Genomic DNA, 55,099 nt, shown 5'->3' on the forward strand with positions numbered 1-55,099 from the left:
GGCGTCCTCGGACTCGGTTGCTCCCTCTGCGAGCTTGACCGCCTGCTCGGCAGCCCGGTGGAACGGCTCGGCGGCTGTGTCACCCAGCAACGGGATGGCACCCAGCACGTCGCCGGCCGCAGCCAGGTTCTCGGCCATGCCGGTGGAGGCCTGCTGCGCCTTCTGCGTGGGCTCGGTGAGCGAGTGGATCGAGGACCAGGTGGCCCAACCCTGCCAGGCCCAGAACCCGATCCAGAGGACCACGAGGACGTCGAGGGCGATCTGTCGCAAGCGGCGTGGCTGCTGGACGGCGTACAGCGCCATTGCTCAGTCCGAGCCGAGGGTCAGGACGGTGACGCCGCCGTCGGCATAGTTGGGTACGTCGGCCCCCACTGCACGCCCCGCGTCCGAACGCATCGCGTCCCCGTAGGCGGCTGCGTCGTCGAAGTCGCAGGTGAAGATCGCGAAGTAGGGCGACCCACCCTGCACGTCATGGACGTCATAGCTGACCCGGATGTTGCTCACGCCGGGGAGCGCGCGAGCGAGCGGCAGGTGCACCTCTTCGTAGTGACGTCGGAAGGCTGCAGGGTCCTTGGGGTGGCCGTAGAGGACCATCATCGTGAGCATGGCGCCCACACTACTGAGATCGGATACTCAGTCGAGGTCAGGTAGTTGCACGGATCCGCCCCGGCGTGGATCAGGGAAGTCTTGTGGTCATGACGAACATGACGAGCAAGAACACCAACGCCTTCTTCATCCAGGCCGCCATCTCCTTCGGGATCGTCCTGCTGACCATGGTCCTGGCGGTCTGCTACCTGCCGGTCGACCCGTGGGTGCGGGCCTTCCTGGCGCTCGGGACCCTGTTCCTGACGACCTCGTCGTTCACGTTGGCCAAGTGCGTGCGCGACAACCAGGAGAACGCCGCAGTCACTGCGCGGATCGACCAGGCCCGGGTCGACAAGATCCTGGCCGAGCACGACCCCTTCAACCAGTACAACTACAACCAGCAGGCCTCCTGAGCCTCGCTGCACCAGCGCGGGGCACCAGCCCGGAACGGCAGCGACCCCCGGTCACCAGTGGTGGCCGGGGGTCGCTGTCGATTCGGATCAGTGGATCACTTGAGTTCAGCGCTGGAGAGGCCGAGGATGCGGCGGGCCACGATCAGCTGCTGGATCTGCTGGGTGCCCTCGAAGATGTCGAGGATCTTGGAGTCGCGCGACCATTTCTCGAGCAGCTCGGTCTCGCTGTAGCCGAGGCCGGAGGCCAGCTCGACGCAACCCAGGGTGATGTCCGAGCCCACCCGGCCGGCCTTCGCCTTGGCCATCGAGGCCTCGAGCGAGTTGGGCTTGCGGTTGTCCGCCATCCACGCCGCCTGCATGGTGAGCAGGGTGGCGCCCTCGAGGTCGGCCTCCATCTGCAGGAACCGGGCGGCAGCTGCCGACTGGGTGATCGCCGGGCGGTCGTAGTCGATCTCGACACCGGCGTCCTCGAGCAACGACCGGGTCAGGTCGAGGGAGGCCCGGGCGCAGCCGATGGCCATCGCGGCGACCAGCGGGCGGGTGTTGTCGAAGGTCGCCATCGCACCGGCGAAGCCCTGCTTCACGTCCACCTCGGGCGAGCCGAGGAGGTTCTCCGCCGGAACGCGGCAGTCGGTGAAGGTGATCACCGCGGTGTCGGAGGCGCGGATGCCGAGCTTGTGCTCGAGCCGCTCCACCTTCATCCCGGGGGTACCCTTCTCGACCACGAACGACTTGATCGCCGCGCGGCCCAGGGCCTTGTCCAAGGTGGCCCAGACGACCACGCTGTCGGCGCGCTCGCCCGAGGTCACGAAGATCTTCTCGCCGTTGATCACGTAGTGGTCACCGTCGAGCTTGGCCGTGGTGGAGACCTGTGCGGAGTCGGACCCGAAGGCGGGCTCGGTGATCGCCATCGCGGCCCAGGTGCCCTGGAACCGCTCGAGCTGCTCGTCGTTGGCGACCGAGGCGATCGCGGAGTTGCCCAGGCCTTGGCGCGGCATCGAGAGGAGCAGGCCGGTGTCGCCCCAGCACATCTCGGCCACCGACATCACCGAAGCCAGGTTGGCGCCGTTCTTGACCGAGGTGTCGGTCTCGGAGGTGTCGCGGCGTACGCCGGTGGCGCCCGCACCCTCGGAGGCTCCGGACTCGGAGAGGCCGTCGATCATGGCCGCGAGCATGTCCAATTCCTTGGGATAGGCGTGCTCGGCCTGGTCGTACTTGCGAGAGATGGGGCGCAGCATGTTCATCGCGACCTGGTGGGCCTGGTCGACGAGTGCGCGGTGCTTCCTGGGGGTTTCGAGATTGATCATGAGAGGTCTCCAAAGGTGAGTGAGGGGGCGGACTGCGTCATACGAGGACCCCTCCTTCCAGAAGGCCGACCGCACGCAGGTCGCGATACCAGCGCTCGACGGGGTGTTCCTTGACGAAGCCGTGGCCACCGAGGAGCTGGACGCCGTCTAGGCCGATCTGCATGCCCTTGTCGGCGCAGATCTTGCGGGCCAGGGCGACCTCGCGGGCGAAGTCCTTGCCCTGTGCCGCACGGGCGGCAGCCTTGTAGGTGATCAGGCGCATCGCCTGCAGCTCGATGGCGATGTTGGCGACCATGAAGGCGACCGACTGGCGGTGGCTGATCGGCTCGCCGAACGCCTCACGCTCGTTCACATAGCTCTTCACGTAGTCCAGGACGGCCTGGCCGGTGCCGATGGCCAGCGCGCACCAGGCGAGGCGGGACAGGCGGACTACCTCGAGGTATGTCGTACCGTCGCTCTCGCCGAGGATCGCGTCGTCGTCGACCTTGACGTCGGTCAGGGTGAGCTTGGTGAGGCCCGCGGCGCGCACGCCCATCGCCGGATCGCCCTCGATCGCGATGCCCTCGGTGCCGGACTCGACCAGGAACAGGACGTTCTTGCCATCCAGCTCGGCACCCACGACGAAGAGCTCGGCGTCGGCGCCACGGGGCACCAGGGTCTTCACGCCGTTGATGACATATCCGCCGTCGGCCTTGACGGCCTTGGTCTCGGGCCGGAGCACGTCGAAGAGCGGGCGCGACTCGTTGAGCGCCAGCGACGCGGCAGGCACGTCGTCACCGGTGAATGCCGGGAGGTAGGTGGCCTGCTGGGCGTCGGTGCCCCACAGGGAGATCGCGGTCGCGACTGCGCCGGGGGCCAGTGCCGCGACGGCCAGACCCATGTCGCCCTTGGCCAGGGCCTCGGCGACCAGCGTGCCTGCCATCGCCGAACGCTCCTCGGAGATGCCGCCGAGCTTCTCGGGGATGCCGAGGATCGGCAGGCCGATCTCCAGGCTGGACTTGAGCAGGTCGTCGGGGGCGGCACACGCTTCGTTGGCCTCTGCGGCAGCAGGACGGACCATCTCCTCGGCGAACTCCCCCACGACGTCGACGAGCATCTGCTCGTCCTCGGTCGGGGTGAGGTCGAAGACACCGGAGGGGTTCGCGGCCGGGACGCGGACGCCGGCGGCGCCCTTCTTGCCCTTCTTGGCGAAGGCTCGACCGGCCTGGCCGGCGACCTTGAAGCCTCCACGGGTCACGGTGAACACGGTCTGCTCGGTCTGCTTGCGCAGGCCGAGGCGGTCGATCAAGTCGCTCGAGGCGAGCTTGTTCAGCGCGAGGACGGCATAGCCGATCGGGTCTCGCGTCTCACCGTTGCCGACACCGTGTTTGCCGCCCGGGGAGACAGCGTTCTTGGTTGCTCTGATCAGGGACATGCATGAAATGTAACTCTGAGTTACACACGGCGCCACACTATTGGTATGTGGCTCAGGTCACAGGATCGCTGCCGGTAGGCTGGGGCCGTTCCCACACACGTTCTGGAGGGTTTTCGTGGCCGGATGGCGGCACCAGCAGATGGCATCCGGTCTTGTCGGTGCCCTGATCGACTCGGGGAACAAGCTCATCCGTCGCCGCCCCGTCGACCTGGCCACGTTCCTGGCGGCTCTCGACGTGACCGAGCCGAGGCGCCTGCTGGACTCGGCCGAGGGTCGCCGCGACGCTCGCCACCACCTGGACCTGGCCTGGGAACAGACCGTCTCCTCGCTGGCCAGGCCAGAGTCCCTGCCCGAGGTCGTCGAACGACGTGCCCGGACCCGGGTGCATCCCGCCGCGCCCTGGCTCACCGCCGCTGTCGCCGGCGGGGGCGGCGCCCTGGTCGTCTCCGGTTCGCAGCCCGCTCCCCTGGAAGCGGTCGGCGTGCTGGCGGTCGTCGGAGTCACCGCGATCGGGTCCGCATGGACGTGGCGCCCGCGCACCGCCGGCCGGGATCGGAAGTTCACCGTCAGCGGTGCGTCAGCCGTTCTCGCCCGCGCCCAGGCACTCGCAGCCGGGCAGTCGGTCGGCGACCCGGAGGCTCTCAGGGCCGCGGATCGGTTGCTGGCGTTGGTGCAGGGCGACGCCCAGGAGGCCGAGGCCGCCGAAGAGGCCGCCCGTGCCGCAGGAGTGGTGACACCGCAGGGCACGCTGCTGCCCGAGGGGCAGCTCTCCCCCGCACACCGGGCGGTCGCTGACGAGGTCCTGACCCAGCGCGCCGAGCTGGTCCGAGGACTGCTGCACCTGCAGGGTGCGGTGCTCCGCATCTCCGAGGACGATCGACGCATCCGCCGCGAGGAGTATCGCCGGATCGTCGAGGACCTCGACGGCTGAGGTCAGTGGCATCGAGGTCCACCACCTCGCCCTATGATCTGGGCCATGCCGGCGACACAACCAGAACCCAACGCTCCCCACGGACCGCTGCCCACCGGCGGAACCGTCCGGCCGATCACGCGGTGGGGCACGCCGCCCATGCACACGGCCCAGGCCCGGGTCACCGAGTTCGACGACGAGCTGCGCAGCCTGGTCGCCGACATGGTCGCCACGATGTATGCCGCCGACGGCGTGGGGCTGGCTGCCTGCCAGATCGGGGTCGATCGCGCCGTGGTGGTCTTCGACTGCCCGGATGCCGAGGGCGTCCACACCGTCGGCGTGATCTGCAATCCCGAGGTGGTCCTGCCCGAGGGCAAGGAGCGGGTCCTGGACGACAGCGACGAGGGCTGCCTGTCCTTCCCGGGCTCCTTCGTGGAGTGCGCGCGTCCCGACTTCGCCACGGTCACCGGCCAGGGACTGGACGGCGAGCCGGTCGAGTTCTCCGGCGACGGGCTGCTGGCCCGGTGCCTCCAGCACGAGACCGATCACACCAAGGGCACCGTGTTCGGTGACCGGATCAGCGATCGGGCGCGCAAGAAGCTGAAGAAGCAGCATGAGAAGGCCGCCTCCGAGTTCCCGCCGGGCTGGCCCGCAGAGGACTGATCCGCTGAGGACTGCCCTGCTGAACACTGGTCTGTCGGGTGCGGGGTGACGGACCACCTTCGACGGTCCGCGACGATCTGAGCGCTACCGACGTGCAGTGATGTAGCAGGCGACCGCGGTCGCCGCGGCGACGTTGAGCGAGTCGATGCCCTCGCGCATCGGGATGATCGCGCGCCGGTCCGCCGACCGCTCCCACCGCTCCGACAGTCCGTGGCCCTCGGAGCCGAGGACCAGGGCGACCTTCTCCTGCCCGGCCACGGCATCCTCGATCACCATGGCGTCGTCGGCAAGGGTCAGCGCGATCGTGGTGAAGCCTCGTTCGGAGAGCATCGGCAGGGCATCGTGCCAGTCCGGCAGGCGGGTCCACGGAGTCGAGAACACGGCTCCCATCCCCACCTTGATCGCGCGTCGATAGAGCGGATCCGCGCAGCGCGGCGACAGCAGCACGGCGTCGAATCCCAGCGCGGCTCCGGAGCGGAAGATCGCACCGACGTTGGTGTGGTCCACCAGGTCCTCGACGACCAGGATCGAACGCGCGCCCTGCAGCACCTCGTCCACCCCTGGCAGCGGCAGTCGCTCCAGCGAGGCGAGCGCACCCCGATGGACATGGAAGCCGGTCACCTCCTCGGCCAGCTTCTCCTCCAGCACGAAGCAGGGGGCGTCACTGGTGCTCAGCACGTCGCCCAGACTCTCCACCCACCTGGGCGCCATCAGGAAGGACCGCGGGGTGAAGCCGGCCGCGACTGCACGGCGTACGACCTTCTCGCCCTCGGCGAGGAAGAGGCCGTTCTCGACCTCCAGGCTCTTGCGGAGCTGGACGTCGCGCAGGTCGCGATAGTCCACCAGCCGAGGGTCGGCCGGATCGTCGATGTGGACCAGGTCAGCCACGCGGGAACCGCTCCGGGTGGGCGACGGCGACCACCTCGCCGATCACGATGATGGCTGGCGGGCGTACGTCGTTGGCGGCGATGTCGGCCTCGATCGTGGCCAGGGTGGTGAGCACCGTACGCTCCTCGGGCATCGTTCCGTCCATCACGATCGCGACCGGGGTGGCCGGATCCCGACCGTGCTCGACGAGTGCCGCGGCGATCGACGCAGCAGTCTGCACGGCCATCAACAGCACCACGGTGCCCTGCATCTGCGCGACCGCCGACCAGTTGACCAGCGACTCGGCGTGGCCGGGCGGCAGGTGTCCGGAGATGACACTGAACTCGTGGGTCACGCCGCGGTGGGTCACCGGGATGCCCGCCCGGGCTGGCACTGAGATGGATGAGGAGAGTCCCGGAATCACCTCGACCGGGACGCCGGCCGCGCGGCAGGCGATGACTTCCTCATATCCGCGCCCGAAGACGAAGTTGTCGCCGCCCTTGAACCGCACGACCCGTTTGCCCTGCTTGGCCCGCTCGACGATGACCTCGTTGATGAACTCCTGCGTCGCGGAGCGGCCACGGGGCAGCTTGGCCACATCGATGAGCTCGGTGTCCGGGGAGAGTTCGTCGAGGAGCTCTCGGGGCGCCAACCGGTCGGCCACGACGACGTCGGCCGAGGAGAGCGCGTTGCGCGCAGCGATGGTGACCAGGTCGGGCGAGCCGGGGCCGCCGCCCACGAGGACCACGCCAGGAGTCCGGTCGGGAGTCGAGGTGATCACACCCTCGCGGAGTGCGGTCATGATCTCGTCGCGGATCGTCGCCGACTGGCGCGGCTCCCGGTCACCGAGGACAGCGACGGTGACGGTGCCGTGACGCCCGGTCGCGGGGGTCCAGGCAGAGGCTTCGCGGGCGTCGTCGCTGCGGACGCAGAAGATCCGGCGTTCCTCGGCGGCTGCGGCCACTGCCGCGTTGGTCTCCCGGTCGTCGGTGGCGGCGATGGCATACCACGCCTCGTCGAGGTCCGCGGGGGTGAACTCACGCAACTCGATGGTGATCTCGTTGGCCAGGCCCTCGATCGATGGGGTGACGGCACGGGAGACCAGCAGGATGTCGGCGCCGGCGGCGATCAGCGCCGGCACCCGACGCTGGGCGACATGCCCGCCGCCGACCACAACGACCTTGCGACCCGCGAGGCGCAGGCCGGAGGGGTAGGGGACGAAGTCACTCATCAGTCGTCCTTGTTCGCCACACCGGCGGAGTCGAAAGTGGCCATCTCGTCGAGGATCAGGGCCGCGGAGCGCACCAGCGGGAACGCGAGGGCAGCCCCACTTCCTTCACCGAGCCGCAGATCCAGGTCGACCAGTGGGCGCAGGCCGAGCCTCTCGAGGGCCGTCCGGTGTCCAGGTTCGACACTGCGGTGACCGGCCATGCAGTAGTGGATCGCCTCCGGGCTGAGAGCCTGTGCGACCAGTGCCGCGGAGCCGGCGATGACACCGTCGAGGATCACCGGGAGTCGCCGCGCTGCTGCACCGAGGATGAAGCCGGCGAGTCCCGCGTGCTCGAGGCCACCGACTTCCGACAACACGTCGATCGGCTCGGCATCCGGCGCGAGACGCGCGACCGCGTCCGCCACGATCCGCGTCTTCAGAGCAAGCGTGTCGTCGTCGATGCCCACCCCGCGGCCAGTCACGACCTCCGCAGGGGTGCCCGTCAGGGCTGCCAGCAGGCACGCCGAGGGTGTCGTGTTGCCGATGCCCATGTCACCGGTGAGGAGTACGTCGTGACCTGCGTCGGCCAGCTCGTTCGCGACCGAGATGCCTGCCGCGAGGGCTCGCTCTGCCTCTGCACGGGACATCGCCGGACCCTGCGAAAGGTCGGCGGTGCCGCGTCGTACGTTGCGGACCAGGACGACGTCGTCGCCGGCGACCTCGGAGGCAACACCCACATCGATGACCCGTACGACGGCCCCGCAGGCGCGCGCCAGCACGTTGACCGCCGCTCCCCCGGCGCGGAAGTTCTCCACCATGCCGACAGTGACTTCCTGGGGCCACGGCGACACCCCCTGGACCAGCACCCCGTGGTCACCCGCGAAGACCGCGACGGCCGGGCGCTCAGGTGCCGGCGGAGGGCAGGAGCCCGAGATGCCGGCCAGCTGGATGGAGACCTCTTCGAGCGCACCGAGCGCTCCGGCCGGCTTGGTCAGCTGCGCCTGACGTTCGCGAGCCTGCCGCATCGCCGTCTGGGAGAGCGGCGCAATGGCGGCCAGGGTGGACTCGATCTGTTCGCGTGGTGAGGTCACGCCCTCGATTCTCCCCGATCCGGCGGCGCGGCGACGACCCGGCCACATCCCTTCCACGTGGCGGACACTGGAGCTGTTGGCTAGGTTCGAGTGCATGAGCATCAAGCGTCCCGTCACCCCGAACCCCTACGAACTGCTCCCGGCCACCGCGTCGTTCAGTGTCACCAGCACCGATGTCACCGACGGTCAGCCACTCAAGGACGACCAGGTGGCCGCCCGCGGCAACTCCTCACCCCAGCTGTCCTGGAGCGACGTACCGGAGGGCACCAAGTCGTTCGTGGTGACCTGTTTCGATCCGGATGCCCCCACTCCCAGTGGCTTCTGGCACTGGGTCCTGGTCGACATCCCTGCCGACGTGACCTCCCTCGACACTGGCGCTGCGGCCGGCGATCTTCCCGGCAACGCGTTCCACGTCCGCAACGACGGGGGCGAGTCTGGCTTCATGGGGGCGGCTCCTCCGGAGGGTGACCAGGTGCACCGCTACTTCTTCGTCGTGCACGCGGTTGGCGAAGAGAGCCTGGGCGTCGACCCAGATGCCTCGCCGGCGGTGGTGTCGTTCAACCTGGCCTTCAAGACCGTGGGCCGAGCGATCATCACCGGTACCTACCAGCACTGATCGGCCCCTTCTCCGAGCCGGTCGAGGCCGGTCACTCCAACGGCGCCTTGCGCTGCACCTCGTACATCCGTTCGCGGGCGACGTAGCCGAAGTCGGTGTTGGTGCGATACATCGCATGGTTGTCCGGCTCGGTCCAGGTGTGCAGGGCACGCCGGCCCGGGTGGTCGCGGGTCAGGACCTGCAGGGTGGCCAGCTTCAGGCGGGTGCCCAGTCGGCTCCCCCGGTGCTCGGGCATGACCAGTGTGTCGTCCTGCATGGCCAGCTCACCGCCCCGTGGCAGGACCAGCTGCGAGTAGCCGCCCATCACCGAGTCGGAGCGCCGGCGAGCAGCCGCGACGATGCTGATCCAACCCGCCGAGAGACGGGCCTCGGAGGCGCGGAGCCTCTCGACGTCGACGACCTGCGGGCTCACGTCGATCTCACCCGTGGGGACGTCCTGCGACATCTGGGTGCGCATCCGACAGAACGCCTCCACGTGCTCGTCGGGGCACCGGTCCCCCCACACGATGACGTCATAGTCCTCGGAAGCCGCGTGCGCTGAGTCGAGCTCCGCCATGTGCTCATCGGCCATTGGCAGGTCGAGGACCAGGTGGTCCTCCTGGTGAACCGGGAAGAGTCCCAGACCGGCGGCGAAGAGAAGAGCAGCGCTCTCCTCAGCCGATGTCTCCGTCGGGACGTAGGTCTCGGCACACAGCGTGGAACGCTGCTCAGCGGCGCAGATCAGCTCGATCTCACGGAACAGGGCGGTGCCGACGCCGGCTCGGCGGTGCTCGGGGTGCACCGAGATTTCCAACGTGGCCAAGTGGGTGTTGTCCTGCAACGACAGGTGCAGCTCGGCGATGCCGAGGTAGTCACCGCCCTGGGAGCTCGCCGCCAGCCGGACGATGCGGTGATAGGGACTCGGGCCCAGCAGCGCTGACTGCTCGAAGGACTCATACGTCCGTTCCCAACCGAATGGGCGGTCGTGGCGCACGGTGTCCTGCTCGACCCGGAACCATGCGTGCAGAGCGTTGGTGTCGCGGACGTCGAGCTCGATGATCTCCATGCTGCCCAGCCAACCCGCAGCGGGCCACGGCTGGCAAACCGATTTCGGCCTGGCTCGGCGCAGTCGCCGAGCCAGGCCACGGTCAGCCGGGGATCCTCAGACTCCTCAGCCGGAGAGGGAGGCCAGCATCGACTCGAAGTCCGGGGTGTCCTCCGGGTTGTCGATGGTGACCTTCACCGGACGGGTTGAGCGGGTGTCCACCGTGCCGGAGACCACCGCCGCCAGCTGCGAGCCTGCCTTCGCCACACGCACGCTGAGCGCTCCGCCCTCGGAGCTGCCGAAGTCCTCGCTCGCGGCGAAGACCGCGGTGGGTACGACGACCGCCTTGAGGTAGGCGAACATCGGGCGCAGGGCGTGCTCGGTGACCAGCGAGTGCCGGGCAGTTCCGGCAGTCGCGCCGATCAGCACCGGCGTGCCCTCCAGCGCGTCCTTGTCGATGGCATCGAAGAACATCTTGAACAGGCCGCTGAAGGACGCGCTGAACACCGGGCTGACTGCGATGACGGCGTCGGCCGAGGCAACCTTGTCCAGAGCACCTGCCAAGGCCTCGGGAGCGAAGCCGGTCAGCATCATGTCGGCCAGGTCATGAGCCAACGGGCGCAGCTCGATGACGTCGACCTCGGCCTCACGCCCACGATCGGCCAGGGACCTCACGGTGGCCGCTGCCAACTGGTCGGCGAGCAGGCGGGTGGACGAGGGTGAGCTGAGCCCACCGCTGATGACTGCGATCCTGGTCATGCCGTGACCTCCTCGGGTGACCGGCCGGTGACGTCGTCAGCCGGCGCGTGGACGGTGGCGTCGCGGGCTCCGCCTGCGGCGGCGACCCGGGACTGGTGGGTGGGCGCATCCGGGACGCCCGCGGGCTTGCGGGCGGCGAACTCCTTGCGGAGCACCGGCACGACCTCCTCGCCCAGGATGTCCAGCTGCTCGAGGACCGTCTTGAGCGGCAGGCCGGCGTGGTCCATCAACCACAGCTGGCGCTGGTAGCCACCGACGTCCTCGCCCAGCTCGAGGGTCCGCTCGATGACCTCCTGCGGCGAGCCCACCGTGAGTGGCGTCCCGGCCATGAAGTCCTCGAGCGAAGGGCCGTGTCCATAGACCGGAGCCTTGTCGAAGTAGGGCCGGAACTCGTTGATGGCGTCCTGGCTGTTCTTGCGCATGAACACCTGTCCGCCGAGGCCGACGATGGCCTGCTCGGCGGTGCCGTGTCCGTAGTGCTCGAAGCGCTGGCGGTAGTAGGCGATCATCTTCGCGGCGTGCGAGTGCGGCCAGAAGATGTGGTTGTGGAAGAAGCCGTCGCCGTAGTACGCAGCCTGCTCGGCGATCTCGGGCGAACGGATCGACCCGTGCCACACGAACGGGGCCACCCCGTCGAGCGGTCGCGGCGTGGAGGTGAACTGCTGGAGCGGCGTACGGAACTTGCCCTTCCAGTCCACGACGTCCTCGTGCCACAGCTTGTGCAGCAGCGCGTAGTTCTCGATCGCGAGCGGAAGACCCTCACGGATGTCCTTGCCGAACCAGGGATAGACCGGCCCGGTGTTCCCTCGACCCATCATCAGGTCCATGCGTCCGTCAGCGAGGTGCTGCAGGTAGGCGTAGTCCTCCGCGATGCGGACCGGGTCGTTGGTGGTGATCAGCGTGGTGGAGGTGGAGAGGATGATCTTCTCGGTCTGGGCGGCGATGTGGGACAGCAGCACAGTCGGGTTGGCGGGCGCGGCGAACGGCGGGTTGTGGTGCTCTCCCGTCGCGAAGACGTCCAGGCCGACCTCCTCGGCCTTGCGGGCGATGGCCACGGTCGCCTTGATCCGCTCGTTCTCGGTCGGCGTGCGGCCCGTGGTCGGGTCCGTCGTCACGTCGCCAACGGTGAAGATCCCGAACTGCATCTCTGCCTCCTACTTAGTTGAACATGTAATTACCTTGCTCAACGGGACCCCCTGCGCCGATATTCCCCCGCTACCGGGTCGATCTCCAGGCATCGTCGACTCGACTGGCATGATGCATTCCTGACCACGAACGCCTGGAGGTTCGGTGCTCTACGTCGCGATAGCCACCCGCGCCTTCCGACGCTATTCGACCTACACCCTCGCAACCCTCGCCGGCATCTTCACCAACTGCATCTTCGGCATCATCAGCTGCTTCGTCTTCATGGAGGTCTGGCAGCAGCGTCCCGATGCCGGCGGATACGACCTCACCGACGCGCTCACCTACGTGTGGGTCGGTCAGGCCATGCTGATGACCGTGGCCATGTTCGGCGGCGGCTCCCCCGACGACCTGGCCGCGCGGATCCGCAGTGGTGACGTGGTCATCGACTTCTATCGCCCCGTCGGCCTGCTCGGCTGGTATCTCGCCGCCGACCTCGGCCGAGCGACGTACCACCTGCTCACCCGGGGCCTCGGCCCGGCACTGGTCGGCGCCCTCCTCTTCGATCTCCGCTCCCCGCCAGGGCCGTGGGGCTGGGTGGCGTTCCTGGTCGCGGTGGTCCTGGCGGTCCTGGTCAGCTTCGCGCTGCGGATGCTGGTGGCGATCACCTCGTTCTGGCTCTTCGACGAGTCCGGCCCGCGCACGGTCCTGGTGGTGATGAACTCGTTCTTCACCGGTCTCACCGTGCCCCTCGTGCTCTTCCCCGGGGCCCTGCGCGAACTCGCGATGGCGCTGCCGTGGGCCGCGATGCTGCAGGTCCCGGCCGACATCTGGCTCGGCCAGCGCACCGGCGCCGAGGTCTGGTCCGGGTTGGGTTTCGGGGCCGCTTGGGCACTCGGCCTGATGATCGCCTGCCTCACCATGCTCCGGCTCGCCGAGCGCCGGGTGGTGGTCCAGGGTGGTTGACCGCACGCAGGTCGTGGACGGCTGGAGCGGCTACTGGCGCATCGCCGGGATGTGGATCCGTGCCTCGATGACGTATCGGGTGTCCTTCTGGCTGCTCACCGCCAGCGCCTTCGTGATCGGAGCACTGGACTTCATCGGCATCTGGATCCTGTTCCACACCATCGACTCGATGGGCGGCTTCACCCTGCGCGAGGTCGGGTTCCTCTATGGCGCGACCGGCCTGGGCCTGGCCTTCGCCGACATGTTCGTCGGCCGCATCGAACGCCTCGGCCAGATGATCCGGATGGGCGACCTTGACACGATGATGGTGCGCCCGGTCCCCCTGCTGGCCCAGGTCTGCTCCAACGAGTTCGCGCTGCGCCGACTCTCGCGCATCCTGCTGTGCGTCCTCGTGCTCGCGTGGGCGTCGGCGTACGTCGAGTGGTCGCCCCTGCGCGTCCTGGTCGCGGTCGGCATGGTCGTCGGTGGAGCGGCCATCTACTGCTCGATCTTCATCGTGCTGGCCTGCATCCAGTTCTGGACCGCGGACGGCGTGGAGTTCGCCAACGCCTTCACCTACGGCGGGAACACCATCACCCAGTACCCGCTCGCCATCTTCCCCGGTGAGGTCCTCAAGGCACTGACCTTCGTGGTCCCGCTGGCCTTCGTGAACTGGTACCCGGCCCTCTTCATCCTCGGCCGCGACGATCCGTTCTCGATGCCCGAATGGTTCTCGTTCCTCACCCTCCTGATCGGCGCACTGATGCTCTGGATCACGACCCTTGTCTGGCGCTTCGGCGTCCGCCACTACCGATCGACGGGAAGCTGAGCCGATGACTGATCTCATCGAGGTGACCGACCTCGCCCGCACCTTCACGGTGCGCAGGAAGGCTGGACGACTACGGCGTACGACAACCTCCGTCGACGCGGTGCGCGACCTGTCGTTCTCGGTCGCGGCCGGCGAGATGGTGGGCTACATCGGTCCGAACGGCGCCGGGAAGTCGACCACCATCAAGATGCTGACCGGCATCCTGGTCCCCTCCACCGGCCAGGTCCGGGTCGCAGGCCTGGATCCGTCTCGGCGACGCACGGAGCTGGCCCGGCGCATCGGCGTCGTCTTCGGCCAGCGCACCACGTTGTGGTGGGACCTGCCGTTGCGCGACTCCTTCGAGCTGCTGCACAAGATCTATCGCACCGAACCCGCTCGGCACCGCGAGAACCTGGCCGAGTTCCTCGACCTGCTCGACCTCGAGGACCTGCTCGACACCCCCGTCCGGCAGCTCTCCCTGGGGCAGCGGATGCGCGGCGACATCGTGGCCGCGCTGCTGCACGACCCGGAGATCCTCTACCTCGACGAGCCGACGATCGGTCTCGACGTGGTCAGCAAGGGACGGCTGCGCGAGTTCCTGCGCGCCCTCAACGAGCACCGCGGGACGACACTGATGCTCACCACCCACGACCTGCAGGACATCGAGGCCCTGTGCGACCGGGTGATCGTGATCGACCACGGCACCGCGATCTTCGACGGCTCACTGGTCGACCTGCACGCCCGCGGAGGATCGCACCGCACCCTGGTCGTCGACCTCGTCGACGAGGCCGCCCCGATCCAGGTGCCCGGCGCCGAGGTGGTCCGTGTCGAGGGGCCGCGCCAGTGGCTCTCGTTCCCGCCCGGGACCAGCGCCGCACCGATCGTGGCGGCCGTGGCGGCGGCGTACGACGTCGCTGACCTCTCGATCCGGGAGCCGGACATCGAGGATGTGATCCGCACCCTCTATGCCGGTGCGCCACCTGTCTAGACCTGTGGCAGAAAATTCATGATTCGCCAGATTCGGGAGAAAACGCCCATCTAGCATCGGCAGATGATCTCCGCGCTCGCCCTGCGTCGTTCTGCCGTTGCCGCCGTGTGTGCCGCCGCCCTGGCCGTTCCGCTGCACCTTTCCGCCTCCGCCGAGGATGACACCGCTGTCGCCCTGCCCGCGCCGGGCTCGCTCGCGCGATTCGTCTCGGCCGGCTACAACAACGACCTCTCGGTCGAGGGCTACAACGGGTACTACACGACGAACCCCGACGGTTCGGAGCCCGCGCACCTGATCAAGCAGCGCCCCTTCACTGACGAGGATCGCGCCTCCGGGGCCACGAACGCGAGTATTACCAGGTTTGCGGTCTCCCCGGACGGGCTGCATGTGGCAGCCTGGGTGCGCGACCCCGAGGGCTACGTCGTTCCGGGGGGCACCCCGAGTGATTCAGCTGGACAGCCGGGACGCACCGGCGAGGCACTGGTGCTGTTCGACATCTCCGGGACCTTCCTGCGAGTCCTGGTGGAGAACCGACGCATCGACAGCACATATCACCAGGACGTCCACAACACCTTCGAGGACATCACCTGGCTCGACATGGGGCACCTGCTCGTGGCCGGCTATCAGACGCAGTTCGCGGGGACGTCCGAGGAGTGGAGTCGTGGCGTCCTGCGTCAGGTCGACATCGCGACCGGTGCGGTCGGGGCAGTGATCTCCATCGAGGACGGCACGCTTCGCGGCAAACACATCGATCGCGGCTGGGCAGGCGGCGGCACAGTGCTGGCCGTGGCGGAGCGGTCGGCGTTCGTCTTCACCCCCGACGCCCAGATGGTCGAGCTGCCGAAGGCACTCACCACCGATGACCCCACCCATGAGGGATATAACGGAGGGGCCGTCTCGCCGGACGGGCGCCACATCGCGGTGAGCTATGCGGGTCCCCGGGACGAGAACGGGACCAGGCCGTTGATCGATGTCTTCGACCGCGAACTCGATGGCTCCTGGACCCGTCGCCACCTCACCGTGGCCGAGTTGGGCCGCAGTGCGACCTGGGTCAAGTGGCTGCCCTACACCGACTACGCCGACGCAACACTCCTGCTGCCGCTGGATCGCGAGGATGCCCATGATGTCGCCGCCGTAGTGCGTGTCGGTCCCGGAGTGGCTCCCGGCGATCGCATCGCCGAGGTGTTGCCCAAGATCGAGGGACCATGGACCTGGCAGCCGATCCCGGTGCCACCGGCCGGCTCCGGGACCGCGGACGTCAGCGTCGCCCTGCACGACACGACGACTTCCGCAGGCCAGGCATGGACCGGAAGGGTCCGCGTGACCAACCGCGGACCTGATCGCGCAGAGGACCTGACGCTCGACGTCGAGCTCGGTGATGAACCCGCAACGTCGCTGACGATCGGGGACACCGCGTGCGCCGATGGCACCTGCCGCATCCCCGCGCTCGCGGTGGGTGAGCAGGTGGACGTCTTCGTGTCGGATCGGTTCGCAGCGACCGGCGTGGTGCCCCTTTCCGCGAGCGTCACCACCTCGAGCCTCGACTGGAACCCGGGAAACAGCACGGCTGCCACCGGGGTCCGGATCACGACGCAGGCGCACGCACATGCCGCAGCGGGCCGCGTCGTGTACCAGGAACGCAACGGCGGGACGATCGTCGTCAGCAACCCGGACGGCACCGGCCGCAAGGTGCTGGCCACACCACCGGCCGACGGCTCGATCTCCCTGATGGAGGTGCACGGCAACACCGGACTGGTGTTGTGGCGCAACGACGACACCTTCGAGTACACCCTGGTCGGAGTCGACGGGAATCCGGTGCGGTCATTCACGTTGGGCGCCAGCAGCGGACTCGCTGTGGCACTCTCGCCCGACGCCCGCACGGCGTACTTCGTCCAGGCGGTCGACGCCGGCGGCGATGGTGGACACGACGACAGGTTCCGCCTCGTCGAGCAGCGGCTCGACGTCGCCAACGCTGCGCCGCGGGTCCGTCGCGAAATGACCGGCGCCCTGCCCAAGGGCCTGCGGGTCTCGCCGGACGGAACGCGTCTGGCATACCTGGTCCAACCCGTCGGCGACTACATCCGCAGCATCGGGATCGTAGACCTCGACTTCGCTCGCCCGCCACGCACGGTGGGACTGACCGGCCACGGGGACGTCCGTCCCAACAACGTCCCGGCCTGGTCCCCCGATTCCGGGCGGGTCGCAGTCGCAGTCGGCGACTTCTCCCCCTTCGACCCGGCAGGCAAGGTGCTCGCGGCGGCGTTGGACGGGAGCGTCGAGACGATGTCCACGACGACGGAGGCGCTCTGGGTCAGCGACTGGTCCCCGGACGGCGACAAGGTCATCCTCAACGACCTCGACCGCAGTGCGACGCTCGATGTCGCGACGGGCACAGTCACCCCGCTGATCCAGCGGCCGGCCTGGTGGAGTGGTCAAGCGCTGAGCACCTCACCCTCGCCCAGCCCCACAGTCAGCGCGACCACGTCGCCCAGTCCGACACCCAGTCCGACGGACAGCCCAACCGTGTCTCCCAATCCGACGACCAGTCCCACGAGCACTCCGACGACCACTCCGGGCCCCGATCCCACCTCGTCGCAGGCACCTGACACCGCGGCCCCGACCGGCGCGTTCACGCTCAGCCCGTCGAAGTACGTCCGCAGGGGGCGATCGGTGACACTCACTCGCACCAGGATCGCCGACGACCGCGACTCGGCCGCCGACGTGACCGTCCGCGTGACCTGGGGCGACGGGACCACCGACACCGTCACCACGGGCTCGACCACGAAGCTGACGCACACCTACCAGTCCACCTCCCGTCCGGTCCTCCGGGTGAGCCTGAGCGACAGGGCCGGCAACACCGCGCGCGTGGTCAACACCGCGCTCGTCGTCGACGGCACCGCGCCCAAGGTGGCCCTCACGGTTCCCTCCTGCGGGAGCCGCCGCGGCAGCAGCTGTACGTCGTACCTGGACCAACGGGCTCGGTGGAGCACCATTCGCGGCACCGCGTCCGACACCTACGGGTCCGGTGTCTCCAGCGTCAAGGTGCGCCTGGTGCAGCAGCGCGGCAGCCGCTGGTATGCCTACGTCGGCAGTCGCTGGAGCAGGCAGTCGAGCCAGACCAAGGCGCTCGCCGCAGCCAGTCTGCGCACCGCGAGCCGACCGTCGAGCTCGACCTGGTCGATCAAGGCACCCGGGCTCACGTCGGGGAAGATGATCGTCACCTTCGTCGCCACGGACCGGGCCGGCAATGCCCGCACCGGGACCTACGCACGAACCCTGCGCTGAGCCTCTGGCCGCGACTGCCCACAATGGGTCCATGCCCCCGCTCGATCCTGAACAGACAGCCCGCGTCGTGGAGATCGCGATGGACCTCGCACGCGCCGGGGAGACCGCAGAGCTCATCGATTTCCTGGATCACGGCTTCCCCGTGGACCAGGTCGATGCGGCGGACAACAGCCTGCTGATGCTCGCCGCCTACCACGGCCACCACGAGACCGTGGCGGCGTTGATCGCCCGTGGGGCAGACGTGGACCGACGCAACAACCACGACCAGTCCCCCGTCGCGGGGGCCCTGTTCAAGGGCCACGACGAGGTGGTCGCCGTGCTGGTCGCTGCGGGCGCAGACCTCGATGCGGGTACGCCGACCGCGCGGGCGGCAGCGGAGATGTTCGGTCGCACCCACCTGCTCTGAAATGCACGAAAGCTCGGCTCTCAAACATCAAGAGCCGAGCTTTCGTGGGTGGATCAGGCCGGCGGCTGGTCCTCGTTGGCGGCCGTGTCGCTGATCTTGCCAGCCTGCAGGGCCTCGATGGCCTTGCGGACACCTTCGCCATAGGCCGGGTCGGCCTTGGTGCAGTGCTCGATGTGCTTGTCGATCGAGGTCTGCGAGGCTCCGTCGATGGCACGCGCCGTGTTCTCGAAGAGCACCTGCTGCTGCTCGGCACTCATCAACCGGAACAGGTCACCGGGCTGCTCGAAGTAGTTGTCGTCGTCCTCGCGGTAGTTGAACCGGTCGGCCGTGTCTCCGATTGCCTGCGCCGGGTCGGCGTACTGCGGCTGCTCGGACCACCGACCGAAGTTGTTCGGCTCGATGCCGGGGACGCCGCCCTGGTTGCCGTCCACGCGCATCGTGCCGTCGCGGTGGTAGGTGTTCAGGCCGGGGGCGGCCTTGGGGAAGTTCACCGGGATCTGGTGGTGGTTGACTCCGAGGCGGTAGCGCGCCGCGTCACCGTAGGAGAACAGACGGCCCTGGAGCATCCGGTCCGGAGAGAAGCTGATGCCGGGGATGAGGTTGGCCGGAGTGAAGGCGGCCTGCTCGACGTCGGCGAAGTAGTTCTCCGGGTTGCGGTTGAGCTCCCACTCGCCGACCTCGATCAGCGGGTAGTCCTTCTTCGACCAGACCTTGGTGAGGTCGAAGGGGTGGAAGCGGTAGTCGTTCGCCTCGGCCTCGGGCATCACCTGGATGAAGAGCTTCCACTTCGGGAAGTCGCCGCGCTCGATGGCCTCGTAGAGGTCGCGCTGGCTGGACTCGCGGTCCTCACCGACGAGCTTGGCGGCCTCGGCGTCCGTGAGGTTCTCGATGCCCTGCTGGGTGCGGTGGTGGAACTTGACCCAGAAGCGCTCGCCGGCCTCGTTGATCATCGAGAAGGTGTGCGATCCGAAGCCGTGCATGTGGCGGTAGGACTTGGGCAGGCCCCGGTCCGACATCACGATCGTGACCTGGTGCAGCGCCTCGGGCAGGTTGGTCCAGAAGCCCCAGTTGTTCTCGGCGTCGCGCAGGTTGGTGCGCGGGTCGCGCTTGACTGCGCGGTTCAGGTCGGGAAACTTCAGCGGGTCGCGGAAGAAGAAGACCGGGGTGTTGTTGCCGACGATGTCCCAGTTGCCCTCCTCGGTGTAGAAGCGCACTGCGAAGCCGCGGATGTCACGCTCGGCGTCGGCCGCACCGCGCTCGCCGGCGACGGTGGAGAACCGGGCGAACATCTCCGCCTCGTTGCCGACCTTGCTGAAGAGCTTGGCCTTGGTGTACTTCGAGATGTCGTGGGTGACCTTGAACGTGCCGAAGGCGCCGGAGCCCTTGGCGTGCATGCGCCGTTCGGGGATGACCTCGCGGTCGAAGTGGGCGAGCTTCTCGAGGAACCACAGGTCCTGGAGCAGCATCGGTCCGCGGGGGCCTGCGGTGATGCTGTCCTGGTTGTTGGTGACCGGGGCACCGGCCGCGGTCGTCAGCGGCTTGGTGTTGTCATGGGGAGTGGTGTCAGACACTGCTTGCTCCTTCGTTGATGTGTCGGTTGGATGCGCAACTGGAACATGTGCCCCAGTAGGTCACTTCGGCCTCGTCGATGACGAACCCGTTGTCGTCGGATGCCGTCAGGCACGGCGTGTGCCCCACGGCGCAGTCCACATCGGCGATGTCGCCACACTGACGACACACGACGTGGTGATGGTTGTCCCCCACGCGCACCTCGAACCGGGCCGGGGAACCGGCCGGCTCGATGCGGCGCACCAGTCCGACCTCGGAGAGCACCCGCAGCACGTCGTAGACGGCTTGGGTGGACACTGCGCCGAGGTCTGTTCGGGCGGCACGCGCGATGGTGTCGGCGTCCGCGTGCGGGTGTCCGGCCACGGCGCTCAACACCGCCACTCGTGGACGGGTCACCCGAAGGGCCTTCTCCCGCAGCATGGAGGGGGGATCGATCTGCTGCATGTCCACCACCCAACCACCTTCTCTGGAATCATTCAAGAAAGACGCGCCCAAATCGCCGATGCGTGTCGGGCTGCAAGAATCGGACCCATGACCAGCGCGCAGACCGATGTCCTCGGTGCCCCCTACACGGCCGAGTCCATCGAGTTGCCCGACGACGATGAGGGCCGCGTCGTCGCCACCCTCGTGCATCGCCCGAGCGAGGGCCCCAGTCGTGGGGCGGTGCTCCACGTGCACGGCTTTGCCGACTACTTCTTCCAGACCGAGTTCGCCCAGTGGTGGGTCGACCGAGGCTATGACTTCTATGCCCTCGACCTGCGCAAATATGGTCGCTCCCTGCTCGAGCACCAGACTCCGCACTACATCGACGACGTCGGTGACTACTATCCGGAGCTCGACGAGGCCTGGACGCGGATCACCGAGCGCGACGGCCACGAGAGCGTCGTGGTCAGCGCCCACTCCACCGGCGGGCTGATCGTCCCGCTGTGGTTGCACGACCGGGGCGTCCGGGTGGCCGGCCTGTTCCTCAACTCGCCGTGGTTCGACCTGCAAGGAGCACGGTGGATGCGCACCATCGGCACACAGGTCATCCGGCAGGTCGGCTCACGGCTCCCCCGCAAGGAGATCCCCCGCGAGGTCTCCGGGGTCTATGGCAAGAGCCTGCACCGCGATCACGCGGGCGAGTTCTCCTTCGACCTGAGCTGGAAGCCGATCGAGTCCCGCCCGGTGTACGTCGGCTGGTTGCGCGCGATCCGCAACGGCCATGCCCGGCTGCACGCCGGGCTGGACGTGCTCGACCCGACCCTGGTCCTCTCGAGCGCTCGCACCACCTATCCCCGCGAGCTCAACGAGGACGCCCACACCAGCGACATCGTCCTCGACGTCACCCAGATCCGAGCCTGGGCCTCATCGGTGGGCAGGCACGTGACCAGCATCGCGATCGAGGGTGGACGCCACGACCTGGTCCTCTCGCGACAGCCGGCCCGCAAGGCCGTCTATGCCGAAATGGACCGATGGCTGACGACATACGTCGAGTCTCGCTAGTCTCCTCGTCATGAACCCCGTCACCGGCCTCAACATCGGTCGCCTCGTCCTCGGCGTGCTCGCCCTCCTCTCCCCCCGCCTGCTCGGCAGCGCCACCCGGCTCGACACTGCCAACCAGCCCCAGCTCGGCTATCTGGCACGCATGTTCGGCTCCCGCGAGATCGCGCTCGGCGCCGTCACCCTGGCCTCCAGCGGTGCGGCGCGACGCAACCTCGTCGCGATCGGAGTGGCCGTGGACGCGGCCGACGTCGTTGCCGGGATCGCCGCAGGGGCGAACAAGTCCGTCTCCAAGTCGACGTCCGTGATGCTCACGCTGCCGGCACTGGGTGCCGTCGCAGCGGGTGTGGCCGTGCTGCTCACCAAGGACTGACCCAGGACTGACCCCGGCGGAGCTCAGGCGAGGAACACCACCAGCGCCACGACTCCGACCAGCACGATGAACGCGCGCAGCGCACCCGCCGGGAGCCTGCGCCCGTACGTCGCCCCCACCTGGCCGCCGATGACCGCGCCGACGGCGATGAGCGCCACGACCTTCCAGTCGACGTCGGCGACCACGGCGAAGATCAGGCCCGAGACCGCGTTCACGAGGGCAGCCAGCACGTTCTTCGTGCCGTTGAGGCGCTGGAGGGTGTCGTTGATCCCGATGCCCATGATCGCCATCAGCAGCACACCTTGGGCAGCCCCGAAGTAGCCGCCGTAGATCCCGGTCAGCAGCACCAGGGGCCAGACCCACCAGGCACCTCGCTCCCCCAGCCCGCCCGAGGACTCGTGGCACCGAGCCACCCAGGCAGCGATCCGGGGCTGGAAGACGACCATCACGCAACCGAGCACGATCAGGATCGGCACGATCGACTCGAACGCGCCGGCCGGCAGCTCCAGCAGCAGGACTGCGCCGATGATGCCGCCCACAAGTGCGGCGACTGCGAGGTGGACGATCCGAGCCCTCTGCCCGGCGAGCTCTCGCCGATAGCCGATCGCACCGGAGACCGAGCCCGGGACCAGCCCGATCGTGTTCGAGACGTTCGCCGTCACCGGGGGGACGCCGAACGCCAGCAGGGTCGGGAACGTGATCAACGTTCCCGACCCCACCACGGTGTTGATGGTTCCGGCCGCGAACCCGGCAAGCAGGACCGCGGCCATCTCGAGCAGGCTCACGGCGTGGGCGCTGCCCCCGGTCCGCTCGGCGGGCCGTCAACCGGCGGCACCGGCGGCGCAGGCGTGTCCGAGGAGGACTGCGCAGGCCGGGCAGCGGCGGGGCGGTCCGACCCGACTGCGGCACCCTTCGCCTCGGCGATGGCCTCCTCCACGGCAGCGTGGGCGCTGGACAGGGTCGAGTCACCGGTCCGGGGAACATCCGGCTCGCTGGACCCCATGTCGACACGGACCCGCGGGCCATCGACGTCCTGCGGAATGCCGCGCAGGTCGTTCATCGTCGAGCCGAGGCCCTCGAGGGCCTTGCCGATCTCCGACGGGACGATCCACACCTTGTTCGCGTCACCCTCGGCGATCTTCGGCATCATCTGGAGATACTGATAGGCCAGCAGCGACTGGTCCGGCTGGCCGTCGTGGATCGCCTGGAAGACGGTCTGGATGGCCTGGCCCTCACCCTGGGCGCGCAGGATCTGCGACTCCCGGTCGGCCTGGGCGCGCAGGATCTGCGACTCCCGGTCACCCTCCGCGTTCAGGATCGCGGACTGCTTGGCGCCCTCGGCGGTGAGGATGGCCGACTGGCGCTGGCCCTCGGCCGTCAGGATGGCCGCACGCTTGTCCCGGTCGGCTCGCATCTGCTTCTCCATCGAGTCCTTGATGGAGGGCGGCGGGTCGATGCCCTTGAGCTCGACCCGGTTCACCCGGATGCCCCAACGACCAGTGGCCTCGTCGAGCACCCCACGCAGACGACTGTTGATCGCATCGCGACTGGTCAGCGTCTCCTCGAGGTCCATGCCACCCACGATGTTGCGCAGCGTGGTCATGGTCAGCTGCTCCACGGCCTGGATGTAGTTGGCGATCTCGTAGGTCGCCGACACCGGGTCGGTGACCTGGAAGTAGATCACCGTGTCGATCGAGACCACGAGGTTGTCCTCGGTGATCACCGGCTGCGGCGGGAAGGAGACGACCTGCTCACGCAGGTCGATGACGTAGCGCACCTTGTCGATGAAGGGCACGACGATGTTGAGCCCTGCGGGCAGCGAGCCCTTGTACTTCCCGAATCGCTCCACGATGCCGGCACGTGCCTGCGGGATGATCCGCACGGTCTTCGCGAGGGCGACGACCACGAGCACGATGACGAGCAGCATGAGGACGAGGATGGCGGTTCCCATGTCCTACCTTTCCGTGATTTCTTGGCTGGCCGGTTCGCAGGGGACCTGCCCGACGATGACGCTGGTGAAACCTCAGGACTCGAGGCGTGGGACGGGGTGCACCATCGCGGTGGCGCCGCGGATCTCGAGCACCTCCACCGCCTCACCTGCCGCGATGGCCAGCGACTCGTCATAGGGCCGCGCGGTCCACTGCTCCCCGTCGAGCTTGATCAGTCCGGCCTGCGTCGAGGTGATCTCCTCAAGCACCACGGCACGCTGGCCGATCAGCTTGGCGTGCCCCAGCTGCAGCTCGGGACCCTGGTGCAGCCGCTTCACTACCGTGGGACGGATCACCGCGAGCGAGAGCACCGCCGCGCCGGCCGCGAGCAGCACCTGAAGGATGAGCGGCAACCCGAGCAGGGCGGCGATCATCCCCACCGCGGCACCGGCCGCGAGCATCAGCAGGACGAAGTCGAGGCTGAACATCTCCAGCACGCCGAGGCCGATCGAGAGAGCCAGCCAGGTCTCCCAGGCATGTTCGCGCAACCAGTCCATGACCGAACCCTAGCCCCGCCCGGTGCCTGCATGTTGGCGACTTCGACGGCGCGCGCTGTAGCGCTCGTCCTCGTGGCGCACGATCAGTGGCATCCCGAACGTGGCGCTCAGCAGCTCCTCGGTGATCACCCGCTCCTTCGGACCGGCCGCGACGATCTCACCCTGACGCAGCAACAGCGCGTGGGTGAAGCCGGGCGGGATCTCCTCGACGTGGTGGGAGACCAGGACCGTGGCAGGTGCGAACTCGTCGCTGGCCAGCACCGAGAGCGTGGACACCAGGTCCTCGCGGCCACCGAGGTCCAGCCCTGCCGCGGGCTCGTCGAGGAGCAGCAGCTCCGGGTCGGCCATCAACGCTCGGGCGATCTGCACGCGCTTGCGCTCCCCCTCGCTCAAGGTGCCGAAGGTCCGGTCCAGGAGTCGTTGCGCACCGAGCTCCACCAGGAGCTGTTCGGCCCGCTCGTGGTCGAGTCCGTCGTAGTGCTCGCGCCAACGCCCCACCACGCCGTACGAGGCGGAGACGACGACGTCGCGCACCAGCTCGCCACGTGGGATCCGCTCAGCGAGCACGGCACTGGTCAGGCCGATCCGAGGACGCAGGTCGAAGACATCGACGGTGCCGAGCACCTCACCGAGGATGCCGGCAACACCGGCGGTCGGGTGCATCTGCGCGGACGCGACCTGCATCAAGGTGGTCTTGCCAGCGCCGTTGGGTCCGAGGATCACCCACCGCTCGTCCTCCTCGACGGTCCAGTTGATGTCGTTGAGGAGTGTCGCCTGCCCGCGACGGACCGTCACCCCTGCGAACTCAAGTACGGCGGTCATGCCCGCACCCTATCGACCCCGGCGTAGGCTCCGGCGCCATGGCTCCACCTCTCCCCGTCGACTCCGCCCGGATGGCCTGGTGGCTCACAGCCTGGTTGCGCGGCGCCGTCGGTCCCGACGACGTGCTGGACGCGGTCCGCGCCGACGACGCGGCCCATGACGTGGCCGGGCTCGACCCCTCCGGGAGCGTGCCCCTGGTCCTCGCCCTCGGTCGGCTGCGCGCCCTCGGCGCCTCCTCGGCCGGCCTGGCGTTCCCCGTGCCCGGCGACCTGGTCGGCCTGGGTGGGCCGCGCGACTTCAACCACTCCGCCGTCGAGGCCGGGGAGGCCGTCGTCCTGGACGGGACCGGCCACGGACTCGTCCCGTTCCGTGCCGGCGCCGGCGTGGTCTGGCAGCTGCTGCCGGCCGCACGCCGACAGCTGGACGACCTCGGCGTGGCCGATCGGGGACTGCGCAAGGCACTCCTCGAGACCGTCGAGGTCCTGGTCGACCTCGACGTGGCCAAGTGGCGACCCGCGGTGGCCGACGAGCTGATGGACCTGCGCCACACCACCACCTACGACGCCCCGCCCGGGACACCGCCAGCCGCCAGTGGCCTCGCCGGCCGAGCACTGCAGGCCCTGGGCATCGTGGACCTGGCGGTGGCCGACGACGGCAATGCGGTGAGCGCGTGGGAGGCAGCCCAACGACTCGACGCGCTCAGGCCGCTGGAGTACGCCGCCCGCAGGGCCCTGGTGGCCGCCTGTTCCCCGGAGGTCTGGCCGCCCGCGTGACGGTCAGGCGCATCGGATCGGGTCGAGGAGCGCTAGCCTCGACCCTGCGATGAACGAGACTGCTGTGAACGCTGCTGGCGACCCACCCAAGACCCTGCTGATCACCCTGACCGGCAAGGACCGTCCCGGGGTCACGTCAGGGATCCTGCGCACCCTTGCGGGCGCGGGCGTCGAGGTCATCGACCTCGAGCAGATCGTCCTTCGACGCCGGTTGATCCTCGGCGTCCTGGTCACGGCGCCCCGCGACTGGCGCAAGCTGCGCGAGAAGATCCACAAGACCGCCGAGGACCTCGGGATGAGCGTCGAAGTCGACCGGGGCAGTGGTGACAACAAGCGTCGTCGCCAGGGCCGCAGCCATGTGACCGTCATCGGCGCCCCGCTCAAGGCGTCGGTGCTGGCAGCCATCACCGGCCGGATCGCCGACTCCGGCGGCAACATCGACCGGATCGACCGGATGGCGCGCTATCCCGTCACCGCGATCGAGCTCCACGTCTCGGGCGTGGAGACCGACACGCTGCGGACCGGCCTCGCCATCGAGGCCTCCCGCCAAGGCATCGATGTCGCCGTACAGCCCGAGTCGCTGCTCCGCCGCGGCATGCGACTGATCGTGATGGACGTGGACTCGACCCTGGTCCAGGGCGAGGTCATCGAGATGCTCGCCGCCCACGCCGGCTGCGAGCCGGAGGTCGCCCGGATCACCGAGGAGGCCATGCGCGGTGAGCTCGACTTCGAGGCGTCCCTGCGACGTCGGGTGGCGCTCCTCGAGGGCATCGAGGCCGAGGCGTTCGACAAGGTCTACGACTCGATCGTCTTCGCACCGGGCGCCCGGACGATGATCCGCACCCTGAAGCGCTTGGGCTATCGCTTCGCGATGGTCTCGGGTGGGTTCACCCAGATCACCGACCGCATCGCCGAGGACCTCGGCTTCGACTTCGCCCGCGCCAACGAGCTCGAGGTCGTCGACGGCAAGCTGACCGGACGGATCGTGGGTGAGGTCGTGGACCGCGCCGGCAAGGCGGACGCCCTGCGTTGGTTCGCCGAACAGGTCGGCGTCACCGAGAAGTCGGTGATCGCGATCGGGGACGGCGCGAACGATCTCGACATGCTCAATGCCGCCGGGCTCGGGATCGCCTACAACGCCAAGCCGGTCGTCCAGGAGGCTGCCGACACAGCCGTGAACGTGCCCTACCTGGACACGATCATGTATCTCCTCGGCATCTCGCGCGAGGAGATCGAGGCAGCCGACGAGGCCGAAGGCATCGTCACTCCCGCACCGCCGGTCTGAACTCGGTCAGAGTGGCACCGGTCGGCGCCAGGTCCGCCCACGCCCCGTCGAAGTCGAAGAGTGCCACCGACGCCGGAGGGAAGCCGATCATCATCGACGCCCCGGCTGCCGGGTCGCCGTCGCCGCTGTCGAGCAGTTGGGCCAGGAACGAGATGGTCGGGTTGTGGCCCACGACGATCAAGGTCGTCACCTCGTCGTCGACCGCACGGATCAGGTCCAGCGCGGTGTCCGGCTCCGCCGTGTAGAGCGCCTGCGTCACATCTGCAGGGCAGTCATATCCGGCGGCGCCGGAGACCTCCTCCCAGGTGGCCGAGGTGCGGGCAGCGTCGGAGACCAGTGCCCGACCGGGCCTGAAGCCGGAGGACACCAGCCATTCGCCCACCTCCCGAGCGCTCTCGCGACCGGAGGACGTGAGGTCTCGCGCGTGGTCCTCGGGGGCGGAAGGCACTGCCTTGGCGTGGCGCATCAGGGCAAGCCTGCGAGACGTGGTGTTCACGTCGCAATGGTCCCACCGGCTAGCCTGCCTGTCATGTCTACGGAGAGTGAGCACGCGATCCCACCCCCCGCCCCAGGACCATTGATGATCATCGGAGGCGCCGAGGACAAGTTGCGTCAGCGCACCGTCCTCAGCGACTTCGTCAAGGCAGCAGGTGGTCCCCACGCGCGCATCGCGGTGATCGCGACCGCCTCCTCACTCGGACCCGAGATCGTGGAGGTCTATGACTCGGTCTTCCGCAAGCTCGGCGCCGCGCAGGTGTCCTCCGTGCGACCCGAGACCCGCGAGCACTCCCACGACCCGGCGTTCGTCGAGGCGCTGTCACAGGCAACCGGGATCTTCATGACCGGTGGCAACCAGCTCAAGCTCTCCGGAGCCATCAGCGGTACGCCGTTCGCCGAGGCGATCCATGCCGCCCACCGTCGCGGTGCGGTCATCGCCGGCACCTCGGCCGGGGCGAGCATCCAGTCCTCGCACATGGTCGCCTTCGGACCCGGTGGCGCGACTGCCAAGCAGCGGATGACGCAGGTGGCGGCCGGACTCGGGCTGTTGCCGGAGTCGGTCATCGACCAGCACTTCGAGCAGCGCAACCGCTATGGGCGCCTGCTCACGATCGTCTCCCAGTCGCCGCAGCTGCTCGGCATGGGAGTCGACGAGGACACCGCCGCGGTCGTCACCTTCGAGGACGACCGGCGCGTGTTGCGGGTGATCGGCCGTGGTGCGGTCACCATCCTTGACCCGTCGCACATTGTCTCGAACGCCCACGAGGCATCCCGCTCGCACCCGATCCTGGCCTCCGGGGTCATCCTGCACGCGTTGCCTGCGGGCGCCGCCTTCGACCTGACCGCGCGCACCCTGATCGCCCGAGACGCCGCCGACGACGCGTCGGAGGCCGAGCAGATCGCCGAGGCCGGGCGTGACCTGCGCCGACTGGCGCGTGACATTGCCGCCGGCGACGTCTCACCGTCCGTGCTGAGGCGGCGCAAGACCCGTTCGAGGCGGAGGGACTGGCCGGTTGCCACCCGCCCGGAGACCACTTCTGGCCACCACAGCACGGAGGAGACCTCATGACCGACATCCCCCTCACCGGCGGACGCCCGACTGCAGACCTGAGGATCGTCGAGACGCGGGTCTATCGCGGTGCCAACATCTGGTCCTACGACCGCTCCGTACACCTCGTCGTCGACCTCGGTCGGCTCGAGGAGTTCCCGACCAACACCATCCCCGGGTTCACCGACAACGTCCTGCAGATGCTCCCCGGACTGCGTGAGCACACCTGCTCGCGCGGGCGCCGCGGTGGCTTCGTGGAGCGCCTCAACGAGGGCACCTGGCTGGGCCACGTGGCCGAGCACTGCGCCCTCGCGCTGCAGCAGGTCGTCGGCCACGACATCCGCCGCGGCAAGACCCGCCAGGTCAAGGGCAAGCCCGGCCACTACAACGTGATCTTCGGCTATGTCGACGAACAGGTGGGCCTGGCCGCGGGCCAGCTCGCCGTACGCCTGGTCAACCACCTGGTCGAGGCCGACCCGGACTTCGACTGGGAGGCCGAGCTCGAAGCGTTCATCAAGCGTGCCCAGCGCACCGCCTTCGGGCCCTCCACCCAGGCCATCATCGACGAGGCCGTGTCCCGCGACATCCCGTGGATCCGCCTCAACAAGCACTCCCTGGTCCAGCTCGGCCAGGGTGTCCACGCCCAGCGGATCCGCGCCACGATGACTTCTGAGACCAGCTCGATCGCGGTCGACATCGCCAGCGACAAGGACCTCACCACCCGGCTGCTCAGTGCGGCCGGCCTCCCGGTCCCCAAGCAGGACTCGGTGCGTACGGCGGACCAGGCCGTCGCGGTGGCGAACCGGATCGGGTTCCCCGTCGTGGTGAAGCCGCTGGACGGCAACCACGGGCGCGGCGTCTGCCTCGACCTGCTCACCGACGACGACGTGCGTGAGGCCTTCGAGATCGCGCGCGAGCAGTCGCGCCGCGGGTCGGTCATCGTCGAGTCGTTCGTGACCGGCAAGGACTACCGGTGCCTGATCATCGACGGCCGCATGGTGGCGGTCGCGGAGCGGGTCCCCGCCTCGGTGACCGGCGACGGGACGAGCACGATCGAAGAGCTGGTGGACCTCGCCAACGCGGATCCGCGTCGTGGCGTCGGGCACGAGAAGGTGCTCACCCGGATCACGGTCGATGACGCCGCGATCGAGAGGGTTCGCGACCAGGGTTTCGAGATGACCAGCACACCCGACGCCGGGGTGACGGTGAAGCTGGCCCTGACCGGCAACATGTCGACCGGAGGCATCTCGATCGACCGCACCTTCGAGGCGCATCCCGAGAACGTCGAGATCGCTGAGGAGGCGGCTCGGATGATCGGGCTCGACATCGCCGGCATCGACTTCATCTGTCCCGACATCACCCAACCGGTGCGCGAGACCGGCGGGGCCATCTGCGAGGTGAACGCGGCTCCCGGCTTCCGGATGCACACGCACCCCACCATCGGCGAGCCCCAGTTCATCGCGAAGCCGGTCGTGGACATGCTCTTCCCGCCCGGGGCGACCTCCAGGATCCCGATCGTCGCGGTGACCGGCACCAACGGCAAGACCACGACCAGCCGGATGATCTCCCACATCTTCAAGGGGATGGGCCGCAAGGTCGGGATGACCTCGACCGACGGCGTCGTGATCGACGAACGGCTCACCATCCGCGCAGACGCCTCCGGCCCACGCTCGGCACGCATGGTGCTGCAGAACCCCCGCGTCGACTTCGCTGTCTTCGAGGTGGCCCGTGGCGGGATCCTGCGTGAGGGCCTGGGCTATGAGCGCAACGACGTCGCCGTGGTCCTCAACGTCGCGCCCGACCACCTCGGTCTTCGCGGCATCGACACCATCGAGCAGCTGGCCGACGTGAAGGCCGTCCTGGTCGAGGCGGTGCCCCGCGACGGGCACGCCGTGCTCAACGCCGATGACCCGCTGGTCCGCGCGATGCGCCGACGTTGCTCGGGGCAGGTCGTGTGGTTCTCGATGGACGAGCCGGGCTCCGAGGCGCGCGAGATGATCGACGCACACTGTCGCCGCGGCGGCAAGGCGCTGATCCTCGCCCCGTCGGAGCGCGGGGAGATGATCGTGGTCAAGCACGGTCGGCGTGAGATGCAGCTGGCCTGGACCCACCTGCTTCCGGCCACGTTCGGCGGCAAGGCCCGGATGAACGTGCAGAACGTGATGGGCGCCGCCGCGGCCGCGTTCGCTGCGGGTGCTCCTCTGCACGACATCCGGCAGGGTCTGCGGACGTTCTCGACGAACTACTACCTCTCCCCCGGACGCCTCAACGAGGTCGAGGTGAACGGCGTCAACGTCCTCGTCGACTACTGCCACAACGCCCCGGGCATGCGTGCCCTGGGTGACTTCGTGGACCGGATCGGTGAGTCCCTGGCCCATGACCTCGCCCGGCCGTCCCGGATCGGCGTCATCGCCACCGCCGGTGACCGCCGCGACGAGGACATGCGCGACCTGGGCCGGGTGGCCGCGCAGCACTTCGACGTCGTCATCGTGCGCGAGGACCAGCAGCTGCGTGGACGCCAGCGCGGTGAGATCGCCGAGCTCGTCGCCGAAGGCGTGCGCGAGGCCCGGGAGGGCGGTGCCCGCTGCAAGCAGGTGGAGATCATCCTGGACGAGATCGACGCCGTCCGGCACGCGATGTCCCGGGCCAACCGGGGCGACCTGGTCGTGGTCTGCGTCGACCAGCACTCCCGGGTGATGGCCGAGCTCGAGGACTGGTCCAACCAGGCCCAGGCCGGTTCTGCCTCCAACGACGACCTGCCGTTGGCCGACCCGGACTTCGTTCCCCCCGCCGAGGGCTGAGGTGCGGGTCTTCCATCTCGGCGCGATCCCCCACCGGATGATCGATGCCCACGACAGCATCGGTTTCTCGGTGGGGGCGCTCGGCATCTCGGCCGACGCCCACCTGGTCGTCGTACGGCTCAAGCCCGGCGGCACGATCGGGGGCCACCCGGCCCCCGGTCGTCAGCTGCTCCTCGTGATCGACGGGGACGCCACGGTCACCGGCGGCCAGGGTGACCAACGCACCGTGGGACCCGGTGAGGCCGCGGTCTGGGAGGCCGGGGAGCAGCACACCACCAGCTCCGTGAACGGGCTGCTGGGCTTCCTGGTCGAGGGTGACCTCGACCTCGACACCCGACCGGGTGCCGTCGACGCTCCCTGATCCTTCGCGGTCTGGTCGCTCGGGCACTGTGCCCGGGGATCGGCTCGGGCCTAGGCCTGTGCCTGTGATTGAGCCCGGCGCACCTTGGCCGCCAGTGCCGCGGGCGAGTCCGCGACGCCGCCGTGGGCTGCGATCCAGTCGTAGCACTCCTGTCGTTCGGCATGACACATGATTCCGACGACGTCGCCGGGCTCGGCCATCTCGACCAGGGCAGCCAGGCCCTCCACCTCGGTGGCATGTGCAGGCACATCACTCACCCCGACCCGCTCGGCTCCGCCGCGCATCAGGGTCTCCAGCTCCTCGCGGGTGCGGCCGCGCAGGTAGCGCTCCTTGTGCGCGATCACCATCTGGTCGGAGTCACGCGCCCCGATCTCACCCAGCTTCGCGATCAGCTCGTCCGAGCGATCCCCGACGACGCCCAGGCCCAGCAGCAGCCGCGCACCGGGCGGGCGTACGCCGTTCATGATCTCCATCAGGGCCTCCAGACCGGCCTCGTTGTGGGCGAGGTCCATCACCACGCAGAGGTCACCGAGGGTGAAGAAGTTCATCCGGCCGGGATTGTGCTCGGCATCGGGAAGGAAGGTCCGCAGCCCCTCGATCACGATCTCCCGCGGGATGCCGATCGCCAGTGACGCCGAGGCCGCGGCGAGAGTGTTCTCGACGTTGAACCGGGACAGCCCGGCCAAGGTCATCGGCACGTCCACGAGCTCGATCAGCGGGTCGGCGTCCGACCCGGGCGTGAGGACACAGACCCAGCCGTCGATGACGGTGGTGGCCCGACCGTTGCCGGAGCCGAGCACCTCACGGAGGTTGGGTGAGTCAGGGTCGCGGGAGAAGACCCAGGGCTGGGCCTTGGTGATGTTGCGCATCGCGAAGACTCGCGGATCGTCGGCGTTGAGCACGGCCCAGCCGGATGGCTTGGTGATCCACGGGACCACGGACTTCACCTCGGCGAGCTGGTCGACGGTGTCGATGTCGTGCAGGCCGAGGTGGTCGGCGGTCACGTTGGTCACCACCGACACGTCGTTGCGGGTCAGGCCGATGCCCTTGAGCAGGATGCCCCCGCGCGCCGTCTCGGTGACCGCGAGCTCGACCTGCTCGTGGGCCAGGACCCGGCCGGCACCTGAGGGTCCGGAGTAGTCGCCGGCCTCGACCATCTCGCCGTCGACATAGATGCCGTCGGTGTTGGACCAGCCGACGAGTCGCCCGTCCACGCGAGCGATGTGCGCGATCATCCGCGACGTCGTCGTCTTGCCGTTCGTCCCGGTCACCGCGACAACGGGAATGCGGGGCTTGATGGTGTGTGGGGCGGCTCCGTCGGGAGAGACACCGACGCTCTGCGCCGCGCTCCCCACGACAGACTCGATGTCCTCGCTGGGCAACGCGTCGAGCACCTGCGCCACGGCACGACCGAGTGCCTGGGCCCGCTCCCGGTGGCGCCAGGGATAGGCGACGACGATCCGGTGCGGATCGCTCGTGGTCCGCACCCGCACGGCGAGCCGGGAGGTGCCGGACTCCCGCGCTATGGCACGCACCAGGCGCTCGACCGCACGCACGGCGAAGCGCTGCCGGAAGCCGGACTCCGGCTCTCCCGGTCGTGCGTTGGGCAGCCCGATCCGCTTGGCGAACCGCACTGCCCGATCGGTCGGTGCCGACGCAAGGGTCGACACGTCGAGCGTGACCTTGATGGCCGCGCGCGGGAAGTAGAGGTTCGGTCCCTCGAGGACCCTGAGCTCGACGAGTGAGGGAGTCACCCGGCGAACGCTAGCGAACCCTTGGTGACTTCAGGCGCCCATGGCGTGGAACCCGCCGTCGACGTGGACGATCTCGCCCGTGGTCGCGGGGAAGAAGTCGGACAGCAAGGCGCACACGGCGCGCGCGGTCGGCTCCTGGTCGGTGTTGTCCCAGCCCAGCGGCGACTTGTCGCTCCACATGTTCTCGAGGTCCTCGAAACCGGGGATCGCCTTTGCTGCCAGCGTCCGCAACGGACCTGCCGAGACCAGGTTGCAGCGGATGCCGTCGGCGCCCAGGTTGCGGGCGAGGTAGCGCGACGTCGACTCGAGGCCGGCCTTGGCCACACCCATCCAGTCGTACGCCGGCCACGCGACGGTGGCGTCGAAGGTGAGGCCGACCAGCGAACCCCCGTCGGCCATCAAGGGCCGGGTGGCGACGGCGAGGGACTTCAGGGAGTAGGCCGAGACCTGGACAGCCTGGGCGACGTCATCCCACGGGCCCTCGAGGAACTTCCCGCCGAGCAGAGTCTCCGGGTTGCCGTAGGCGATGGAGTGGACCACACCGTCGAGACCGTCCACGTGCTCGCGCACCTGCGCCTCGAGGCCGGCCAGGTGGTCGGGGTCGGTCACGTCGAGCTCGAGCACCGGCGGCTCCACGGGCAACCGCTTGGCGATGCGTCGAGTGATGCCGAGTGCGCGGCCGAAGTTGGAGATCAGCACCGTGGCGCCCTGCTCCTGGGCGACCTTGGCCACCGCGAAGCCGATGGAGCTGTCCATCGTGACTCCGGCGACGAGGATGCGCTTGCCTTCGAGAATGCCCATTGCGTCGTGCTCCTTGGTCAGTGCCGGCGAACGGCGGGGATGAGGGATGTCACGGGTCAGTGGCCCATGCCGAGGCCGCCGTCGACGGGGATGACCGCGCCGGTCACGTATGCCGCCCCGTCCCCGGCGAGCCAGGTCACCGCACCGGCGACGTCGGCGACGTCGGCGAACCTGCCCAGCGGGATCTGCGACTGGTAGGCAGCCTTCTGCTCGTCGGGCAGCACATCGGTCATGTCGGTCGCGACGAAACCGGGGGCCACGACGTTGGTGGTGATGGAGCGGGACCCAAGCTCGCGGGCCATCGAGCGCGCCATACCGACGAGTCCGGCCTTGGAGGCGGCGTAGTTGACCTGGCCCGGCGAGCCGAGCAGCGCGACGACCGAGGAGATCAGGATGATTCGGCCACGACGCAGGCGCAGCATGCCCTTGGCAGCGCGCTTGGCCACCCGGAAGGTGCCGGTCAGGTTGGTGGCGATCACCGAGTCCCAGTCGTCCTCGCTCATCCGCAGCAGCAGGGTGTCGCGGGTAACCCCCGCGTTCGCGACGAGCACCTCGACCGGGCCGTGCTCGGCCTCGATCAACTTGAAGGCGGCGTCGACCTGCTCCTGGTCGGTGATGTCACACCGGACGTCGAGGGCCCCCTCGGGGGCCCCGCCATCACGAGTGGTCACTGCCACCTTGTCGCCCTGGTCGAGGAACGCCTGGGCGATGGCCCGGCCGATCCCACGGTTGCCGCCGGTCACGAGAACTGATCTGCTCACGGTCGACGACGCTATTGATTACCGCGGGGTATCCCTAATGAGAACGACTACCGGGGAGTAGGGCGGGTGAGTCGAATGAGGTCACTCGTCCTCGAGGCGGAAGCCGAGCTTGAGCCCGACCTGGACGTGCTCGACCTGGCCGTCCTTGACCTGTCCGCGGACCTGGGTCATCTCGAACCAGTCGATGTGGCGCAGCGTCTTGCCAGCCCGCTCGATGCCGTTGCGGATGGCCTGGTCGATGCCGTCGGGGGACGTGCCGACGATCTCGGTGACGCGGTAGGTGCGGTCGCTCATGATTCCTCCTGAAGGGGTTCGGGCCGAAGCCGGACCTTGAGCCTAGCGACGTACCATTGCTCCATGGCCACGCGGGATGAGCGATCCGGTCCGGAAGCCGTCCGGATCACCACTGCTGCCCCCTCCCGGGGCAGCGACATTGCCGCACGGCAGAAGCGTTATCTGTTCTCGATGGCGATCCGCACGGCCTGCTTCGTGGGTGCCGTGGCCGTCGGGCCCGGTTGGCTGCGCTGGGTGCTGATCGCCGGAGCCGTCGTGCTCCCCTACGTCGCGGTCGTGCTGGCCAGCTCGACCCCCAAGCCGCGCTCGGAGATGCCCCTGCGGGGCACCGACTGGCTGGGCCGCGAGATCGGTCCGACCCGCTGACAATTCGCATCCCTGCCCCGTTGGGTTCACGCCCCCGCCGTGCCATGCTTGGTAATGCGAGTTCGCTACCCCCGTTCGAACTCGCTGTGCGATGCCGGACGGCTTCCCCCGTGGCCGTCCGGCATCTGCCTTGTCGAAGGAAGGAGTCACCCGGTGAGCGAAGAACTGCGCTGTTCGGCCAAGGGATGCCAGGAGAGCGCCGCCTGGGCGCTGCTGTGGAACAACCCCAAGATCCACACGCCGGAGCGTCGCAAGACCTGGCTCGCCTGTGAGGCCCACCGTGAGTCCCTCGGCGACTTCCTCGCCGCCCGGAACTTCCTGCGCGAGGTGGAACCGGCTGCCCAGGTGGACACCGGTTCCTGAGTGATCAGCCGCCGATCGCGGACATCGGCCGGGTCGGCTGCAGGAACGACGGGTCGTCGATCCCGTGACCGGGACGCTTGCTGCTCATCGCGGTCACCCAGCGCTCGGCGATCTCCTCGTCCGAGGCTCCTGCTCGCAGCGGCGCCCGCAGATCGGACTCGCTGCGCGCGAACAGGCAGTTGCGCACTTGGCCGTCGGCAGTCAGCCGGACCCGGTTGCAGTCCCCGCAGAACGGCCGGGTGACCGAGGCGATGATCCCGACCGTGCCCGGGCCGCCGTCGACCGTGAAGAGCTCCGCGGGAGCACTCCCCCGTGGCTCCACGGCGGGTGAGAGCGTGAACTCCTTCTCCAGTCGGGTCTGGATCTCGTCGGCGGTGATCATTGCCTCGCGGTTCCAGGCATGTTGCGCGTCCAGGGGCATCTGCTCGATGAACCGAAGGTGGTAGCCCTCGGCCAGCGCCCAGCGCAGCAGCTCCGGCGACTGGTCGTCGTTGACGCCACGCAGGAGCACTGCGTTCACCTTGACCGGGCCCAGGCCGGCGGCCTTCGCTGCGCGGAGCCCTTCGAGGACGTCGTGGAGCCGGTCCCTCCGGGTGATCTCGGCGAACGTCTCGGCGCGGATGGTGTCCAGCGATGCGTTGATCCGGTCCAGGCCGGCGGCTGCCAGCGCGTCGGCTGACCTGGCCAGCCCGAGGGCGTTCGTGGTCATGGACATCTCGGGGCGGTGGGCCAGTGCGGCGGTGGCCTGCACGATGCCGACCAGGCCACGGCGTACGAGCGGCTCACCACCGGTGAACCGCACGGATTCCACGCCGAGGAGTCGAGTCGCGATGTCGACGAGGCGGACCACCTCGTCGTCGCTGAGGACCGACTCGTCCGGCAGCCAGTCCAGGCCCTCTGCCGGCATGCAGTAGTTGCAGCGCAGGTTGCAGCGGTCGGTCAGCGAGACCCGCAAGTCCGTTGCCACCCGGCCGTAGGAATCACTGAGCTGCATCATTCGACCATCCTAGTGTCGCCGACCACAGAAGCCCACCTGCTTGCCCGCCGCTCGACCATGTGGTGGCTGCCGATAGCCTCGACTGGTGCGCAAGTTCTCCTTCCTGCTGAGCCGACGCTGGGTCCTGTTCTTCGTCGTCGTCATCCTGCTCAGCTGGCTGGCCTGGGTCCTGGGTGAGTGGCAGTTCCACCGACTCGAGGACCGCAAGGACCGCAACGAGGTGATCGAGCGGAACGTGCACGCCGACCCCGTCCCGGTCGAGGACGTCCTCGCACCCGACGAGCCGGTCCCCAACAGCGCCCAGTGGAAGAAGGTGCGCGCCACCGGGACCTACGACGTCGCCGACACCATCATCGTGCGCTACCGCACCCGCGACGGAGCCTCGGGCGTGGACGTGCTGGTACCGCTGGTGCCGCGCGAGGGGCCCGCACTGCTGGTGGACCGGGGTTGGATGTCGACCGGTAACAGCGGTACGTCGTCGGCTGCCGACGTACCGGCGCCGCCCTCGGGTGAGGTGACGATCACCGGTTGGGTCCGCCAGGACGCCACCGGGGACTCCACCAAGGTCAGCGCCCAGTCCACCCGGGCGATCTCCAGCACTCGCATCGCCGAGGCGCTGGACATCGGGGCATACCGGGGCTTCGTGGACCTCGAGACGGAGACCCCCGAGCCGGCAGAATCCCTCGAGCGCGCCGAGCTCCCCGACACCGGCAACGGCCCGCACTTCTTCTACGGCCTGCAGTGGTGGTTCTTCGGCGTGCTCGCCATCGTCGGCTTCATCTGGATGGCGGTCGATGAGTACCGCGGCAAGACCCACGCCCGGTCGCGACGTAAGCCAGCCAGGAAGCCAGCCCGAAAGACGTCCCAGAAGCCGGCCCGCAAGCCGGTCAGGTGACGGGCTCGGCCAGGTCGTCGATCAGCTGGGTCCGGTGCAGCACCGAGTAGAGGCCGTCGAGCGCCAGCAGGTCCTGGTGGGTGCCCGACTCGACGACGCGTCCACCGTCGACGACCAGGATCCGGTCGGCCGAGCGGACCGTCGAGAGTCGGTGCGCGATCACCAGCGACGTACGTCCGGCCAGGGCGGCCTTCAGGGCACGCTGGACGGCGGCCTCGGACTCCGAGTCGAGGTGGGCGGTGGCCTCGTCGAGGACGACCACGGCAGGCGCCTTGAGCAGGAGCCGGGCAATGGCCAGACGCTGCCGTTCACCACCGGAGAGTCGGTAGCCGCGGTCCCCCACGACCGTGTCGAGGCCGTCGGGCAGCAACCGGACCAGGTCGGCGATCCGGGCCTGCTCGAGCACCGCCCAGATCTCGTCGTCGGTGGCGTCCCGCTTGGCATAGCGGAGGTTGGCGCCAATGGTGTCGTGGAACATGTGTGAGTCCTGGGTGACATAGCCGACGATGGCCTCCAGCGACTCCAGGGAGACGTCGCGGACGTCGTGCCCTCCGACGCGCACTGTCCCGGCCGTCGCATCGTAGAGCCGGGCCACGAGGTGCGTGATCGTGGTCTTGCCGGCGCCCGAGGGACCGACCAGGGCCACCATCTCCCCGGGTGCCGCGGTGAAGCTGATGTCGTGCAGGACCGGCCCGGAGTCGCGTGACTCACTGCGTGCGACCACTTCCAGCGACGCCAAGGACACCTCCTCGGCCCGGGGATAGCTGAACGAGACGTTCTCGAACTCGACGCTCGAGGCCCGGTTGGGCAGGTCGACCGGGTCGATTCGCTCCTGGATCTGGGAGGGCAGGTCGAGCACCTCGAAGACGCGCTCGAAGCTGACCAGCGCCGTCATCACGTCGATGCGCACGTTGGACAAGCCCTGCAGCGGACCGAGCAACCGCAGCAGCAGCGTGGCCAGGGCCAGCATGGTCCCGACGCTGAGGTCTCCCTGGATGGCGAGATATCCGCCGACTCCGTAGACCAGCGCGGTGGCCAGCGCAGGCACGGTCATCATCACGGCCGCGAAGATCCGGGTGATCAACGAGATCCGCACACCCAGGTCGCGGACCACGGCGGCCCGGACCGCGAAGTGCTTGTCCTCCCGGTCCCGCTGTCCGAAGAGCTTGAGCAGCATCGCGCCGCCGACGTTGAACCGCTCGGTCATCGCGTTGCCGAGGTCGGCGTTGCCGTCCATCTGCTCACGGGTCAGGCCCGCGAGCTTGTCACTCACCCAGCGCGAGGCCAGGAGCAGCACCGGGAAGAGCAGCAGGCAGACCAAGGTCACCCGCCAGCTCAGCGCGAACATCGCGATGCCGACGACGAGCACGGAGATGGAGTTGGACACTGTGCTCGACAGCGTGGACGTGAATGCCCGCTGGGCACCGATGACGTCGTTGTTGAGTCGCGAGACCAGGGCGCCGGTCTGGGTGCGGGTGAAGAACGCGATCGACTGCCTCTGGACGTGCGCGAAGACCTGCGTGCGCAGGTCGAAGATCAGTCCCTCACCGATCCGCGAGGAGAACCAACCGCTGAAGACCGCGAGCACCCCGCCGATCAGCGCGGTGAGGGCCATCCCACCCGCCAACCAGGCAACCAGCCCGACGTCGCCGCGGAGCACCCCGTCGTCCACGATCCGCTGCACCAGCAGCGGCGTGACCACCACAAGACAGGCCTCGACAACGGTGATCAGCAGGAAGGCCGTGATCAACCGGCGGTGCGGACGAGCGAAGGCGAGCACCCGGCGGACCGTGCCACGGTCCAGGCGGTTGCTCAGGACCCCACGATCGGCCCGCAGGTTGCGCCACGTGGCACCCATGCCGCTCATTCCGGACACTGGCCCATCCCCCTTCACGTCGTCCTCGTCCCAACCACGGCAGGCGACACCTTGTTCCCCATGGGTCGCACCGGATCAGGCGAGGGAGACCAGGTCGGCGTACCCCTCGTTCCAGAGGTCCTCGTCGCCATCGGGCAGGAGCAGGACCCGGTCGGGCTCGAGTGCTCGGACCGCGCCCTCGTCGTGGGTGACGAGGATGATCGCGCCCTGATAGGTGCGGATCGCGGCCAGCACCTCCTCGCGCGAGGCGGGGTCCAGGTTGTTGGTGGGCTCGTCGAGGAGCAGGACGTTGGCGCTGGAGACGACCAGGCTGGCCAGGGCGAGCCTGGTCTTCTCCCCGCCGGAGAGGACGCCGGCCATCTTGTGGGCGTCGTCGCCGGAGAAGAGGAAGGAACCCAGCACGCTGCGGGCCTCGGTGTCGGTGAGCTGGGGAGCCGCAGCCTGCATGTTCTCCAGGACGGTGCGGTTCACGTCCAGCGTCTCGTGCTCCTGGGCGTAGTAGCCGACCTTGAGGCCGTGGCCGGGGATCACCTCACCGGTGTCCGGCTCGTCGACGCCCGCGAGGATCCGCAGCATGGTGGTCTTGCCGGCACCGTTGAAGCCGAGGATCACGACCCGGCTGCCCTTGTCGATGGCCAGGTCGACGTCCATGAAGACCTCGAGGGATCCGTAGGACTTGGACAATTCCTTGGCGGTGAGCGGAGTCTTCCCGCACGGCGCCGGGGCCGGGAACTTGATCTTCGCGACCTTGTCGGCCTGACGCTCCCCCTCGAGGCCGGACATCATCTTCTCGGCCCGCTTCAGCATCGATTGCGCGGCCGAGGCCTTGCTCGCCTTGGCTCGCATCCGGTTGGCCTGGTCGGTGAGGGTCTTGGCCTTGGTCTCGGCGTTGACCCGCTCGCGCTTGCGGCGTCGCTCGTCGGTCTCGCGCTGCTTGAGGTAGTTCTTCCACCCCATGTTGTAGACGTCGATCTCGCCACGGTTCGCGTCGAGGTGCATCACCTTGTTGACGGTGGACTCGAGCAGCTCGTTGTCGTGCGAGATCACGATCAGGCCACCCTTGTAGCCCTTCAGGAACTCCCGCAGCCAGACGATCGAGTCCACGTCGAGGTGGTTCGTCGGCTCGTCCAGCAGCATTGTCTCGGCGCTGGAGAAGAGGATCCGAGCCAGCTCGACGCGTCGGCGCTGACCGCCGGACAACGTCTTGAGCGGTTGGGTCAGGATCCGGTCCTCGATGCCCAGGCTGCTGGCGATCGTCGACGCCTCGGACTCGGCGGCATAGCCACCGTTGGCGTGAAGCTCGTTGTCGGCGTTGGTGTAGCGCTTCATGGCGCGCTCGGAGACGACCGGGTCTTCCGAGGCCATCTCGATCTCGGCGGTGCGGAGACGGCGTACGACGTCATCCAGGCCGCGTGCCGACAGGATGCGGTCCATCGCCAGGACCTCGGGGTCGCCGGTGCGCGGGTCCTGCGGCAGATAGCCGATCTCCCCGGAGGTCAGCACCTTGCCCGAGGCCGGCTGCGCCTCCTGGGCGAGGATCTTGGTCAGGGTGGTCTTTCCGGCGCCGTTTCGCCCCACGAGACCGACCTTGTCACCGGCAGCGACGCGGAAGTTCACGTTCTCCATGAGGAGGCGAGCACCGGCGCGGACTTCGAGTTGCTGGGCGGTGATCATCAGGGTGGATAGTCTACGTGCGAGAAGCCCCCGCCCCCGCATCCGTGCGGGCATCAGGAAGGACGCACCATGCGTTTCAATCCCAAGGCACGCATCGACTCGGGCAAGGTCTCGGGAGCATCCGGCGGTGGCGGTGGCGGCGGCTTCGGGGGTGGTGGCGGCAGGATTCCGATCCCCGGTGGCAAGGCGGGCGGCGGCGGCATCATCGGCTTCATCATCGTCGTCGCGATCGTGCTGTTCCAGATGTTCGCCAGCGGTGGCGATGGTGGTGGCGGCGCCTCGCACAACAACGCCGGCGGTGTCGACGGCAGCCTCTATGAGGACTGCAAGACAGGTGAGGACGCCAACACCGACGAGAACTGTGCCCGCAAGGCCGTGCTCCTTCTGCTGGAGGACTTCTGGTCCCAGCAGTTCAAGGGCGGGTTCAAGGCGGCACCCACACGCACCTTCAGCGGCTCGGTGAACACAGCCTGCGGTGGCGCCAGCTCGTCAGTCGGTCCGTTCTACTGCCCCGGAGACCAAACCATCTATCTCGATCCGGCCTTCTTCGACCAGGTCCTCGAGGGCCAGCTCGGCGGCAAGGGCGGTGACTTCGTGGAGCCCTACGTCCTGGGCCACGAATATGGCCACCACATCCAGAACATCACCGGACAGATGAAGAACGTCCGGACCCAGCAGGGCGCGAACAGCGACGCGGTGAAGCTGGAGCTCCAGGCCGACTGCTATGCCGGGCTGTGGACCCATCACGTCGAATCGCTCAAGGACGACAACGGCGAGCAGATCCTCGACCTCGACGACGCCGACATCGAGGAGGCCGTGGGTGCGGCCTACACCGTCGGCGACGACCACATCCAGGAAGTCACCGGCGGCCGGGTGGACGCCGACAAGTGGACGCACGGATCGTCGGAGCAGCGGATCGAGTGGTTCCGCAAGGGCTTCGACTCCGGGAAGTACGAGGCCTGCAACATCTGGAAGTGACCCTGCACCTGTCCGGCCTCGGTCCGGTCCCGGCCCAGGCCTCGCAGCCGCGCCTCAGAGCAGCGCCTCGACCTGTGCGAAGAGTCGTTGCAGCGAGCGCAGGTAGGGCGCGACGGATGGATGACGATATTTCCCGGCCAGTGCGCCGGGGCCGCCCGCCACCCTGGCGAGTGCCCACTCCGCCCGACTCACCGCGGTGTAGACGGCGTTGATCCGGGCACCGTGGACCACTTCGGTCGGCGTCGCCACCCCGGAGGGCAGACCGTCGGCATAGGCCTCGGCCAGGACCGCGAAGTCCTCGCGTGCCGTCAACGAGAGGTAGCCCAGGTCGGCACCCACGGCGCCGACACCCAGGGTCGACCAGTCGATCGCGACCACGTCCTCGCCCGCGCGGGAGATCAGGTTTGCCGGCACCGGATCGCCGTGCTGCAGCACCCGGGGCAGCGCGTCCAGGGTGGCCAGGTGGACGGGGCGTCGGGTCCACAACCGATCCGCGACGTCCGCGACGGTGGTGCGGGCCAGGGTCGTCCATCCCCCACGGCGCTCGATCCTGGCCAGCCGGTCGGCCAGCTGGTTGCGCGCCAGCCAGGACACCTCGGGCAGCGGGGTGCCCGCGAACCGGCCGAGTGCGCGGGCCAGGAACGGCCCGGGCAGCGCCACGGGCTCGACGTACTCCTGCCACAGGGTGATGCCGTCCTGGTCCTCATCGATGCCCAGGCAGGCCGGGGCACGCAGGCCTGGTGTCTCGTCGACCAGCCCGCTGGCCGCGATCTCGGCCGCCCGGCGCCACCACGCGAAGTGCGACGGGTCCGACAGGTCCGCCGGATCACCGCGCAGAGGGGCCTCGATCCGCTTGGCGACCCGGTCGCCGTCGCGCCACACGCCGACGGTGGACGCACCCATTCCGCCGGACAGGCGCTGCCAACCGGGTTCGGGTTCCCACATCCGCAGGCTCCTGCCCGTCTCAGGTGTTGGTGACACTCATCCTGACAGACATGGCGTCCGCGATCGCGCTTTCCAGCACGGAACGTCGTGGGTCCGGCACCGCGAGGAACGGCTCCACCACCCACTCGGCCAGCGAGCGGAGCCGTGGGTCTTCCAGGACAACGCCGATGGCGTCCCGGTCTCCCCCGGTGACCAGGACCATCTCGGCGTCGAGGATGCGGGCCGCGTGACCGGCAGCCGCCGCATAGGCCTCGCGCGCCTGGTTGTCGCGACGTCGGGCGAAGCGCTGCTGGCTCTGCCCGCCGGCCTTGGTGCGTCCCTGCACGTGGCGCTGGCCCACCTTCGACTCTGCGATCCGGTCGGCCTCGAGCCGCGCCACTGCGAACCCGCCCTTGCGGACCAGCAGGATCCCCCACGGCGAGGGTGGCGCACAGGCGGCCACGAACCCGTCGACGTCGGCTGAGTTGCCATAGCTCCGACCGAACGGCAGGTGGGCGGTGAACGTGGACCCGTCACCGCCTGTGCCGGTGAGTGCTCCCTGGGCCACCGCGATCTCGCAGCCCCCGTGCCCGGCACCGAAGTTCTCCACCCAGCGCTCGAGGCGGGCCGGGGGCAGCAACAACGACCGGGAGTCCACGACTCGACCCTAGTGGGTCAGCGCGACGAGCAGTCCCCGGTGGGCTCGGGGACACCGCTCACGCAAACCGCCACACCTGCCGGATGGCGGGTGTGGCGGATGTGGCGCGTATGGCGGTAGCCGGGCCTCGGTCAGACGTTGAAGCCGAGGGCGCGCAGCTGCTCGCGACCGTCGTCGGTGATCTTGTCCGGGCCCCACGGGGGCATCCAGACCCAGTTGATCGCGACGTCGTTGACCAGGCCCTCGAGTGCGCTGTTGGTCTGGTCCTGGATGACGTCGGTCAGCGGGCAGGCTGCCGAGGTCAAAGTCATGTCGATGACCAGGTTGGACGACTCGTCGAGGTGGAGGTCATAGACCAGGCCGAGGTCGACGACGTTGATGCCGAGCTCGGGGTCGACGACGTCCTTCATCGCCTCGGTCACGTCGTCGACGGTCACGGTCGAGCCGCCGGGGGCGGTTTCGGGAATGTCACTGTGGTCAGCCATGGGTGCTCTCCTTGTCGATGGCCTGCGCCGTGGCGTCCTTCCAGGCCATCCACGACAGTAGTGCGCACTTCACGCGCGCGGGGAACTTCGCCACTCCGGCAAAGGCGATGCCGTCCTCGAGGACGTCCTCGTCGGGTTCAACGGTGCCTCGTCCCTGCATCAGCTCCTGGAACGAGGTCAGGACCGACATGGCGTCGTCGACGCTCTTGCCGATCAGCAGGTCGGTCATCACCGAGGCCGAGGCCTGGGAGATCGAGCAACCGACCGAGTCATAGGAGATGTCCTGCACGACATCGTCGGCGACGTGGACGCGGAGGGTGACTTCGTCGCCGCAGGTCGGGTTGACGTGGTGCACCTCCGCCTCGAAGGGGTCGCGCAGTCCCTTGTTCAGCGGGTTCTTGTAGTGGTCCAGGATGATTTCCTGGTAGAGGGCATCAAGATCAGAATTCATGTCACTCAGTCCAACTTGAAGTAGGAGCGGGTGTATTCCAGCGCGTCCACGAGGGCATCGATCTCACCCGGCGTGGTGTAGAGGTAGGACGACGCGCGGGTCGAGGCCTGTACGCCGTAGCGCTTGTGCGCAGGCTTCGCGCAGTGGTGACCGGCACGCACCGCGACTCCTCGCGAGTCGAGGACCTGGGCGACGTCGTGCGGGTGCACGCCGTCGAGCTCGAAGGAGATCGCCCCGCCACGCAGCTTGGCGTCCCGCGGACCCAGCACGCTCAGGCCGGGCACGGTGGCCAGTCCGTCGAGCGCGTAGGCGGTGATCGCGTGCTCGTGCTCGCGGATGTTGTTCATCCCCACGTGGCCGAGATATTCGACTGCAGCCCCCAGCCCGATCGCCTCGACGATGGGCGGGGTGCCGGCCTCGAACTTGTGCGGGATCTGGGCGTAGGTCGACTTCTCCATGGTGACGGTCTCGATCATCTCGCCACCGCCCAGGAAGACAGGGAGCTGGTCGAGGATCTCGCGACGCCCCCAGAGCACACCGATCCCGGTGGGGCCGACGACCTTGTGCCCGGTGAAGACGAGCAGGTCGACACCGGCCGCGGCCAGCTCGGCCATGTCGACCGGCATCTGCGGAACCGCCTGCGAGGCGTCCACCACGACCAGGGCACCGACCGACTTCGCCCGACGGGCGATCTCAGCGATGGGGTTGATCGTGCCGAGCATGTTCGACACCCAGGTCAAGGACACGACGCGGGTCCGCTCGGTGATCAGCGAGTCGATCCCGGCCAGGTCGAGCTGGCCGTCCTCGGTGAGCCCGAACCAGCGCAGGGTCGCCCCCTTGCGCTCGGTGAGCAACTGCCACGGGACGATGTTGGAGTGGTGCTCCATCTCGGTGATGACCACCTCGTCGCCCTCGCCGATGGCGCCGACACCGTCCGACCAGTCACCCTTCGCCCACAACAGCGTGTTCGCGACCAGGTTGAGCGCCTCCGAGGCGTTCTTGGTGAAGATGACCTCGTCGCGCGAAGGCGCGTTGATGAATGCCGCGATCTTGTCGCGGGCGTCCTCGAACGCCTCCGACGACTCCGCCCCGAGCTGGTGCATCGCACGCGCCACGTTCGCGTTGTGCCGCTCGAGGTGGTCGACCATCGTGTCGATCACCACCTGCGGCTTCTGCGAGGTGTTGGCGCTGTCGAGGTAGACCAGCGGCAGGTCGCCGGCCAGGCGACGCTGCAGGATCGGGAAGTCGTTGCGGATGACTTCCAGCTCAGGGAGGAGTCCTTGCATCAGACCGCAGCCTTGACGTACTTGTCGTAGCCGTTGGCCTCGAGCTCGTCGGCCAGCTCGGGACCGCCCGACTCGGCAACCTTGCCGGCGACGAAGACGTGGACGAAGTCGGGCTTGATGTAGCGCAGGATCCGCGTGTAGTGCGTGATCAGCAGGACGCCCTTGTCCTTGGCCTCCGAGAAGCGGTTCACGCCCTCCGAGACGACCTTGAGCGCGTCGATGTCGAGGCCCGAGTCGGTCTCGTCGAGGACGGCGACCTTCGGGTTCAGCAGCTCGAGCTGGGCGATCTCGTGGCGCTTCTTCTCACCACCGGAGAAGCCCTCGTTGACCGAGCGGGTGCCGAAGGAGGCATCGAGGTCGAGCTTCTCGAGGGTGGCGTTGACGTCCTTGACCCAGGTGCGGAGCTTGGGGGCCTCACCGTCGATGGCGGTCTTGGCGGTGCGCAGGAAGTTCGACACCGAGACGCCGGGGACCTCGACGGGGTACTGCATGGCGAGGAAGAGGCCGGCGCGGGCGCGCTCGTCGACGGACATCTCGAGGACGTCCTCACCGTCGAGGTGGACCGTGCCGCTGGTGACGGTGTACTTCGGGTGGCCGGCGATCGAGTAGGCCAGGGTGGACTTGCCGGACCCGTTGGGGCCCATGATCGCGTGCGTCTCGCCGTCCTTGATGCTCAAGGTGACGCCCTTGAGGATTTCCTTGGGGCCGTCCTCGGTCTCGACGGAGACGTGCAGGTCGTTGATCTCCAGGGTGCTCATGAATCTTCTCTCCAATTGTGGTTGCCCGGGGCGACCGGGCGAGATGGTCAGTGTGGTCAGGAGGGCTTGACGCCGTTGAGTGGCTCACTGGTGTCGACGAAGACCTCGTCTCCCCGGACCTCCACCGCAAAGGTGGAGATCGGTTCAGTGGCCGGGAGGATCGTCGGCTTGCCGGTGCGCAGGTCGAAGGTCGAACCGTGCAGCCAGCACTCGATCGTGCAGTTGGCCACCTCGCCCTCGGAGAGGGGAACGGCAGCGTGGGAGCACAGGTCCTGGACGGCGAAGAACTCGTCGCCGTCGCGGGCGATCGCCACGTCCAGGCCGTCGAGACTCACCCCGAGGGCTTCGTCCTCGGGGACCTCGGTGGCCGCGCAGGCACGGACGAACGCCATCAGAACGCCTTCAGCACGTTCTTGGAGAGCTCGGCCTCGACCGTCTCGAGCAGCCTCTCCTCGATCTCGGGCACGTTGATCCGCGAGACCAGCTCGTTGAAGAAGCCGTGCACGACGAGACGGCGGGCCTCGTTCTCCTCGATGCCGCGCGAGCGCAGGTAGAAGAGCTGGTTGTCGTCGAAGCGACCGGTTGCCGAGGCGTGACCGGCGCCGGCGATCTCGCCGGTCTCGATCTCGAGGTTGGGCACGGAGTCGGCCTGGCAGCCGTCGGTGAGGACCAGGTTGCGGTTCTCCTCGAACGTCTCGATGCCCTCGGCGACCTTGCGGATCAGCACGTTGCCGATCCACACGGTGTGCGCGCCCTCGCCCTGCAGCGCGCCCTTGTAGACCGCGTTGCTCTTGGTGTTGGGCGCGTCGTGGTCGACGAAGAGCCGGTGCTCGATGTGCTGGCCGGCGTCGGCGAAGTAGAGACCGAGCATCTCCGCAGCTCCACCCGGACCGGCGTAGTGCACGTTGGAGTCCATCCGGACCACGTCGCCGCCGAAGCTGATTGCCGCGTGCTTGTAGGAGGCGTCGCGGCCGACCACGGCCTCGTGGTGGCTCAGGTGAACGGCGTCGTCGGCCCAGTCCTGCAAGGACACGACCGAGGCGTGCGCGCCGTCACCGACGTTGACCTCGACCACCTGTGCCAGCGAGGCGCTGCCGGTGTGGCGAAGGACGACCACGGCACTCGAGTGGGCACCGAACCGGAGTGCGACGTGGGCACCCTCGGTGCTGCTGGCGTCGCTGCCGGTGACGTCGACGATGATCGGCTCGGTCACCTCGGCGTTGGCCGGTACGTCGACCAGCAACGTGTCGGGCACCTCGGCCAGGATCCGGGCTCCGAACAGGGTGTTCGGAACCAGGTCGCTGATCCCGCGGAGGGCCTTGGCGTCGTCACCCGACACCGTCTCGACCCGGACACCGTCGGGGGTGTTGAAGGTGGCGACCGTGGTCCCCGACGAGGCGTAGGTGGCGTCGCTGGCGAGGCCACGCAGGCGCTTGAGCGGGGTGAACCGCCAAATCTCCTCGCGACCGGTCGGCGCGGTGTGGTCGTCGACGTTCAACGACCCCTCCGGGTGCAGGTGGGACTCCACCTTGTCGACCTCGAGGGCAGAGCGAACGTTCTCGGCTGTTGCTGTCACTTCTCGGCTTTCTGGTTGGTGCGGTGGCGAACAGGTCTCGGGCGGATCAGCCGACCGCGCCTTCCATCTGGAGCTCGATGAGCCGGTTGAGTTCGAGGGCGTACTCCATCGGGAGCTCCTTGGCGATCGGCTCCACGAATCCGCGGACGATCATCGCCATCGCCTCGTCCTGGCCCATGCCGCGCGACATCAAGTAGAAGAGCTGGTCGTCGGAGACCTTGGAGACCGAGGCCTCGTGACCCATCGAGACGTCGTCCTCGCGGATGTCGACGTAGGGGTAGGTGTCCGAGCGGCTGATCTGGTCGACCAGCAGTGCGTCGCAGAGCACGTTGGACTTGGAGCCGTGTGCGCCCTCGTTGATCTGGATCAGGCCGCGGTAGGAGGAACGGCCGCCACCACGGGCAACCGACTTCGACAGGATCGAGCTCGAGGTGTTCGGCGCGGCGTGGACCATCTTGGCGCCGGCGTCTTGGTGCTGCCCCTCGCCGGCGAAGGCGATGGAGAGCGTCTCCCCCTTGGCGTGCTCACCCATCAGGTAGATGGCGGGGTACTTCATCGTGACCTTGGAGCCGATGTTGCCGTCGACCCACTCCATGGTCGCGCCGGCCTCACAGGTGGCGCGCTTGGTCACCAGGTTGTAGACGTTGTTCGACCAGTTCTGGATGGTCGTGTAGCGGCAGCGGCCACCCTTCTTCACGATGATCTCCACCACGGCGGAGTGCAGCGAGTCGGAGGAGTAGATCGGCGCGGTGCAGCCCTCGACGTAGTGCACGTAGGCGTCCTCGTCGACGATGATCAGCGTGCGCTCGAACTGACCCATGTTCTCGGTGTTGATCCGGAAGTAGGCCTGCAGCGGGATGTCGACGTGCACGCCCTTCGGCACGTAGATGAACGAGCCACCGGACCAGACCGAGGTGTTCAGCGCGGCGAACTTGTTGTCGCCGACCGGGATCACGGTGCCGAAGTATTCCTGGAAGAGCTCCGGGTGCTCCTTCAGCGCGGTGTCGGTGTCGAGGAAGAGCACGCCCTGCTCCTCGAGGTCCTCGCGGATCGCGTGGTAGACGACCTCGGACTCGTACTGCGCGGCGACGCCGGAGACCAGGCGCTGCTTCTCAGCCTCCGGGATGCCGAGCCGGTCGTAGGTGTTCTTGATGTCCTCGGGCAGGTCGTCCCACGAGGTCGCCTGCTTCTCGGTGGAGCGGACGAAGTACTTGATGTTGTCGAAGTCGATCCCCGACAGGTCGGAGCCCCAGTTCGGCATCGGCTTGCGGCCGAAGAGCTTGAGGCCCTTGAGACGCAGGTCGAGCATCCACTGCGGCTCGTCCTTCTTCGAAGAGATGTCGCGGACGACGTCCTCGTTCAGGCCTCGCTTGGCATTGGCGCCGACGTCGTTCTTGTCGGACCAGCCGAACTCGTAGCGTCCGATGCCCTCGAGCTCGGGGTTGAGTTCGTCAATGCTCGGTGTGGCGGTCATGAAGACTCCTCGCGGTTGTCGGGGTTGAGCGTCGTCGGGGTGTGCGGAATGCTGGTCGTGCAGACGCCATCACCGTGGGCGATGGTGGCCAGGCGTTGCACGTGGCGGCCGAGCACCCGGCCGATGGCCTCGGTCTCGGCCTCGCACAACTGGGGAAACTCGGCGGCCACGTGGGCCACCGGGCAGTGCTGCTGGCACAGCTGGGCTGCCATCGGCAGTTCCCGAACCGCGGCAGCATAGCCACCACGGTTGAGCACCTGGGCGACGGCCGCGACCGGGTCGAGCCCGGCGTCGGCCTCGACCAGCTTGTGGAACTCGTCCTCGATCTGCTGCGCACGCTTGCGTGCGAAGGAAGTCACCGCTTCCTCGCCACCGTGCTCGGCGAGGAACTGCAGGGCTTCGACCGCCAACGTGTCGTAGTGGTGGTCGAAGGTGTCCCGCCCGGTCTCGGTGATCGCGAAGACCCGGGCCGGACGGCCGCGTCGGCGCGAACCGTAGACCCGCTGCTCGCGGGACTCGACTGCTCCGGTCGCGACGAGGTGGTCGAGGTGACGACGTACGGCGGCCGGCGTCAGGTCCAGCCGGTCGGCCAGCTGCGCCGCCGTCGAGGGGCCCTGTTCCAGGATGGTGCGGACCACGCGAGCGCGCGTCGGAGCGTCCCCTTCAGGGACGACAACGGAGCTCTGGGTGAATTCCACAACACAAGTGTGACGTTAATGCCGCACCCGGTTCAAGCAAGGGTGACCTAACCGATCAATCCTGGGTGCGCTTGCGGAAGGTCCGGATCGCCAGCGGGGCCACCACGACCGTGAGCCCGACGGTCCAGATGAGGGTGGTCAGCACCGGGTGCTGCAAGGGCAGCGAGGCGTCGTCCGCCACCGGGCCGGCGTTGCCCCACAGCTCCCGCACTGCCTGGACCAGGGCCGAGATCGGGTTCCACTCGGCGATCGTGCGCAGCCAACTGGGCATGTTCTCGGTGGGCGCGAACGTGTTGGCCAGGAAGGTGATCGGGAACATCGTGGTGAACATGACCCCGTTGACCGCCTCCACCGAGCGCATCTTCGAGCCCACCCAGATGCCGATCCAGATCATCGCGAAGCCCCAGAGCAGGAGCAGCAGGTAGGCCAGCACGGCCTCGGCGAGGCTGCCCCGGATCCGCCAGCCGATGACCAGCCCGGTCAGCGACATCACGACGATCCCGATGCTCGAGTGCATCAGGCTCGAGATGCTGCGGCCGACCAGCACCGCAGCCGGGTTGATCGGCAGGGACCGCATCCGGTCCACGATGCCCTTCTCGATGTCGGCGGTGAGTCCGACAGCGACGATGAAGGAGGCGAAGGCGACGGTCTGGCCCATGATCCCGGCCAACAGCCACTCGCGGTAGCCGGCCGGGGCGTTGGTGGCGATGGACCCGCCGAAGACGAAGGCGAACAGCATCACGAACATCACCGGCTGGATGGTGACGTCCATCAGCATCTCGGGCATGCGCTTGATGTGGATCAGGTTGCGTCGCACGATCACCAGGGACTGTCGCAGCAGTCCGGTGTCGCGGATCTCGGGGCGTTCCAGGGCGGTCATCCGATGAGCTCCTCATCAGGGGTGTCGGTCGGGTCCTCGGCGCGGTGACCGGTCAGGTGCAGGAAGACGTCGTCGAGACTTGGGCGCTTGAGGCCCAGGTCGTCGAGCTCGATCGCGCTGTCGGCGAAGACCGAGGCGATCCGGGTCATGTCGGCCAGGCCCTCGGCCGCCGCGGTCAGCTGGCGGGCCGGCTCCTCGACATGCACCTCGGCGACCTGGGTGCGCAGCAGACGCTCCGCCTCGGGCAGGTCGGCGGCGTGGGAGACGGTGACCACGACCGCGGCGGCTCCGGAGCGATCCTTGAGCTGCAGCGGCGTGCCCTGGGCGATCACCTTGCCCTTGTCGATCACCACGATGTCGTCGGCCAGCTGGTCGGCCTCCTCGAGGTACTGCGTGGTCAGCAGCAGCGTGGTCCCGTCCCGGACCAGCTCACGCAGGACGTCCCACAGCTCCACCCGCGAGCGCGGGTCGAGCCCGGTGGTCGGCTCGTCGAGGAACAGCACCGGCGGCGTGGCGATCAGGCTGACCGCCAGGTCGAGTCGACGTCGCATGCCACCGGAGTAGGTCTTCACGATCCGGTTGCCGGCGTCGGTCAACGAGAACCGCTCCAGCAGGTCGCCCCCGGCCTTGCGCAGATAGCTCGAGGAGAGCCCGTAGAGGCCACCGATCAGGCGGATGTTCTCCCGGCCGGTCAGCAGCTCGTCCACGGTCGCGGCCTGGCCGGTCAGGCCCATGCTCCGGCGCACCGCACGTGGGTCGGTGAGGATGTCGTGGCCGGCCACCCGGGCGGTGCCGCTGGTGGGTGTGGTGAGTGTGGTCATCATCCGCACGGTGGTGGTCTTGCCGGCGCCGTTGGGCCCGAGCATGCCCAGCACGGTGCCTTCGGGGACGGAGAAGCTGACGCCGTCGACGGCGACGGTCTCTCCGAAGTGCTTGACGAGGCCGTCTGCCTCGATCGCGGGTGGTGTGGTCATCGGCGCTCCAGTGGAGGGGTTTCGTGGGAGGGGAATGGGTGGTCGAGGGTGTGGACTCCGACGAGCGCCGGAAGTCATCGCTGAACACGCTACGGATCCCCACCGACAGCCGTCACCTGCTTATTCCTAGACTGTCCCGGTGCCTGCCTCCCCCGCTGTCGAGATCGACGGTCTCGTCATGCGCTACGGCGAGAAGGTCGCGGTCGACGAGTTGTCGCTGAGGGTCGAGCGCGGCAGCATCACCTCGGTCCTCGGTCCGAACGGGGCCGGCAAGACCACCACGCTGGAGACCTGTGAGGGATTCCGCCGCCCGCAGGGCGGGCGGGTCCGCGTGCTGGGCCTCGATCCGGTCCGGTCACGCAGTGAGCTGCTCCCCCGCATCGGCGTGATGTTGCAGTCTGGCGGCGCCTGGTCCGGCGTACGGGCCGTGGAGATGCTCACTCACATCGCCGCGCTGCACGCCAACCCGTTGCCGGTCGGCCTGCTGGTCGAACGACTCGGCCTCGGTGACTGCGGCCGTACGCCGTATCGCCGGCTCTCCGGTGGGCAGCAGCAGCGGCTCGGCCTGGCGATGGCCGTGGTCGGCCGTCCCGAGCTCGTCTTCGTCGACGAGCCCACGGCCGGCATGGACCCTGCGGCACGGCGTACCACCTGGGAGCTGCTCAAGGAGCTGCGCGAGGCCGGCGTGACCATCGTGCTGACCACCCACCACATGGACGAGGCGGAGCGACTCTCCGACCTGGTCCACGTGATCGACCGCGGCCGACTGGTCGCCAGCGGTACGCCGTTCGAGCTGACCCGGGCCCGCGAGCAGACCACCATCCGACTGGTCGTCACCGATCCGTTCCCCGAGTCCGCCCCCGACTTGTTGAAGAAGGCGCTCGGCGAGGACACCGAGGTGACCGCGATCAACGCCCAGAGTCTGATGATCACCGGCCCGGCCGACTCGACCACGCTGGGCATCGTGGCCCGATGGTGCGAGGACCAAGGCGTTCTGCCCGAGTCGATGACACTGGGCCAACGGACCCTCGAGGACGTCTTCCTGCAGGTCACCGGACGGGAGTTCAAGCCGTGAGCACCGAGCAGGACCTCTTCACGCCCCACCCGGGATCCGCGCCCCTGGCCAGCCAGGTGCGGGCCCAGGCGTGGATGGAGACCAAGCTGATCCTGCGCAACGGCGAGCAGCTGTTGCTCGCCGTGGTGATCCCGGTCCTCGCCCTCATCGGCGGGGTCCTGGCCGCCGACCGGCTCGGCCTCGACTTCGACGAGACGGCCGTGAACATGCTCACCCCGGGCGTGCTCGCCCTGGCCGTGATGTCCACCTCGTTCACCTCGCTGGCGATCGCCACCGGGTTCGAACGGCGCTACGGCCTGTTGAAGCGGCTCGGTGCCTCTCCCCTGCCCCGTTTCGGCCTGCTGATGGGCAAGGTGCTGGCCCTCCTCGGCGTCCAGGTGCTGCAGGCGATCGTGATCTGCGCGGTGGCGCTCACCTTCGGCTGGAGCCCCGGCGGCGGCGCTGTGGGCTTCCTGCTCGCCCTGGCCGGTGCGCTGCTCGGCACCGTCGCCTTCGCCGGACTCGGCCTGGCCCTGGCCGGAGCGATGCGCGCCGAGGCGACCCTGGCCGCTGCCAACCTCGTCTACCTGCTGCTGATGATGGGCGGTGGGATCGTCCTCCCCCGCTCCACCTACGGCGCGGCCGGCGACGTACTCCAATATCTTCCGTCCGCCGCGCTGGGCGACGTGCTGCGTGACGCACTGATCGACCAGACGGCCAATGCAGGAGCGTTCGTGGTGCTGACGATCTGGGCCGTGCTCGCCGCGGTCGTCGCCAGCAGGACCTTCAAGTGGGAATGAGCAGCAAGTGGGAATGACCTCGCGCATCGCACCGCCGGCACTGGCCAGGTTCCTGTGGCCGTTGGCCGTGGCCAACATCCTGGCCAACATCGGCATCGTGGTGACCGGCGCAGCGGTCCGGCTGACCGCGTCCGGACTGGGCTGCCCGACCTGGCCCAAGTGCACCGAGGCGTCCTACCGCGCCCACGGGGAACTGGGCCTGCACGGCGTCATCGAATTCGGCAACCGACTGCTGACCTTCGTGCTGGCCGCCGTGGCGATCCTGTGCTTCCTGGCCGCGGTCGCCGCCAAGGACCGGATCGCCATCCGGCTGTCGTTCCTGATCGGGCTCTACATCCCCGCGCAGGCCGTGATCGGTGGGATCACCGTGCTCACCGACCTCAACCCGTGGGTCGTTGCCCTGCACTTCCTG

General features: G+C 68.5%; 59 protein-coding genes (2 of these 59 only partly in view). 23 read left to right on the forward strand and 36 right to left on the reverse strand.

Features of this window, described 5'->3' with window-relative positions; all coding sequences use genetic code 11:
- Both BJ980_RS03090 and BJ980_RS03095 read right to left on the reverse strand, forming a co-directional pair.
- Window positions 1–303: the 5' end (the start) of a hypothetical protein gene (locus BJ980_RS03090; RefSeq protein WP_179500932.1), read on the reverse strand. The gene continues 342 nt to the left of window position 1, outside the view; only the first 303 of its 645 coding nucleotides appear in the window; the start codon lies at window positions 301–303; its stop codon lies beyond the left edge, outside the window.
- Between the two features lie 3 nt (window positions 304–306).
- Complete coding sequence (locus tag BJ980_RS03095) at window positions 307–606, reverse strand: EthD family reductase (RefSeq protein WP_179500933.1); 300 nt, start codon at window positions 604–606, stop codon at window positions 307–309.
- An 89-nt stretch (window positions 607–695) separates the two neighbouring features.
- Here BJ980_RS03095 and BJ980_RS03100 point away from each other — a divergent pair, with 89 nt between their 5' ends.
- On the forward strand, window positions 696–998 hold the full coding sequence (locus BJ980_RS03100) for a YiaA/YiaB family inner membrane protein (RefSeq protein ID WP_179500934.1): 303 nt from the start codon (window positions 696–698) through the stop codon (window positions 996–998).
- 95 nt (window positions 999–1,093) lie between these two features.
- On the opposite strand, the gene BJ980_RS03105 is transcribed toward BJ980_RS03100, so the two are convergent.
- On the reverse strand, window positions 1,094–2,305 hold the full coding sequence (locus tag BJ980_RS03105; protein WP_179500935.1) for an acyl-CoA dehydrogenase family protein: 1,212 nt from the start codon (window positions 2,303–2,305) through the stop codon (window positions 1,094–1,096).
- Between the two features lie 37 nt (window positions 2,306–2,342).
- On the reverse strand, window positions 2,343–3,719 hold the full coding sequence (locus BJ980_RS03110; protein WP_179500936.1) for an acyl-CoA dehydrogenase family protein: 1,377 nt from the start codon (window positions 3,717–3,719) through the stop codon (window positions 2,343–2,345).
- 139 nt (window positions 3,720–3,858) lie between these two features.
- On the opposite strand from BJ980_RS03110, the gene BJ980_RS03115 reads away from it, so the two are divergent.
- Entirely contained in the window at window positions 3,859–4,650 is a 792-nt protein-coding gene (locus BJ980_RS03115; RefSeq protein WP_179500937.1) for a hypothetical protein, read from the forward strand.
- A 45-nt stretch (window positions 4,651–4,695) separates the two neighbouring features.
- A complete protein-coding gene (gene def / locus BJ980_RS03120; RefSeq protein ID WP_179500938.1) occupies window positions 4,696–5,292 on the forward strand; it encodes a peptide deformylase in 597 nt (198 codons plus the stop codon).
- Window positions 5,293–5,376: 84 nt separating this feature from the next.
- Here the strand turns inward: def and BJ980_RS03125 are convergent, their stop codons facing one another.
- Genes BJ980_RS03125 through cobT form a run of 3 tightly spaced genes read right to left on the reverse strand, consistent with a single transcriptional unit; the run spans window position 5,377 to window position 8,460 of the window.
- Window positions 5,377–6,180, reverse strand: coding sequence for a TrmH family RNA methyltransferase (locus BJ980_RS03125; RefSeq protein WP_179500939.1), 804 nt, complete (start codon window positions 6,178–6,180; stop codon window positions 5,377–5,379).
- The gene (gene cobA / locus BJ980_RS03130; protein ID WP_179500940.1) at window positions 6,173–7,390 is read right to left on the reverse strand and encodes a uroporphyrinogen-III C-methyltransferase; all 1,218 of its coding nucleotides are present in this window, start codon (window positions 7,388–7,390) and stop codon (window positions 6,173–6,175) included. Before cobA ends, BJ980_RS03125 begins: the two co-directional genes overlap by 8 nt.
- The gene (cobT, locus tag BJ980_RS03135) at window positions 7,390–8,460 is read right to left on the reverse strand and encodes a nicotinate-nucleotide--dimethylbenzimidazole phosphoribosyltransferase (RefSeq protein ID WP_343047665.1); all 1,071 of its coding nucleotides are present in this window, start codon (window positions 8,458–8,460) and stop codon (window positions 7,390–7,392) included. Before cobT ends, cobA begins: the two co-directional genes overlap by 1 nt.
- Before the next feature lie 94 nt (window positions 8,461–8,554).
- Here cobT and BJ980_RS03140 point away from each other — a divergent pair, with 94 nt between their 5' ends.
- Window positions 8,555–9,076, forward strand: a complete 522-nt coding sequence (locus tag BJ980_RS03140; RefSeq protein ID WP_179500941.1) for a YbhB/YbcL family Raf kinase inhibitor-like protein — start codon at window positions 8,555–8,557, stop codon at window positions 9,074–9,076.
- Window positions 9,077–9,107: 31 nt separating this feature from the next.
- Here the strand turns inward: BJ980_RS03140 and BJ980_RS03145 are convergent, their stop codons facing one another.
- The 3 genes from BJ980_RS03145 to BJ980_RS03155 all read right to left on the reverse strand — a co-directional run bounded on the left by BJ980_RS03145 (window position 9,108) and on the right by BJ980_RS03155 (window position 12,004).
- Entirely contained in the window at window positions 9,108–10,121 is a 1,014-nt protein-coding gene (locus tag BJ980_RS03145; RefSeq protein WP_179500942.1) for a GNAT family N-acetyltransferase, read from the reverse strand.
- A 105-nt stretch (window positions 10,122–10,226) separates the two neighbouring features.
- On the reverse strand, window positions 10,227–10,859 hold the full coding sequence (locus tag BJ980_RS03150) for an FMN reductase (RefSeq protein WP_179500943.1): 633 nt from the start codon (window positions 10,857–10,859) through the stop codon (window positions 10,227–10,229).
- Window positions 10,856–12,004 (reverse strand): LLM class flavin-dependent oxidoreductase, encoded by a 1,149-nt coding sequence (locus BJ980_RS03155; protein WP_179500944.1) that lies wholly within the window; start codon window positions 12,002–12,004, stop codon window positions 10,856–10,858. The genes BJ980_RS03150 and BJ980_RS03155 overlap by 4 nt, the downstream gene beginning before the upstream one ends.
- A gap of 145 nt (window positions 12,005–12,149) precedes the next feature.
- On the opposite strand from BJ980_RS03155, the gene BJ980_RS03160 reads away from it, so the two are divergent.
- From BJ980_RS03160 to BJ980_RS03180, 5 genes are all read left to right on the forward strand, one after another.
- Entirely contained in the window at window positions 12,150–12,947 is a 798-nt protein-coding gene (locus tag BJ980_RS03160; RefSeq protein ID WP_179500945.1) for an ABC-2 family transporter protein, read from the forward strand.
- Window positions 12,940–13,755, forward strand: coding sequence for an ABC transporter permease (locus BJ980_RS03165; RefSeq protein WP_343047666.1), 816 nt, complete (start codon window positions 12,940–12,942; stop codon window positions 13,753–13,755). Before BJ980_RS03160 ends, BJ980_RS03165 begins: the two co-directional genes overlap by 8 nt.
- Window positions 13,756–13,759: 4 nt before the next feature.
- Complete coding sequence (locus BJ980_RS03170) at window positions 13,760–14,722, forward strand: ABC transporter ATP-binding protein (protein ID WP_179500946.1); 963 nt, start codon at window positions 13,760–13,762, stop codon at window positions 14,720–14,722.
- 63 nt (window positions 14,723–14,785) lie between these two features.
- The gene (locus tag BJ980_RS03175) at window positions 14,786–18,007 is read left to right on the forward strand and encodes a PKD domain-containing protein (protein WP_179500947.1); all 3,222 of its coding nucleotides are present in this window, start codon (window positions 14,786–14,788) and stop codon (window positions 18,005–18,007) included.
- Window positions 18,008–18,038: 31 nt separating this feature from the next.
- The gene (locus BJ980_RS03180; RefSeq protein WP_179500948.1) at window positions 18,039–18,413 is read left to right on the forward strand and encodes an ankyrin repeat domain-containing protein; all 375 of its coding nucleotides are present in this window, start codon (window positions 18,039–18,041) and stop codon (window positions 18,411–18,413) included.
- 53 nt (window positions 18,414–18,466) lie between these two features.
- Here BJ980_RS03180 and BJ980_RS03185 read toward each other — a convergent pair whose 3' ends face one another.
- Together BJ980_RS03185 and BJ980_RS03190 are read right to left on the reverse strand one after the other, a co-directional pair.
- Window positions 18,467–19,984, reverse strand: a complete 1,518-nt coding sequence (locus tag BJ980_RS03185; protein WP_179500949.1) for a catalase — start codon at window positions 19,982–19,984, stop codon at window positions 18,467–18,469.
- Window positions 19,977–20,426 (reverse strand): Fur family transcriptional regulator, encoded by a 450-nt coding sequence (locus tag BJ980_RS03190; RefSeq protein WP_179500950.1) that lies wholly within the window; start codon window positions 20,424–20,426, stop codon window positions 19,977–19,979. The genes BJ980_RS03185 and BJ980_RS03190 overlap by 8 nt, the downstream gene beginning before the upstream one ends.
- A gap of 87 nt (window positions 20,427–20,513) precedes the next feature.
- Here BJ980_RS03190 and BJ980_RS03195 point away from each other — a divergent pair, with 87 nt between their 5' ends.
- Window positions 20,514–21,467 (forward strand): alpha/beta hydrolase, encoded by a 954-nt coding sequence (locus BJ980_RS03195; RefSeq protein WP_179500951.1) that lies wholly within the window; start codon window positions 20,514–20,516, stop codon window positions 21,465–21,467.
- A gap of 10 nt (window positions 21,468–21,477) precedes the next feature.
- Window positions 21,478–21,837 (forward strand): hypothetical protein, encoded by a 360-nt coding sequence (locus BJ980_RS03200; protein WP_179500952.1) that lies wholly within the window; start codon window positions 21,478–21,480, stop codon window positions 21,835–21,837.
- 23 nt (window positions 21,838–21,860) lie between these two features.
- On the opposite strand, the gene BJ980_RS03205 is transcribed toward BJ980_RS03200, so the two are convergent.
- The 4 genes from BJ980_RS03205 to BJ980_RS03220 all read right to left on the reverse strand — a co-directional run bounded on the left by BJ980_RS03205 (window position 21,861) and on the right by BJ980_RS03220 (window position 25,144).
- Window positions 21,861–22,622, reverse strand: a complete 762-nt coding sequence (locus tag BJ980_RS03205; RefSeq protein WP_179500953.1) for a TSUP family transporter — start codon at window positions 22,620–22,622, stop codon at window positions 21,861–21,863.
- A complete protein-coding gene (locus BJ980_RS03210; RefSeq protein ID WP_179500954.1) occupies window positions 22,619–23,788 on the reverse strand; it encodes an SPFH domain-containing protein in 1,170 nt (389 codons plus the stop codon). The genes BJ980_RS03205 and BJ980_RS03210 overlap by 4 nt, the downstream gene beginning before the upstream one ends.
- Before the next feature lie 72 nt (window positions 23,789–23,860).
- Window positions 23,861–24,322 carry an NfeD family protein gene (locus BJ980_RS03215; protein ID WP_179500955.1) on the reverse strand — a complete coding sequence of 154 codons (462 nt, stop codon included), beginning with the start codon at window positions 24,320–24,322 and terminating at the stop codon, window positions 23,861–23,863.
- Window positions 24,323–24,331: 9 nt separating this feature from the next.
- On the reverse strand, window positions 24,332–25,144 hold the full coding sequence (locus BJ980_RS03220) for an ABC transporter ATP-binding protein (RefSeq protein ID WP_179500956.1): 813 nt from the start codon (window positions 25,142–25,144) through the stop codon (window positions 24,332–24,334).
- A gap of 38 nt (window positions 25,145–25,182) precedes the next feature.
- Between BJ980_RS03220 and BJ980_RS03225 the strand changes: the two genes are divergently transcribed.
- Both BJ980_RS03225 and serB read left to right on the forward strand, forming a co-directional pair.
- Entirely contained in the window at window positions 25,183–25,917 is a 735-nt protein-coding gene (locus tag BJ980_RS03225) for a hypothetical protein (protein WP_179500957.1), read from the forward strand.
- Window positions 25,918–25,966: 49 nt separating this feature from the next.
- A complete protein-coding gene (gene serB, locus BJ980_RS03230) occupies window positions 25,967–27,202 on the forward strand; it encodes a phosphoserine phosphatase SerB (protein WP_179500958.1) in 1,236 nt (411 codons plus the stop codon).
- Here the strand turns inward: serB and BJ980_RS03235 are convergent.
- Window positions 27,180–27,698 (reverse strand): SixA phosphatase family protein, encoded by a 519-nt coding sequence (locus BJ980_RS03235; RefSeq protein WP_343047667.1) that lies wholly within the window; start codon window positions 27,696–27,698, stop codon window positions 27,180–27,182. The genes serB and BJ980_RS03235 overlap by 23 nt on opposite strands.
- A gap of 84 nt (window positions 27,699–27,782) precedes the next feature.
- Between BJ980_RS03235 and BJ980_RS03240 the strand changes: the two genes are divergently transcribed.
- From BJ980_RS03240 to BJ980_RS03250, 3 genes are read left to right on the forward strand one after another with little or no spacing between them, the layout of a single operon-like run.
- A complete protein-coding gene (locus BJ980_RS03240; protein WP_246279916.1) occupies window positions 27,783–28,769 on the forward strand; it encodes a cyanophycinase in 987 nt (328 codons plus the stop codon).
- Window positions 28,766–31,549, forward strand: coding sequence for a cyanophycin synthetase (gene cphA / locus BJ980_RS03245; protein ID WP_179500960.1), 2,784 nt, complete (start codon window positions 28,766–28,768; stop codon window positions 31,547–31,549). The genes BJ980_RS03240 and cphA overlap by 4 nt, the downstream gene beginning before the upstream one ends.
- Window position 31,550: 1 nt before the next feature.
- Window positions 31,551–31,910 (forward strand): cupin domain-containing protein, encoded by a 360-nt coding sequence (locus BJ980_RS03250; RefSeq protein WP_179500961.1) that lies wholly within the window; start codon window positions 31,551–31,553, stop codon window positions 31,908–31,910.
- Between the two features lie 50 nt (window positions 31,911–31,960).
- Here the strand turns inward: BJ980_RS03250 and BJ980_RS03255 are convergent, their stop codons facing one another.
- From BJ980_RS03255 to BJ980_RS03270, 4 genes are all read right to left on the reverse strand, one after another.
- Window positions 31,961–33,664 (reverse strand): Mur ligase family protein, encoded by a 1,704-nt coding sequence (locus BJ980_RS03255; RefSeq protein ID WP_179500962.1) that lies wholly within the window; start codon window positions 33,662–33,664, stop codon window positions 31,961–31,963.
- A 30-nt stretch (window positions 33,665–33,694) separates the two neighbouring features.
- Complete coding sequence (gene fabI, locus BJ980_RS03260; RefSeq protein WP_179500963.1) at window positions 33,695–34,465, reverse strand: enoyl-ACP reductase FabI; 771 nt, start codon at window positions 34,463–34,465, stop codon at window positions 33,695–33,697.
- Between the two features lie 56 nt (window positions 34,466–34,521).
- Window positions 34,522–35,241 carry a beta-ketoacyl-ACP reductase gene (gene fabG / locus BJ980_RS03265; RefSeq protein WP_425490352.1) on the reverse strand — a complete coding sequence of 240 codons (720 nt, stop codon included), beginning with the start codon at window positions 35,239–35,241 and terminating at the stop codon, window positions 34,522–34,524.
- Between the two features lie 66 nt (window positions 35,242–35,307).
- Window positions 35,308–35,520: a dodecin gene (locus tag BJ980_RS03270; protein ID WP_179500965.1), complete on the reverse strand. Its 213-nt coding sequence runs from the start codon at window positions 35,518–35,520 to the stop codon at window positions 35,308–35,310.
- Between the two features lie 63 nt (window positions 35,521–35,583).
- On the opposite strand from BJ980_RS03270, the gene BJ980_RS03275 reads away from it, so the two are divergent.
- Both BJ980_RS03275 and BJ980_RS03280 read left to right on the forward strand, forming a co-directional pair.
- The gene (locus tag BJ980_RS03275) at window positions 35,584–35,886 is read left to right on the forward strand and encodes a DUF3099 domain-containing protein (RefSeq protein ID WP_179500966.1); all 303 of its coding nucleotides are present in this window, start codon (window positions 35,584–35,586) and stop codon (window positions 35,884–35,886) included.
- 153 nt (window positions 35,887–36,039) lie between these two features.
- On the forward strand, window positions 36,040–36,249 hold the full coding sequence (locus BJ980_RS03280) for a hypothetical protein (protein ID WP_179500967.1): 210 nt from the start codon (window positions 36,040–36,042) through the stop codon (window positions 36,247–36,249).
- Window positions 36,250–36,253: 4 nt separating this feature from the next.
- On the opposite strand, the gene moaA is transcribed toward BJ980_RS03280, so the two are convergent.
- Entirely contained in the window at window positions 36,254–37,243 is a 990-nt protein-coding gene (gene moaA, locus BJ980_RS03285; protein WP_218855649.1) for a GTP 3',8-cyclase MoaA, read from the reverse strand.
- Between the two features lie 88 nt (window positions 37,244–37,331).
- Between moaA and BJ980_RS03290 the strand changes: the two genes are divergently transcribed.
- Window positions 37,332–38,141 (forward strand): SURF1 family cytochrome oxidase biogenesis protein, encoded by an 810-nt coding sequence (locus BJ980_RS03290; RefSeq protein ID WP_179500969.1) that lies wholly within the window; start codon window positions 37,332–37,334, stop codon window positions 38,139–38,141.
- Here the strand turns inward: BJ980_RS03290 and BJ980_RS03295 are convergent.
- Both BJ980_RS03295 and abc-f read right to left on the reverse strand, forming a co-directional pair.
- A complete protein-coding gene (locus BJ980_RS03295; RefSeq protein WP_179503737.1) occupies window positions 38,134–40,008 on the reverse strand; it encodes an ABC transporter ATP-binding protein in 1,875 nt (624 codons plus the stop codon). The two genes, BJ980_RS03290 and BJ980_RS03295, sit on opposite strands and share 8 nt — an antisense overlap.
- Before the next feature lie 84 nt (window positions 40,009–40,092).
- Window positions 40,093–41,691 (reverse strand): ribosomal protection-like ABC-F family protein, encoded by a 1,599-nt coding sequence (gene abc-f / locus BJ980_RS03300; RefSeq protein ID WP_179500970.1) that lies wholly within the window; start codon window positions 41,689–41,691, stop codon window positions 40,093–40,095.
- 69 nt (window positions 41,692–41,760) lie between these two features.
- Between abc-f and ypfJ the strand changes: the two genes are divergently transcribed.
- Window positions 41,761–42,669 carry a KPN_02809 family neutral zinc metallopeptidase gene (ypfJ, locus tag BJ980_RS03305; protein WP_179500971.1) on the forward strand — a complete coding sequence of 303 codons (909 nt, stop codon included), beginning with the start codon at window positions 41,761–41,763 and terminating at the stop codon, window positions 42,667–42,669.
- Between the two features lie 54 nt (window positions 42,670–42,723).
- Here the strand turns inward: ypfJ and BJ980_RS03310 are convergent, their stop codons facing one another.
- The 12 genes from BJ980_RS03310 to BJ980_RS03365 all read right to left on the reverse strand — a co-directional run bounded on the left by BJ980_RS03310 (window position 42,724) and on the right by BJ980_RS03365 (window position 52,833).
- Window positions 42,724–43,614 carry a phosphotransferase gene (locus BJ980_RS03310; protein WP_179500972.1) on the reverse strand — a complete coding sequence of 297 codons (891 nt, stop codon included), beginning with the start codon at window positions 43,612–43,614 and terminating at the stop codon, window positions 42,724–42,726.
- A 19-nt stretch (window positions 43,615–43,633) separates the two neighbouring features.
- Window positions 43,634–44,251, reverse strand: coding sequence for an acVLRF1 family peptidyl-tRNA hydrolase (locus tag BJ980_RS03315; protein ID WP_343047668.1), 618 nt, complete (start codon window positions 44,249–44,251; stop codon window positions 43,634–43,636).
- A gap of 131 nt (window positions 44,252–44,382) precedes the next feature.
- A complete protein-coding gene (locus BJ980_RS03320) occupies window positions 44,383–44,736 on the reverse strand; it encodes a metal-sulfur cluster assembly factor (RefSeq protein ID WP_179500973.1) in 354 nt (117 codons plus the stop codon).
- On the reverse strand, window positions 44,729–45,187 hold the full coding sequence (sufU, locus tag BJ980_RS03325; protein WP_179500974.1) for a Fe-S cluster assembly sulfur transfer protein SufU: 459 nt from the start codon (window positions 45,185–45,187) through the stop codon (window positions 44,729–44,731). The genes BJ980_RS03320 and sufU overlap by 8 nt, the downstream gene beginning before the upstream one ends.
- A 5-nt stretch (window positions 45,188–45,192) precedes the next feature.
- Complete coding sequence (locus BJ980_RS03330; protein ID WP_179500975.1) at window positions 45,193–46,473, reverse strand: cysteine desulfurase; 1,281 nt, start codon at window positions 46,471–46,473, stop codon at window positions 45,193–45,195.
- Window positions 46,473–47,231: a Fe-S cluster assembly ATPase SufC gene (gene sufC, locus BJ980_RS03335; protein ID WP_179500976.1), complete on the reverse strand. Its 759-nt coding sequence runs from the start codon at window positions 47,229–47,231 to the stop codon at window positions 46,473–46,475. Before sufC ends, BJ980_RS03330 begins: the two co-directional genes overlap by 1 nt.
- A gap of 56 nt (window positions 47,232–47,287) precedes the next feature.
- Entirely contained in the window at window positions 47,288–47,623 is a 336-nt protein-coding gene (locus BJ980_RS03340) for a non-heme iron oxygenase ferredoxin subunit (protein WP_179500977.1), read from the reverse strand.
- Window positions 47,623–48,807 carry a Fe-S cluster assembly protein SufD gene (gene sufD, locus BJ980_RS03345; protein WP_179500978.1) on the reverse strand — a complete coding sequence of 395 codons (1,185 nt, stop codon included), beginning with the start codon at window positions 48,805–48,807 and terminating at the stop codon, window positions 47,623–47,625. Before sufD ends, BJ980_RS03340 begins: the two co-directional genes overlap by 1 nt.
- Window positions 48,808–48,853: 46 nt before the next feature.
- The gene (sufB, locus tag BJ980_RS03350; RefSeq protein WP_179500979.1) at window positions 48,854–50,281 is read right to left on the reverse strand and encodes a Fe-S cluster assembly protein SufB; all 1,428 of its coding nucleotides are present in this window, start codon (window positions 50,279–50,281) and stop codon (window positions 48,854–48,856) included.
- On the reverse strand, window positions 50,278–50,979 hold the full coding sequence (locus BJ980_RS03355; RefSeq protein WP_179500980.1) for a helix-turn-helix domain-containing protein: 702 nt from the start codon (window positions 50,977–50,979) through the stop codon (window positions 50,278–50,280). Before BJ980_RS03355 ends, sufB begins: the two co-directional genes overlap by 4 nt.
- 55 nt (window positions 50,980–51,034) lie before the next feature.
- The gene (locus tag BJ980_RS03360; protein ID WP_179500981.1) at window positions 51,035–51,859 is read right to left on the reverse strand and encodes an ABC transporter permease; all 825 of its coding nucleotides are present in this window, start codon (window positions 51,857–51,859) and stop codon (window positions 51,035–51,037) included.
- Window positions 51,856–52,833: an ATP-binding cassette domain-containing protein gene (locus BJ980_RS03365; protein WP_179500982.1), complete on the reverse strand. Its 978-nt coding sequence runs from the start codon at window positions 52,831–52,833 to the stop codon at window positions 51,856–51,858. The genes BJ980_RS03360 and BJ980_RS03365 overlap by 4 nt, the downstream gene beginning before the upstream one ends.
- A 139-nt stretch (window positions 52,834–52,972) precedes the next feature.
- Between BJ980_RS03365 and BJ980_RS03370 the strand changes: the two genes are divergently transcribed.
- The 3 genes in view from BJ980_RS03370 to BJ980_RS03380 are tightly spaced (at most 13 nt apart) and all read left to right on the forward strand, a layout consistent with a single transcriptional unit that may run on beyond the window.
- Complete coding sequence (locus BJ980_RS03370; RefSeq protein ID WP_343047669.1) at window positions 52,973–53,908, forward strand: ABC transporter ATP-binding protein; 936 nt, start codon at window positions 52,973–52,975, stop codon at window positions 53,906–53,908.
- Window positions 53,905–54,687, forward strand: coding sequence for an ABC transporter permease (locus tag BJ980_RS03375; RefSeq protein WP_343047670.1), 783 nt, complete (start codon window positions 53,905–53,907; stop codon window positions 54,685–54,687). Before BJ980_RS03370 ends, BJ980_RS03375 begins: the two co-directional genes overlap by 4 nt.
- A gap of 13 nt (window positions 54,688–54,700) precedes the next feature.
- Window positions 54,701–55,099 carry the beginning of a COX15/CtaA family protein gene (locus tag BJ980_RS03380; protein ID WP_179500984.1) on the forward strand. Its footprint extends 528 nt past the window's final position, so only the first 399 of its 927 coding nucleotides appear in the window; the start codon lies at window positions 54,701–54,703; its stop codon lies off the right edge, out of view.

Source organism: Nocardioides daedukensis (genome assembly GCF_013408415.1).
Lineage (GTDB): Bacteria > Actinomycetota > Actinomycetes > Propionibacteriales > Nocardioidaceae > Nocardioides > Nocardioides daedukensis.

Bases quoted from the DNA above. Each gene is read 5' to 3' on its own strand.
- serB (WP_179500958.1), top strand. From the start codon at position 25,967: ATGAACGAGACTGCTGTGAACGCTGCTGGCGACCCACCCAAGACCCTG.
- BJ980_RS03295 (WP_179503737.1), bottom strand. From the start codon at position 40,008: ATGAGCGGCATGGGTGCCACGTGGCGCAACCTGCGGGCCGATCGTGGG.
- BJ980_RS03270 (WP_179500965.1), bottom strand. From the start codon at position 35,520: ATGAGCGACCGCACCTACCGCGTCACCGAGATCGTCGGCACGTCCCCC.
- BJ980_RS03225 (WP_179500957.1), top strand. From the start codon at position 25,183: ATGGCTCCACCTCTCCCCGTCGACTCCGCCCGGATGGCCTGGTGGCTC.
- cphA (WP_179500960.1), top strand. From the start codon at position 28,766: ATGACCGACATCCCCCTCACCGGCGGACGCCCGACTGCAGACCTGAGG.
- moaA (WP_218855649.1), bottom strand. From the start codon at position 37,243: ATGCAGCTCAGTGATTCCTACGGCCGGGTGGCAACGGACTTGCGGGTC.
- sufU (WP_179500974.1), bottom strand. From the start codon at position 45,187: ATGAATTCTGATCTTGATGCCCTCTACCAGGAAATCATCCTGGACCAC.
- def (WP_179500938.1), top strand. From the start codon at position 4,696: ATGCCGGCGACACAACCAGAACCCAACGCTCCCCACGGACCGCTGCCC.
- BJ980_RS03115 (WP_179500937.1), top strand. From the start codon at position 3,859: ATGGCATCCGGTCTTGTCGGTGCCCTGATCGACTCGGGGAACAAGCTC.
- BJ980_RS03105 (WP_179500935.1), bottom strand. From the start codon at position 2,305: ATGATCAATCTCGAAACCCCCAGGAAGCACCGCGCACTCGTCGACCAG.
- BJ980_RS03275 (WP_179500966.1), top strand. From the start codon at position 35,584: ATGGCCACGCGGGATGAGCGATCCGGTCCGGAAGCCGTCCGGATCACC.
- abc-f (WP_179500970.1), bottom strand. From the start codon at position 41,691: ATGATCACCGCCCAGCAACTCGAAGTCCGCGCCGGTGCTCGCCTCCTC.
- BJ980_RS03360 (WP_179500981.1), bottom strand. From the start codon at position 51,859: ATGACCGCCCTGGAACGCCCCGAGATCCGCGACACCGGACTGCTGCGA.
- BJ980_RS03145 (WP_179500942.1), bottom strand. From the start codon at position 10,121: ATGGAGATCATCGAGCTCGACGTCCGCGACACCAACGCTCTGCACGCA.
- BJ980_RS03215 (WP_179500955.1), bottom strand. From the start codon at position 24,322: ATGGACTGGTTGCGCGAACATGCCTGGGAGACCTGGCTGGCTCTCTCG.
- sufC (WP_179500976.1), bottom strand. From the start codon at position 47,231: ATGAGCACCCTGGAGATCAACGACCTGCACGTCTCCGTCGAGACCGAG.
- BJ980_RS03150 (WP_179500943.1), bottom strand. From the start codon at position 10,859: ATGACCAGGATCGCAGTCATCAGCGGTGGGCTCAGCTCACCCTCGTCC.
- BJ980_RS03180 (WP_179500948.1), top strand. From the start codon at position 18,039: ATGCCCCCGCTCGATCCTGAACAGACAGCCCGCGTCGTGGAGATCGCG.
- BJ980_RS03210 (WP_179500954.1), bottom strand. From the start codon at position 23,788: ATGGGAACCGCCATCCTCGTCCTCATGCTGCTCGTCATCGTGCTCGTG.
- ypfJ (WP_179500971.1), top strand. From the start codon at position 41,761: ATGCGTTTCAATCCCAAGGCACGCATCGACTCGGGCAAGGTCTCGGGA.
- BJ980_RS03140 (WP_179500941.1), top strand. From the start codon at position 8,555: ATGAGCATCAAGCGTCCCGTCACCCCGAACCCCTACGAACTGCTCCCG.
- BJ980_RS03155 (WP_179500944.1), bottom strand. From the start codon at position 12,004: ATGCAGTTCGGGATCTTCACCGTTGGCGACGTGACGACGGACCCGACC.
- BJ980_RS03220 (WP_179500956.1), bottom strand. From the start codon at position 25,144: ATGACCGCCGTACTTGAGTTCGCAGGGGTGACGGTCCGTCGCGGGCAG.
- cobA (WP_179500940.1), bottom strand. From the start codon at position 7,390: ATGAGTGACTTCGTCCCCTACCCCTCCGGCCTGCGCCTCGCGGGTCGC.
- fabI (WP_179500963.1), bottom strand. From the start codon at position 34,465: ATGGGCATTCTCGAAGGCAAGCGCATCCTCGTCGCCGGAGTCACGATG.
- BJ980_RS03095 (WP_179500933.1), bottom strand. From the start codon at position 606: ATGCTCACGATGATGGTCCTCTACGGCCACCCCAAGGACCCTGCAGCC.
- sufB (WP_179500979.1), bottom strand. From the start codon at position 50,281: ATGACCGCCACACCGAGCATTGACGAACTCAACCCCGAGCTCGAGGGC.
- BJ980_RS03320 (WP_179500973.1), bottom strand. From the start codon at position 44,736: ATGGCTGACCACAGTGACATTCCCGAAACCGCCCCCGGCGGCTCGACC.
- BJ980_RS03170 (WP_179500946.1), top strand. From the start codon at position 13,760: ATGACTGATCTCATCGAGGTGACCGACCTCGCCCGCACCTTCACGGTG.
- BJ980_RS03100 (WP_179500934.1), top strand. From the start codon at position 696: ATGACGAACATGACGAGCAAGAACACCAACGCCTTCTTCATCCAGGCC.
- BJ980_RS03310 (WP_179500972.1), bottom strand. From the start codon at position 43,614: ATGTGGGAACCCGAACCCGGTTGGCAGCGCCTGTCCGGCGGAATGGGT.
- BJ980_RS03330 (WP_179500975.1), bottom strand. From the start codon at position 46,473: ATGCAAGGACTCCTCCCTGAGCTGGAAGTCATCCGCAACGACTTCCCG.
- BJ980_RS03340 (WP_179500977.1), bottom strand. From the start codon at position 47,623: ATGGCGTTCGTCCGTGCCTGCGCGGCCACCGAGGTCCCCGAGGACGAA.
- BJ980_RS03190 (WP_179500950.1), bottom strand. From the start codon at position 20,426: ATGCAGCAGATCGATCCCCCCTCCATGCTGCGGGAGAAGGCCCTTCGG.
- BJ980_RS03365 (WP_179500982.1), bottom strand. From the start codon at position 52,833: ATGACCACACCACCCGCGATCGAGGCAGACGGCCTCGTCAAGCACTTC.
- BJ980_RS03200 (WP_179500952.1), top strand. From the start codon at position 21,478: ATGAACCCCGTCACCGGCCTCAACATCGGTCGCCTCGTCCTCGGCGTG.
- BJ980_RS03175 (WP_179500947.1), top strand. From the start codon at position 14,786: ATGATCTCCGCGCTCGCCCTGCGTCGTTCTGCCGTTGCCGCCGTGTGT.
- BJ980_RS03240 (WP_246279916.1), top strand. From the start codon at position 27,783: ATGATCATCGGAGGCGCCGAGGACAAGTTGCGTCAGCGCACCGTCCTC.
- BJ980_RS03110 (WP_179500936.1), bottom strand. From the start codon at position 3,719: ATGTCCCTGATCAGAGCAACCAAGAACGCTGTCTCCCCGGGCGGCAAA.
- BJ980_RS03195 (WP_179500951.1), top strand. From the start codon at position 20,514: ATGACCAGCGCGCAGACCGATGTCCTCGGTGCCCCCTACACGGCCGAG.